A 56,431-nucleotide genomic window follows, 5' to 3' on the forward strand; every position below is an offset into this window, starting at 1 on the left:
CTGGAGGCGACGAATCTGCTGGAGGCCGAAGGGATTTCGGTCACCGTCATCGACCCGCGCTGGGTGCTACCGGTGTCCGACACCCTGGTGAAGCTCGCCGAGAACTACCGGCTCGTGGTGACGCTGGAGGATGGCGGCCTGCACGGTGGCATCGGCTCGACGGTGTCGGCCCGCCTGCGCAACTCCGGACTGGATATCCCGACCCGCGATCTCGGTGTGCCGCAACAGTTCCTGGACCACGCGTCGCGTGGCGAAGTGCTCGCCGAGCTCGAGTTGAGCGCCCCCGACATCGCCCGCCGGATCGGCGGGTGGCTGGCCGCGCGCTGACACCGCCTGGCCACCGAATCCGTGCGCGTCCCTCGGTCGACGTCGCCACGTCCTGAGTCAGTCGACGGGCAGCAATGCGACCATCAGCACCGGTACCGTCAGCTCGCGCTGCCAGGGCCGGGCACCACCGGCCTTCAGAAACCCGTCGACAGCCGCTGAGAGTTCGGCGGGAAGGTCGGCACGGTTGTAGTCCGGCAGCCCGTCCCAGCACAGCCGACGGACCAGATCCGGTGCGAGCAGGTTCTCCACCGGAATCGCGTGCTCGGTCGACAGCTCACCCATCGCGGTCCGCGCCCTGGTCAGGCGGGCGGCGGCGGACGGGTCGCGCCGCTCCCAGCGGTTCACCGGTGGTGGACCGTCGAACGGCTGGGTCAATGGCGGCAGCTCGCTATCCGGCAGGGTACGGCCGCGCTCCACCGCGGCGAGCCATTCTCGGGAGTACCGGCGCTGGCGCGGCCCGCCGAAGACCGGAAGCGCGCGCAGCTGAGCGATCGACTTCGGCTCACCGGTCGCCGCGGCGATGATCGCGGCATCCGGAAGGATGCGCGCGGGCGCCACGTCACGGGCGCGAGCGAGCGCGTCGCGGGTGGTCCACAGCTCACGCACCACCGCGAGCTGCCTGGTCCGGCGCAGTGTGTGGATGCCGGAGGTGCGTCGCCAGCGCTCGGCTTTCGGCGCGGGCGGCTCCATCGTGCGGATGTGTTCGAATTCCTGTGCCGCCCAATCCGATTTGCCCTGGGCCGCCAAGTCGGCGGCCACCACGTCGCGCAGCTCCAGGAGCAACTCGACATCGAGGGCGGCGTAGTTCAGCCAGTCGTCCGGCAGCGGCCGGGTGGACCAGTCGGCCGCACCGTGCCCCTTGCGCAGTGCCCGGCCGAGCAGGCGCTCTACCATCGCGGCGAGCCCCACGCGTTCCAAACCGGCCAGCCGCCCCCCCAATTCGGTGTCGAACAGCCGCGCCGGGCGTAAGCCGAGTTCGGCGAGGCCGGGCAGGTCCTGGTCCGCCGAATGCAACACCCACTCGAGCTCGTTGATCGCCTCGGCCAGTGGAGCCAGCTCGCCGGTGACGGGAATCGGATCTATGAGGAAGGTGCCCGCGCCCGCCCGGCGCAATTGGATCAGATACGCGCGCGCCGAATAGCGGAAACCGGAGGCACGCTCGGCGTCCACGGCCAGCGGGCCGGTGCCCGCGGCGAGGCGAGCGGCGGCCGCGGTGATGTCGGCGGCGGTGTCCAGTACCGGTGGCACGCCCTCCGCCGGCGCGAGCAGGGGTGTCGCGGCCGAGGGTTCGGTTTCGTCTGGTACGGACATGGTGTTGCACTTTACGTGCCGTCGCGCAGGCGCTGCCGTCCTGTCGGGCATCCGTGTGTCGATTGATCGGGCTCAGTGCACCGGGTCAACCGTCGGACGGCGGCTCGGCGCTGGTCATAGGTCGGTGCCGGCCCACTCACCCCTGGTCGACGGGCATGCCCGGTCGCATCTGAGTGATCCCGGCGGGGGGCAGCCCCGCCGCGTAGGCCAGCACTTCGCAGAAGGCTTCCACATGCGGCCGCATGTCGGTGGTGACCGCGGTCCAAGAGGCGCGTAACTCCAGCTGGTGCGCGCGCGGCGGGCCGGCGATATCGCCGTAGCGCACTGAGCTGGTCGAGGTCACGGTGCCACCCAGCGCGGTGAACGGTTCGGCCCGCGACTCCAGCGCGTCCACCAGCCAGCTCCACGCGACCTCGGGCAACAGCGGGTCGGTGGCCAGCGCGGCATCGATGTCGGCCTGGATGTAGGCGACCAGCCGTAGGGTGCCGTGCCACGTTTCGTCACCGTCCGGGTCGTGCAGCAGGATCAACCTGCCGAACGCGTCGCCCTCGGAATCAATCGGCACCACACCGGTTTCCGGGTGTTTGACCTCGGCGCCGACGGCGTAGGAATACGGCGCGAGTCGTTGCGGCGGCCGGATGGGCGCGAGCTCGATCCGGGGGTGCACGGTAGCGGTGCCCATCGCATCGACCGCGGCGCGAAACTGAGCTGGCTCGCCATGGGGTCCCTCGGTCGGTGCGGCGCCGTCGCGGAAGTCGAGCGGTGTCACGGAAAGTGACGGTAGACCTTGTGCACCCGGCGCAGTCGGAGGCGCGCCGCTGTACTCGTTGCGGCGTCCGCGGGGCCCTTCGTGGTTACGCACACTGCCGCCTCCGGGTCCGCCGCTCCCGCCGGGCCTGCTTACGATAGCCGTGATGAGCACTCATACCCGCCGCCGGTTGACCGATGCCCCGTTTCTGGCCGCCGCCACCGGCGTGCCGCCGAGTAGGCGTCCGGTGTGGTTCATGCGCCAAGCTGGACGCTCCCTGCCCGAGTACCGCGAACTGCGCGCAGGCATCGGGATGCTCGAATCGTGCTTCGATCCGGAGCTGGTGTGCGAGATCACTTTGCAGCCGATCCGCAGGCACAATGTCGACGCGGCGATCCTGTTCTCCGACATCGTCGTTCCGCTGAAGGCGGCCGGCATCGACCTGGACATCGTGCCCGGCGTCGGGCCGGTGATCGCGTCGCCGGTGCGGACCGTCGGTGATGTGCACGCGCTGCCGCGGCTGCGGCCCGAGGAGGTCGGTGCGGTGACCGACGGCGTGCGACTTCTGGTCGACGCGCTGGACGAGACGCCGCTGATCGGGTTCGCCGGCGCACCGTTCACGCTGGCCTCCTACCTGGTCGAGGGCGGGCCGAGTAAAAACCACGAGCGCACGAAGGCGCTGATGCACGCCGACCCGCAGACCTGGCACACGCTGCTCGGGGTGCTCACCGACATCACCATCGCGTTCCTCCAGGCTCAGCTGTCCGCGGGTGTCGACGCGGTGCAGCTGTTCGACTCCTGGGCGGGTGTGCTCTCGCTCGCCGACTACCGCAGCTTCGTGCTCCCGCACTCGGAGCGGGTGTTCGCCGAGATCGCTGACGCGGGCGTGCCGCGCATCCACTTCGGCGTCGGCACCGGGGAGCTGCTGGGCGCGATGGGAGAAGCGGGGGCAGACGTGGTCGGTGTCGACTGGCGGGTGCCGCTGACCGCTGCTGTCCGCCGCATCGGATCAGGAAAAGCCTTGCAGGGCAACCTCGATCCGGCCGTGCTGTTCGCCGGGTCGGCGGTGATCGAGGCGGAGACGCGCCGCATCGCCCGCGAGGCGGACGAGGCGATCACGCTCGGTGCCGCCGGGCACATTTTCAACCTGGGCCACGGGGTACTCCCGGACACCGACCCTGGCGTGCTGACCGCGCTGGTGGAGTTCATCCACGAACTGTGAGGCTCGTGCCCTGCCGCGCCCGCGGGTAGCGACACAGGCGCGCGAGCGGCGGCCGCCGGACACGATACCGTCGCAGTATGCGTGTAGCGGTGGTCGGCGGTGGGATCAGCGGGCTGGTGGCCGCGTATCGGCTCCGGACGCTCCTCGGGCCGGAAGCCGACGTGCTCGTGCTCGACCAGGCTGACCGGGTCGGCGGAGTTCTCTACACCGGTGAATTGGCCGGCGAGCCACTGGATCTCGGAGCAGAGGCGTTCGTCGGGCGGCGGCCGGAAGTGCCCGCACTGCTACGTGAGCTCGAGCTCGAGTCGCAGCTCGTGACGCCCGCGGGCCTGCGGCCGCTGGTGTGGTCGGCTGGTGTCGCACGTCCGCTCCCGGTGGGCACGCTGATGGGTATCCCGGCGACCGCCGAGTCGATGCGCGGGCTTGTCGACACCGAGACTATGGGCCGGATCGCCTCCGAGCCCGGCAGGCCGCTGACCTGGGAACCCGGGTCCGACACCGACGTATACGGCTTGGTCGCCGACCGGTTCGGGGCGCAGGTCGCCGAACGCAGCGTCGATCCGCTGCTCGGCGGCGTGTACGCGGGCAGCTCGCGCTCAATCGGCGTCCGCGCCGCGCTGCCCGCGCTGGCCGCGGCCCTGGACAGCGGCGCGCCCAGCCTCGCCGCCGCCGTCGGCGCCGCGCTGCCGCCGCCTTCGAATGCGCCGGTCTTCGGCGGAATCCGCGACGGCTACCGAGTGCTCCTGGACGCGCTCGCCGCACACTCGGGTGCGAAATTCGTCACCGCGACACCGGTCACCCGCCTGGCGAGGGGGCTGCGCGGCTGGGTGGTCGACCCGATCGGGGCTGTCGACGCGGTGGTGCTCGCCACCCCCGCGCCCGTGACCAGTCGGCTGCTGGGCGCCGTCGCCCCTGCCGCGGCGACGGAACTGGCGGGCATCGAACTGTCCTCGTCGGTGGTGGTCGCTCTCGCGCTGCCACGCGACACCGCGTTGCCGGGTAACTCCGGCATCCTCGTGGCCACTGGAGAACCGTTGCGCGCCAAGGCCTTCACCCTCTCCAGCCGCAAATGGACCCACCTCGGCCAGCGTGAAACCGCCCTCGTCCGAGCCTCTTTCGGCAAGTTCGGGGACGATTCGCCGCTGTCGTGGTCCGATGCCGAGCTGGTCACCGCCGCCGCCGAAGACCTCTCCACTGTCACCGGAGCCGCCATCGCGCCCTGCTCGGCGGTCGTCCAACGCTGGCCCGGTGGCCTGGCCCAGTACGCACCTGGCCACACCGCCCGCATCGCCGCCGTCGAAACCGAAATCGGTTCCCTGGACGGCCTCGCTGTCGCGGGTGCGTATCTGCACGGCGTCGGCGTGCCCGCGTGTGTCGCTTCCGGTACTGCCGCCGCGCATCGGATCGCGACGGGATCATCAGCGTCCACCGCAGGCTGAACCGCGTCCAACTCCTTCCGCCTCCCGGCGACCGAGTCTTTTTGCTTGGCGTGTATCGGCCATCACGGAATGTGTTATCTGCCAAAGGCTTCCCGGTGCGGCATGGCCGCGTCGACTGCGCGGTGCGCACCCTGCCCGGGGCGCCGACATGTACGTCTGCGAGTCGACTGTGTGCCAGCAGAGAGGGACGTTCGGTGACCGGAGTGGCAATCGAGCAGTTCATGCCCGGGAAGCCGGGCTTTTGTGGACGGGTGGAAAGATAGCACCATGGCGCGACTCGACTATCAAGCTCTGAACTCCACCATCCGTTACCTGATGTTCTCGGTATTCCAGGTACAGCCCGGAGTGCTGGGCGACGAGCGGGACGCTGCGACCAAGGATGCCCGCGCGTTCTTCGACGGCCTCGCTGACCGCGGCGTCGTGGTGCGCGGCATCTACGACGTGGCGGGCGTGCGCGCCGACGCCGACTTCATGATCTGGTCGCACGCCGAACGCGTCGAGGAACTTCAGTCCGCCTACTCGGATTTCCGCCGCACCACCGAACTGGGCCGCGCCAGCGTGCCCGTGTGGAGCAACGTGGCGCTGCACCGGCCCGCCGAATTCAACAAGAGCCACATTCCGGCGTTCCTCGCCGGTGAGGAGCCGGGCAACTACATCTGCGTCTATCCGTTCGTCCGCTCCTACGAGTGGTACCTGCTGCCCGACGAAGAGCGACGCACCATGCTCGCCGACCACGGCAAGGCCGCGCGCGGCTACCCGGATGTGCGGGCCAACACGGTCAGCTCGTTCGCGCTGGGGGACTACGAGTGGATTCTCGCTTTCGAGGCGCCGGAACTGCACCGGATCGTCGATCTGATGCGCGATCTGCGGGCGACCGAGGCCCGGCGGCACGTGCGCGAGGAGGTGCCGTTCTTCACCGGCCCGTGGGTGCAGATCGAGAAGCTGATCGCCGCTCTGCCCTGAGCCGGCTCTGGAGGGTGTCGCGGTAATCCGGCGTCGGCGTGGCTATCGACCGGCACGAACGTGTCGCGTCGGCCCGTGCCCCGGGTTTTCGGGGCATGCGCGGGATTGCGGCGAGTCCGTATCCTTCCCCACAGCGCCAGGCTGTTACTCCGCTGCGCTGTCCGAGGGGTGCAGCCGCAGAGCGACGGAGTTGATGCAGTAGCGCTTGTCGGTGGGCGTGTTGTACCCCTCGCCCTCGAACACGTGGCCGAGGTGGCTGTGGCAGTTCGCGCACAGCACTTCGACCCGAGGCATGCCGAGCGACTCGTCCGCCCGCAAAATCACCGCAGCGGACGCCGCCGGATCGAAGAAGGACGGCCAGCCACAGTGCGAGTCGAACTTCTCGGTGCTGCGAAACAGCTCGGAGCCACAGGCCCGGCACACGTAGATGCCCTCGGTCTTGGTGTCGGTGTACTCGCCCGTGAAGGGACGCTCGGTGGCAGCCTCACGCAGCACCGCGTATTCCTCTGGCTCCAGCTTCGACCGCCACTCCTGTGGCGTGAGCTGGATCCGCGGCGCGGGCAGGGGCGTGCCGGTGTCGGAACTCATTGCTCCACGCTAATACGCTTCTGCTCCGCCGGTACCGATCCATTGCGTGACCTGGGGGAATCTGAGGTCGCGGCTTCGGAGGACACGGCCGGCGACTCCGGTGACCCGTCACGCGAATCCGGCGCGGAACTCATCCAGGCGGGATCGATCCCGAACGGCAGCCGTCCTTCCCGCCGCGCGGCCAGGTAGCGGTCACCCAGCACACAGAACACCACGATCAGCAGCAGACCCCAGCCGAAGGTGATCCGCAAGTACTCCAGGTTGCGGCCGACGTTCTGCCAGCGGTCCGACAGCCACTTGTCGTAGCTCATGAACCCGAAGATCGCCAGCCACGCTGGCCAGTTGCGCAGCACCGAATTGCGCAGCACCACCGTCATCAGGAGGGGGAACAGCATCATCGAGTAGTACATCTGCCCGAGCGAGCTGAGCAGGAACGACGCGGTGAGCAGCACGCCGGAGGACGTGCAGACGAAGAACAGCTCGTCGTCACGGTAGTAGCGGTACAGCAGCCACAGCGTGAGCAGGACGAGCACGCCCATCACCAGGCGCATGCCCCAGGTCAACCAGGGCGGCAGGCCGTAGTACTCGCCGTTGCCGACGATCGCGCTGTTGAAGTAGTCGCGGGATTCGAAGATGTAGGGGAAGGTGCGGGTGAAGAACTTGTTCGCGTCCTTCGACAGCGGCCAGGCGATCGCGGTCAACGCGACCGGCACGCCGAGAGCGGTGACGAACACCTTCCACTGCCCGCGGACCAGCGCGATCAGCAGCAGCGGGGCCAGGGTCGGTTTCACCGCGATGCTCAATCCGAGCGCCACGCCCGCCCCGAGGTCCCGCCGTCTCAACAGCAGGACGATGAAGACCAACTCCGCGAGCAGCACGCAGCCGTTGACGTTGGTGAAGACCAGCGTGTTGATCACGGTCTCGGACATGAACATCGCCAGCAGCAGCGCGGGCGCGGCTACCGAGTTCAGCGTGTACCGGAACAATCGCAGCAGCAGATACCACGCGATGAGGATCGCGATCGCGTTCAGTGCGATGAACAGCCAGCGCGACTTCTCGTAGTCGATGGCTGCGATCGGCGCGATCAGCAGGGTGCCGCTCGGCGGATACAGGTAGTGCGGGTCGACCGAGTCGAAATTCGCGGTGTAGACCGGCCGCCCGTTGAGGAAGTCCAGGGATGCCTGGTAGACCGGCCGGTAGTCGTCGGTGATGAAACCATTGACAGCCTTGATGAAGACCCGGTTCAGCACGGTCATGACCGCCAGGGGCCAGAGTGCGAACTTGATCACCTCGGCGGTGGTGCGAGCCGTCCGGGGCTCGAGCTGTCGAAGGAACACGGGGGGCACGGTACACCGGATCCGAACCCGGTAGTTGCCGGGACCTGCCCGACGCGCCGCCCAGCCGGGCCGCCCGACCGGGGTTCAGGCGGGGCAAGCGGTTCCGTCGGCGGGGAGTTTGCCGTCCGTCAGGTAGTCCAACAGTGTCCGCTGCGCGCAGCCGGAGTGGGCCGCGACCGGATGGCCCCAACCCTGCCAGGTGAGTGTCGCGTGCCGCGCCCCCGCGGCGCCCAACGCGCCGGTCACCGAGGACTGGCCGCCGTTGCCGACCACTGGATCGGCGACGCCGCCGAGTACCAGCACCGGGATGCCCAGCTTCTCCGGCAGTGGCGGCGCGGTCGACACCGGCCAGGCCACGCACGCCAGCAGTGCGATTGCCGCGGCCTTGCCGAACACCGGGTACTTGCCGCCCCATGTGCCGGCGAGTTCCGTGGCTTTGGCCGGGCTCGGCGGCAGTTGCGTGTCGGTGCAGCGGCTGACGAACTGGCCGTCGCCCGCGATGGCGGCCGACTCGCGCAGGATCAGGCTACTCAGCGCGCCGCGATCGCCACGTCCCGCCGCGGTGAGCGCGTCGGACAGTTCACCAACCCGGTTGGCCTGGTCGGCGCGCGGGCTGCCGAGAAAGCCCGACAGCGCGGTGCGCAACGCGTTCGCCGAGATGTCGCCGAGCCCGCCCGATCCGGCTTTGTTCATCAGGTCGGTGATCGCCGCGCGCGGGTCCGCGCCGAGTGAACAGCCCATGCCGACGCATCGCTGGGCGAACGCGGTCAGCGCGGCTTCGGCGCCCTGGACGGTCTGTTCGGCGCGGGTGGTGGCGTCCGCGCCAACCGGCTCGGGGGAGTCGAGCATCAAGCGCGCGACATGGTCGCCATATTTGCGGGCGTAGCTGAGCGCGACCTTCGCTCCGTTGCCGGTGCCGAGCAACGCGATGTGTTCGACCTGCCACTGCCTACGCAGCTGCTCGATGTCGTCGGCGGCATGCGGCGCGTCGAAGGTGCCCTCGTAGGGCTGCAGGAAGTCACGGCAGGCGATGGTGCCGTCCTGGCTCAAGGCGGTCATCGCCGCCACCGGGTCGTCGGCCCCCGCTCCGAATTGGGCGTTGTCCGCCAGGCCGCGGCGGATCTGGGGATCCAGACAGTCGATCGGCTGGGAGGTTCCCAGACCGCGCCGGTCCACCGCGACGATCGGGCGGCTGGCCAGCAGCGCACCGGCCGGACCCACGGCCAGCCCCGCGAGGGTGGCGGTGGAGGAGCGGTCCGAGCCGGAGGTGAGCACCAGCGGCGGCGCATCGGCCGGGGTCTGCGCCAGCCGGGCCCGCATCGCGCCGGTGCGGAAACTGCCGAGCACGGCCCCCGCCGCATCGATCGGGGTCGAGTACTCGGCACAGTCGAGCACCAGGCCAACGGGCGCGGGACCGAGCCCGAGCAGGTCGAGGGTCGGTTGCGTGCACTCGCGCCAGCTCAGATCGGTCTTCGGCAGTTCGGCGTTCGGTGGCGGGGGAGGGGCAGCCGAGGTCGTGGCGCCGCCCGCGACGGGCGGACGCTGGACCGCGACCCCGGGGCGGTCCGACGGTCCCGCCCCGCAACCGGCGATCACGATCGAGAGTGTCGAGGCAAGCACGGCGGCCCGAGTCCAGCGCATTGCTACAGCCTGCCAGGTTCGTGCGGTTGTTTCATCGACGGGCCCACCGGGTGAGCATCGTGCCGTCATCGTCCAGGAGGACGTGCGCGCGAGTCATGGGGGAGCGGAACTCGTGCGCGGACAGCGAGATTCGCCGCGCCGTACCGCCGACCAGCAGCGGCGCGGTGGTCAGGCAGAGCTCGTCGACCGCGTCGGCTTCCAGCAGCTCGCCGAACAGATGAGGCCCGCCCTCGGTGAGCACGCGCAGCAGGCCGCGCTCGCCGAGCGCGCGCAGCAGGCGCTTGGGGGTCACCGCGATGTCCCCAGCCTCGATCACCTCGGCCCCCGCGTCCACGAGTTGCTGCTTGCGGTCGGCGGGGGCGATCGCGGTCGTGATGACCAGCGGCGGCACCTGGGTGTCGGTGAACAGTCGCGCACCGGGCTCGAGCGCGGCACTGGCGGTGACCACCGCGATCGGGGGCGGTGCGCCGTCGGGATGGCCGCCGATCCCACGGTCGTGGAGGGCGCGGCGCCGCCGCGGGTCGGTGCGCGCTCCGCCGTAGTTCTCCGAGCGCACCGTGCCCGCGCCGACCAGTATCACGTCCGACAGCTCGCGCAGCATCATGAACACCGTCCGGTCGGCGGGGGTGCCCAGCCCCTCGCTGAGGTTTCCGCTGGTGGCGGCGCCGTCGATGCTGGAGACGAAATTAGCTCGCACCCAGGGGGCATCGAGCTGGGCCGGAAACGCGTACAACCGCGCAAGGTCGTCCGGGCTCAGCCCTGTGAGCTGGATCGCATTGTGGATACGCTGCATGAAACTAGATCACACCACGTCTTTAGGCTTCGTTCATGCAAGAACGCCTCGTCGATCGTCACCCGGAGGTTCCGGCCGACCAGCTCGTCGCCCAGATGGTGCCTCCACCCATGTTCGACGAGGTGAGTTTCGCCTCCTACATTCCCGACTCGAAGGAACCGAGCCAGGCGGCCGCGGTCCGCAAGGCCGAGGAGTTCGCCGGGCAGGTCGCCAAGATCCGCAAGGCCGCGAGCAAGAAGAGCCTGTTCGGCAAGCGGAAGCAAGTGACCGGCGCGGGTCTGTACCTCGACGGTGGTTTCGGCGTGGGCAAGACCCATCTGCTGGCCTCGATCTTCCACAGTTCGCCCGCGCCCAAGTCGTTCGGCACCTTCGGCGAGCTGACCAATGTGGTCGGTGCGCTGGGATTCGCCAACGCGGTGCAGCGGCTCTCGGCTGACAGCGTGCTGTGCATCGACGAGTTCGAGCTCGACGACCCGGGCGACACCATGCTGGTTTCGCGGCTGCTGACCGAACTGTCCGCGGCTGGGGTCTCGATCGCGGCCACCTCCAACACGCTTCCGGGTCAGCTCGGCGAAGGACGTTTCGCCGCACAGGATTTTTTGCGTGAGATCAAGAAGCTCGGTGCGATCTTCGAAGCCGTGCGCGTGGACGGACCGGACTACCGCCACCGCGACCTACCGCCGGCACCCGAACCTGTCTCGCCCGAGGACCTCGGCGAACGAGCCACCGGCGCAACGGGCTCCACGCTCGACGAGTTCGACGCGCTGCTGAAGCACCTGAGCACGCTGCACCCGTCCAAGTACGGTGCGCTGATCTCCGGGGTCTCGTCGGTGTTCATCTCGAACGTGCATCCGGTCACCGATCAGGCCGTGGCGCTGCGCATCGTGGTGCTGGCCGACCGGCTCTACGATGCGAGCGTCCCGGTCACCGTGTCCGGTGCGAAGCTCGACGAGATATTCTCGGCCGAGATGCTCGAAGGCGGTTACCGCAAGAAGTACTTACGCGCCATTTCGCGTCTGCTCGCGCTGTCGCGGTTCGAGGTCCCGGCGTAGGGACGCTGGGACCCCACCGCGGGGAAGCTCAGTCGACCATATGATCAGTCGACCATATGATCGGAAGCAGTCGCATGGCCCATCGTTCGCTTCGTGCCCCGGTTGCCCTGGCCACGGGGTTGGTCGTCGCCTTCGGGGCGGTGACCGGTGTGGCGCTCGCCGATCCACCCGCCGCCTCGGCTGTCGCGTTCGATCGGTCGCTACATCTGCAGGGTGTGCAGAACGCACGCGACATCGGCGGCTACCGCGCCCTCGACGGCCGGACCGTGCGCACCGGCTCGGTGTACCGCGGTGGGCAGCTGAACAACGCCACACCGGATGATCTGGCCGTGCTGACCGATCGCCGGGTCCGTGTGGTGCACGATCTGCGGACGGTCTTCGAGCGCGAGCTCGGCCCGGACCGGATCCCGGCGGGCGCGACGGCACACTGGGACGACGTCATCGGCCATGCCCCGCCTGAGGTCATGGCCGCCACCCTGACCGGTGGCGAGGGGCTCTACCGTGCGTTCATCACCGCTCCGGGCGCCGACGAGGCCTTCGGCGCGGTGCTGCGCGGCATCGCCGACACCACCGACGGCGCCGTTCTGTTCCACTGCACCGCGGGCAAGGACCGCACCGGCTGGACCACCGCCGTGCTGCTCACCGTGCTCGGCGTCGATCGTGCCACCGTGACGGAGGACTACCTGCTTTCCAACCAGTTCCGCAACGCGAGCCCGGATGACCAGCTCAACGGTGTACGGCAATCCTGGCTCGACGCCGCTTTCGACCAGGTGAACCAGACCTACGGCAGTTTCGACACCTATGTCCGCGACGCACTCGAGCTGACCGACGCCGACATCGCTGCTTTGAAGGCCGAACTTCTGGCCTGACCCGCTTGCGCGCCGAGACTCCGTGGAGTCGGGGTGTTTCAGGAGGACTTGCGCTCAGCGTCCCAGCGGTCGATCAGGGCAGGCAGTTCCTTACCCATCCAGACGAAGAACTCGTGCATCTCCCGGAGACGGGCGGCCTCCTTGCCGTTCGGGTCGTCGAACAGGGCCAGCCCGCGCGAGCTCATGGCGGTGAGGTCGCTGTACATGGTGCTCTGCTTGCGGGTCAGCTCGGGCAGGACGCCGGGGCGGATCGAGTAATAGTCCCTGCGGTCGCCTGGCTTGGAGGTCTTGTTCACCCAGCGCATGGTGACCAGGGACTTCAGCGCGTTGGAGATGGAGCCTTTGGACGCCTGCAGCGCGTCGGCGATCTGACCGAATGTCTGCTCCGGTGGATCCGAGATCAGTAGCCAGCCCGCGGCTCGGCCGGTCATGCGGACCAGACCCATCCGTTCGAGCACGAGCGCGAAGTCCTCGACGAAGGCCAGCTGTTGGGGCGTGGGGGTGTCCGTCCGGTTCTCTTCCGTGGTGCTCATCGGTCGAGTATCCCTTCGGTGTCGGAGAGCGTGGAAGACGGGCCGTGGCGGCCCGTCCTGTCAGCGGCGGATCAGACCGCCAGATCGCGGTGGTCGAAGGCGGTCAGCGCCAGCGCAACCGCCGCGGCGGCCACGGCGGCGAGCACCACCAGGTGCGCGACGTTCCAGCCGTTGATCACCGGCGAGTTGCCCACCGCGTAGTAGAAGGGCGAAAGCTTGCGCAGCCAGTCGGCGCCGAGGTTGTTGGCCAGATAGCCGACGAGCGCGACCAGTGACGCGAAACCCAATGTCGTCGAACGCTTTCCGGTAACAGCGCCGACCAGCAGCGTGATCGTGCCCACGACGAGTGCCAACAGTCCGAGCCCGGTGCTCGCGGCGATGATGTTTCCGACGGGCACGTCCATCCCGCCCGCGTTCGCGCCCGCGACGACGCTCGAGGTGAGCACTGTCGCGACAAGCGCGGTCTGTACCGCCAGCGCGGCGAACCGCTGTCCGAGCAGGCTCATCCGCGCGACCGGCTGGGCGAGCAGCAGATCCAGTGTGCCGTTCTCCTCCTGGCTCACCGACCGTGCGGCGAAGGTCACCGCGAAGATCAGCATCAGCAGCAGACCCATCATGGAGAAGATCATCGAATGCAGAAAGCCGGTGGCGCTGGCGAAGTCGCCGATGCCCATCGCGTCATAGATCCCGTTCTGTTCGAGGTTGTCCAGCGAACCTTGCTTTTTCAGCGACTGGAACGAGGGCAGGTAAACCATCGGCACCACGGCGATGGCGATCGACCAGCCGATGAGGCCGCGCCGCTGTTCTTTGAGGGTTTGAGTGAAGACCGAGCGCTTCATGAACGAATTCTCCTGTGGTGGGTTGCGCGACGTGCGGCGAAGATCAGCGGCCGTAGAGGCTGAAGAAGATCTGCTCCAGATCTGGCTCGATGGACAGCACACTGACCAGCTCGTACTTGGCCGCAGTCTTGAACAGCGCATCCACGTCGCCTTCGGTGGTGCAGCGCAGTGTCTTTCCTTCGATGCTCAGGTCGTGTACGGCGGGCAACCTGGTGAAATCGTCGGCGAAGATGTCCTCGCCGAACACCAGTTCCACCGAACGCGGCGAGCGGCGGCGCAGATCCTCCACGTTCTCGGTGCCGAGCAGCTTGCCTGCTCGCATGATCACCGCGCGGTCGGCGGTCTGCTGCACCTCAGTGAGGATGTGCGAGGACATGAAGACGGTCTGTCCGTTGTCCTTGGCCTCGGTCACCAGATCGAGGAAGCGTTGTTGCAGCAGCGGATCCAGGCCGGAAGTAGGCTCGTCCAGGATCAGCAGGTCGGGGCGGTGCATGAAGGCGGCGATGATGCCGACCTTCTGCTTGTTGCCCTTCGACATGGCTCCGACTTTCTTGGACAGGTCGAGGTCGAGCAGGTCGGCCAGTTCGGCGATCCGGCGCGCGGCCACGGTTCCGCGCTGATCGGAGAGGAAGGTGAGCAGGTCGCGGGCGGTGTTGCGGCCCTCGATTTGCAGTTCGCCGGGTAGGTAGCCGATCCGCCTGCGCAGGTCCGCACCGCCCTTGCGCGGGTCGACACCGAGCACCTCGACCCGTCCGGCGGTAGGGCGGATCAGGTCGAGCAGGATGCGGATGGTAGTGGATTTTCCCGCACCGTTGGGGCCGAGGAAGCCGAAGACTTCGCCTCGGGCCACCTCGAGGTTCAGGTCGGTCAGCGCGATGTGCCTGCCGTAGTGCTTGGTCAGACCTTCCGTGCGGATCGCGGTGGTCATGATCCCTCCCGAGCGTTGTTCAATCAAAAGTGATACGTTCAGTAAATGCTGAACATGTAGAACATGTCAACCCTTTGCCTCGGCCGCTACGATCCGGGGCATGGCGACGTTCGCGACACGGGACGGGTTGCAACTCAACTACCGTGTGTGAGAGGGCGTTCCAGTCGTGCTCCCACACGGCGTGGTCGCCGACACCAATGCGAACTGGATGAGCACCGGGGTGGTCGGCGCATTGCGGGCCGCCGGGCGCACCGTGGTGTCACTGGACGCGCGTGGGCACGGCCGTTCCGACAAGCCGCACCCGATTTCGTTCGATGAGCAGGCTCAGAAGACCAGGCGCATCACGTAGTCGTGGTGCAGCTGGGCGCCGACGGTGAACGTTCTGGTGCCGACCGTCGTGAATCCGTATTTGGCGTAGAAGCGCTGAGCCCGGACGTTCTCCTGGTTGACGCCGAGCCACAGGCCGGGATAGGCGTCCTCCTTCGCCCGGCCCACTGTGGCCCGCATGAGCGCGGTCGACACTCCCGTGCCGTGGTGTCCGGGCAGCACGTACATCTTGCTGACCTCCACCACCGGATTCAGGCCGACGGCCTCGGCAATCGCCGGGTCGGCGGGGTCGGCAGTTACGAGCATCGCGTACCCGACGATGTCGTAGCCCGCGATCGCCTTGAGCACAATCCGTGCCGGATCGCTGAGGTACTCGCCGAAGCGTTCCCCCGACAGCACGTCGGTGAGGAAGATCTCGATGTCCTCCGGCGTAGCGTCTGGTGGACACGAGAGTGGAAAGGTCGCGGCCGCAACGTCGCTGAGGGCCTCCGCGTCCCACAGCCCGGCCCGGTCGACGGTGACTGGGATGTTGCTCATTCGTCCAGTAGAGCATGTTCCGCTGGGGGTGCAGGACGTTTGCCCTCCTCGCGGTGAGAAGGGAACATGCGGGCGAGCACGATCAGGGCGGCGGCGAAGGACAGGGGGATCAAGAACCCGGCGCGGTGTCCGAAGGCCGCCGCGACGGCGCCGACCACGCCACCGCCGACCAGGGTTCCCGCGTAGTTGAACAGGTTGAGGCGCGCGATCAGCGCGTCGAGTGCGCTGCCGCTGGTGAGCTGTCCGGCCGCACTGAAGCACAGCGGCGCGATCACGGGCATGCCGATGCCCGCGACGAGGAATCCGGCGATCGCGACCATCGGTCCTGGCGCGGCCACCACGATCGCCAGTCCCACCATGCCGACGGTCGCGGCGGTTCGCACCACCCGCCGCGGGCCGAAGTGGCGCACCAGGGGGTCGCCGCCCAGCCGCGCGATCAGTGACGTGCCCTGATAGGCAGCCAGGGCCAGCGCCGCGGTCGCGGAATCGGCGAGCAGGTCGTCGGTGAGATAGAGCGCCGACCAGTTGCCTACAGCGAGGTCGATGGCGAAGACCAGCGCCATCGCGATGCCGAATGCCAGATAGGCGCGCACCGCGACAGTTCCGTCGTCGGTGGTGACCGCTTCGCCGGGACTCGCCTCCGCGTCTCGCGGGGCTAGCAGTCGCGGACCGAGCAGCAACCCGGCCATGAGCACGATCCCGGCCGCCATGAGCAGCGATTCGCGCAGCGTCACCTCCAGCGCCTCACACCCGGACACGAACAGCGCCCCGGCGATCGATCCCGCGCTCCACGCCGCGTAGAACGAGGACAGGATGAACGTTCCGTACCCGAGTTGGATGAAAACCGCCTGCATATTCGTGCTCGCGTCGACGATGCCTACCGCGACCCCATAGGAGCCCAGCGCGATCAACAGCACGGCCGTGTTCGGCGCGAACGCCGTCATCGTGCCGGTGAGCGCGACGAGTAGCAGGCCGATGCGCACGGTGTAACGGCTCGACCGGTGCAGGGCCAGCCGCTCGGCCGCCACGCTGCCGCCGCCCGCCAGCAAGGAAACCAGCACCACCGAGCCGACGATCAGCCCATCCGACAGGCCGAAACGCTCCTTTTGCTGCGGCAATTCGGTAAGCACGACGGCGAAGAAGAAGCCCTGCAGGCCGAATGCGAACGAGTTCGCGATCCGGGCACCCCGCAGGACGGGCGCGATCGAACTCATCTGGGCAGGGTAGCGGGCCCGCTGTGGAGGCGTGTTCGGAATGGGCGCGGGCGATCGACAGCGGCGATCGGACGGACGATCGACCCCCCGCCGTGCTGACCCGGTTGGCGCCGCCACCGGCTACCGCGGCCGGCCGTGGACGACGTGGACCTGCGCTGCGGGCAAGCATCCTGATTCGCGGTCTGCTCGATGATCTGCCGGTGGCTTTCACGAGTGCGCCCGCAATACGCTGAAGCACGCTTTCGGCCGACCGACTTTGCTGCGCGGCGCCGGCGACGTAGTCTCCTGCGCATGACAAGCGGAAGCCGCGTCGCGATCGTGGGTGCGGGTATCGCAGGTCTCGCCTGCGCGAAAGTGTTGAAACAGGAGGGTTTTCCGGTCGAAGTGTTCGACCGCACACCCGATGTCGGTGGCGTGTGGAGTGTGACCCGGCGATACCCGGGTCTGCGGACGCAGAATACCAAGGACACTTATCACTTCTCCGACTTCCCGATGCCCGCCGACTATCCGCGTGTGCTGGACGGACAGCAGATGCAGGCGTATCTTGCCGCCTACGCCGCGCGCTTCGGGCTGACTGAGCATCTGCGTCTGCAGACCGAGGTGGTCGCCGCGGACCCGGTGGACAGCGGATGGTTGCTCGAAATTCGCGACAAGGGTGGAATTCGCCGGACCTCGTGTGATCACCTGGTGATCGCCAACGGTGTGTTCAGCGACCCGGCGATGCCGGATTATCGCGGCACGGACTTGTTCCGCGCGGCGGGCGGACGATTGATGCACGCGTCGGAATTTCTCGATCTGGAATCGGTGCGCGGCAAGTCGGTCGTCGTGGTCGGCTACGGGAAGTCCGCCTGCGACATCGCCACAGCGGTCAGCGATGTCGCGGCATCCACCTCGGTAGTGGCCCGGCGGCTGTTCTGGAAGGTGCCGCGCACGCTGGCCCGGGTCATCGACTACGAGCGACTGATGCTGACCCGTTTCGGCGAGTCGCACTTCCACTACCTCCGGCCCGGCCGGATGGACCGATTCCTGAGCGGCCCCGGCGAATCGGTGCGTATCAGCAACTTCGACCTGATCCAAGAACTGGCCACCAAACAGATGCGTCTGCGGGCACTCGGTCTCGTGCCGAGCGGCCGTGTCGAGGAGATCGCCGAGAGCACCATCAGCCTCGCCACCGAGGGCTTCTACGAGCAGGTCGCCAACGGGCGCATCGCGGTGCACCGCGACACGACTATCGCGGAGATGGGCGGCGGCCCCAAGGCGGCTCCCGCGGTGCGATTGTCCACCGGGCAGGTGCTACAGGCGGACGTCGTAGTATGCGCCACCGGTTTCCACCAGCGGGTTCCCTTCCTCACCCCGTACGTCCAGCGCAGATTGACCGACGAGCGCGGCAACTTCCGTCTGCACCGGCAGATCCTGCCGCTGGACGTGCCGAATCTGACCTTCGCAGGCTACAACTCGTCGGTGATCAGTACGCTCAACGCCGAGGTCGCAGCGCACTGGACCGCCGCGCTGCTGACCGGCAGGCTCGCTCTACCGCCCGCCCAGCAGTTGAACGAGCAGATCGACACCCGACTGCGCTGGATGGAGCAACGCGCCAACGGCCACCACGCGCACGGCACGGCGATCACTCCGTTCGCTATCCAGAACATCGACGAGATGCTCGCCGACCTGAAGTTCCGTCTGCCGCGCCGGACCCGGCTGGCCCAATGGTTCCGGAGGGTGAAGCCGGAGTCGTACCGCGGCCTGAACCGGCCGAAGGCGGGCACTGGCTCCGCCTCGCCGCGACAGTTTCCGATCGAGGCGGAGCTGTTGGCGAGCGAAGAAGAAAGCGACCAGGTCAGCCGATAGGCGGCAGTTGCGCGGCTGCGCGCCCTTGGCGGGATCGTGGCTGGGCGAAACGGGCTCGCCGCGGCGCCGGATGCGGCCGACACCGCCCAGCGCTCGACTACGCTCACGGTGCCGACTGAAAGATCGCTTACCAGCGTGGTCGCGCCGTCGGCCGTGGGACGATATCGATCCGGGCCTCCCCCGGTCGCACCGCGCAGCGTGTAGGTCGATACGTCGTACACGCCGCAACAGACCGTCGAGGTAGCGGGATCCGTGTGGTGCGCGACCCGCCGTTGTCCCACCGAGGCATGGATGGCTGACGTCGATGCCGAGATTGCGCATGCGGCGTCTGTATTCGGGGAGAGTGTGGCGACGAAGAGCGCGGAACCGCCCGGGGCAAGGGCGACCTGGTGCCCACAACAATGCTACGACTCGCCTGGATTATCACGAGTGCAATGTCGGTAAGCAACCATTGCATTGGTGATAATCCAAGGGTGAAAGCGCTGGATATGAACCTACTCGTAGCCCTCGACGCTCTCCTCGACACCAACAGCGTCACCCTGGCCGCGCAGCGCCTGCATACCTCGCCGCCCGCGATGAGCCGGACCCTGACCCGGCTGCGCCGTACGCTCGGCGATCCGCTGCTCGTGCGTGCGGGCAGATCGCTGGTGCCGACCCCACGCGCGCTGGAATTGCGCTACGAGGTCGGCACGCTGGTCGAGCAGGCACGTTCGCTGTTGATCCCGCGCGGTGACCTCGATCCGTCGGCGCTGCGGCGGACCTTCGCCGTCCAGGCGGGCGACATGGTGCTCACCGAACTGGCCGCGCCCCTGCTGGCTGCGGCGCGTGCGCAGGCGCCCGGCGTGACGCTGCGGTTCTTGCCCGACAGCCTCGAGGGCACCTCGGCTCTGCGCGACGGCCGCGTCGACCTCGAGGTCGGTGTGATCGACCACGCAGACCCGGAGACCACGGTGCGCAGGGTATGCGCCGACCGGGTGATCGGTGTTGCCATGGCCGAACACCTGCTGGTTACCGATCGCGTCACTGTCGCCGCCTACGCCGCGGCCCGGCATGTGAGCATCTCGCGTAACGGCCGCGCGCACGGACCGATCGACGACCGTCTTGCCCTGCACGGCCGCACTCGGCGTGTGGTGGCCACCGTGCCGAACCTGACCAGCGCGCTGTTCGCCGTGCGTGGCAGCGACCTGGTCTGTCCGGCGCCCGCCCTGCTCAGCGCCTCCGCGCTACCGGCGCTCGGGCTGAGCACGTTCGAGATCCCGCTACCGCTGCCGGAGGTCGCGATCGGGATGGCGTGGCATCCGCGTAACAGTGCCGACGGCGGTCATCGGTGGTTGCGCGATCTCGTTCAAGAGATCCTGCTGCGGTCGGCCGCCGCGGTCCGGCCGCCGAAGCAGCGGCGCGGTAGGGCCGATCAGGACACCGACGGCGGGCTCGAGAGCCGGTAATCGTTGGTCCTGCGCGGCGGGTCGGTGTGGTCGGACTGGTAGCCGGTCGGGTTCGGGTCGCCCGCCGACGGTCCGAAGATATCGGAGCGGCCGAGCGGAGCGGAGGCGGTCCGCTTGAGTTCGTCGAGCATGGCCTGCAGCTTGTCCACATGGGAGTTCTCGACCGGCGTACGGTCTTGGTCGGTGGCGCGGTGCGCACCCGTGAGCCCAGTGGCGTGCACCTCAGAAGCGGTCCCGTTCTGGGAGCGGCTATGGTTCCTGCCTGGATCGGCGTCATCGGCGTCATCGACGGAGGCGATGATGCTCTCGTACGCGGGGTTATCTCGAGACGGGGCGGGGTGCGGCGTCGCGGCGGGTTCACGCGGTGCGGTGAGCGACTCATGCTGCGCGGCGATCGGTTCCCGCGGCGTCGGCAAGTCGAGCGCGGGTTCGCGAGACGTCGGCGCGGTGAAGTGGGGCGCGGGTTCGCGCGGGGTGTGTGCGGTGAAAGTGGGAGCGGGAGCGGTAAAGCTCTGCCCGGAAGGGGCGTTCGGTTCCAGTGCGGTCACCACGGGTTCGCGAGGTGGGGTGAAGCCCGACGGTGTGGAGTTCAGCTCCTCTGCCACGCGAAGCGGCTCGCGCGGCGCGCCCTGTCGAGGCACGCCGTTTCGGGGACCGCTCGAGCTGCCGCGCGATTCGCTCGACCCGGAAGCCTGGGCTGGTGCGGCGTGGCGCTCCCGCTGTCCTGCGCCGCGTCGGCCGCCGGCCGCCCGAGGTAGGGGCTCCGGGCGCTCTTCCAGGCTCCTCGCGCGATCTCTGGGGGGCGGGCCCTCGCCGGACTCCAAACGCTCCACCCTGGCATCGATGCCGGAAATGTCCTGGCCGACATGGAAAGCCCACGCCTCCAGCTTGGCCAACCGGCCCTCGATGCTCTGCTCGTCCGCCACGGCGGGCGCACCGTCCATCCGGGCCGCCACCGCGTCCAGCTTGTCGCTGACCTCTCGAAGGGTCGACGCGATACTTGATAACATCGCGCCGATCGACTCGCCGGTCTGCTGACCGTGCTCCATCCAATACCTACTTCCCCGTATCGGCCCAGCTCGCACTCGGCCGGACGATTCTATCCGCCCCGTTGGTCATCGCGGTTCGCGGAGAATCGGCGATGTACCGATCCGTGTCACCTGATCAAAGCAGCGTATTCGCACGGACTTCGGTCCACGCAGGCGGACGGCACCGCGATCCCGTTTGTCCGGAACAGTGCCGTCCCGCCTGTTTGGCTCATTGTCCTGCAGGATCGCCTCGCCCGCGATGAGGCCGCACAGACGCGGGCGAAGCGGGCGATCGGCAGTGGATGGCGGCATTGTGAATTCGCCGATACCAGCGCATTTTGCGGAATGGCATGGCATTATGAGATTGCTTGTGCCGCAGCGTACATCGCCCACTCCACCGAAAGTCACCGTCGTGGCGCACCCGAGCGCGGGGTAAAGGGGGCTGGCGAGGTAGCGAAGTCTGACGCACTCTTGATCTATGGCGTGGGTCGCCGGGCCTGCGGTGGTTTTGTGCGGGGAGTGGTCGCGTGAGAACGAAGCAGCGGGCGGAGATCGCCTGCGGGCGCAGAGCGATGCTCGCCGAATTGGGTATCGGGGACGGGCCGGGCCGGGCTCGTGGGTCGTGGGTCGGCTACGCGTGCAAGTGTCCGGAATGTACCGCCGCGCAATGGGATATGCAGCGGCTGAAGTACTGGCTGTGCGGCAGGTTGCTCGCCTATGGCGCCGACGAGGCCGAAGTGGATCGGCGGATCGGGACGCTACCGGTGGACGTCTACTGGCGCAGAGGTGACCGGGAGTACGCGATCGAGGTGCGCGGCGGGCCGTTGGAGCGCGCGCTCGCGCAAGAGCACACCGCGCGACTGCGTGCCGCCGGTTGCGCGGACGTGCTGTGGCTGTGCCCTCCCGGCTACTGGGTGCCGTACCTACACGCGCTGGGCATCGCGGACTTCGCGCCCGCCGCCTGTGACTATCGCGCGATCACGGGCGTATTGGACACCGAACACGCAATGGCGGCGCCGCGGGCTGAGCCGTTCGAGCTGCGTGACTTCATCCAGGGATGGGTGCGCGGCGACATCGTCTGGGGTCATCGGGATGAGAGGACAGGAGGCTGGGCCACCGTGACCGACTGGGAGCACCACACGAGGACACAAGCCACCGTCATTGCCCGGCAGCGTCAGGAGCTGGTCAACCAGCGAACCGCACTGGCGGTGACCCGGAAAACGTTGCGGGATAGGCAGAAGCACCTGGCGAAGCTCACCACGCGGCTGGAGCGGGCGGAGCAAGCCGCGCAGGAGCGGGCCGAGGCCCTCGCCGCGGCCAGTCGCAAAATCGCCGACCACCACCGGGTGGACAATGCCCTGCGCAGCACCATCGTCAACCTCCAGCAAACGATCGGTCACTGGCAGCTGATCACCTGTTGCGCGATGCTGTTGATCGTCACGTTCGTGGCCGGGGCGATGGTGGTGCACTGAGCAGGAACGGCGCGCGGTCCCACCGCCAGTCGTTGCGCAGCACCAGCGTGAGAAAGTCGAGCAGTTCCAGGCCAGTTGCCCTGCGGACCTCGCGCAGCGCGGTCCATTGCACCGGGCCGCGCGTGACCAGTTCATGTAGCATGCTCTCGGTTGCCGTGGCGACCGGACGCGCGAGCAGGTCGGGGATACCGATCCGGCTTCCCGTCCAGACCAGCCACCCCCACCCGTTGGCGTGCGCGTACGCGCGACCCGCTGAGGCCTTCACCCGGTTGACGTGGAAAGCGACATGGCCGAGTGGCTCGACATCGATGAGCACCACCCGGCCGTCGGTGAGGCGGGCGACGATGCTCGGGTAGAGGACGCGCTCCGCACCGTCGAGGTCGTACCCGACCGCGGCGGGCTGCTCCTGGAACGTCTCGACCAGATCGCTCGCGTTGAGGATCCACAGCAGCCGGGCCTCCAGGCCGGAGTCGAACGGCACATCGCGTCCGACCTTGTCCAGGTAGAAGCGGCCGCGTCCGTCGTCGTCGCCGTCCACTGTGCGCGCGCAGGATGTGGGCACCGCGGCGGCGTCCGCTCCAGGCCAATCGACCTGTGCCAACCAGGGATCGAGCTGACTGGTCGCGCGCGGCTCGGCGTCGCGTAGCTTGGCGAGGCGCCGATTCGTCTTCTTCTGCCATGCCGCGATCCGCTGGGTCACGAACCCGGCGATCCGCTTCGCGTCCTCCGCCGTGTGCCCAGCCAGCCGCAGCTTCAGGTACGACAGCTCGGTGGCGGCGATGTCGGTGTCGGTCGTGTACGTCTCCACCAGCAGTGCCCGCACCAACTGCCGATCCATGGCGTCGAGTGGGTACCGCGCGCCGAGGACAGCGGGGGCCCGGTGCCCGGTCAACTGCGCCATCCGGATCATCTGGCCGACCGCCTTGGTGTGCAGCTGCCGTACCCGGTCACGGGACAGGTCGTAGCGCGCGCCGATCCGGGCCAGAGTTTCGGGCTTCTCGCCGCGGACCCCGAGCCGAGCGGCCAGCAGTTCTCCGTCCTTGGCTTTGCGTTCGGCTTGCATCGCGATCAGCTCGGCGAGCACCTCGTTGACCTCTTCGAGCCCGAACGAGATGTCGTCCTGCAGATCGAGCAACTCCGGATCGGTGTCCTCGGCAGCCTTCTCCTCGCGTGTGACCCTCGCGCTGACCGTCACGCGACAACCCCCTGACTCGGCTCCGGCTGTGTGCGGCACAGCGTATCCCCGCCCACCGACATCCGATCCTGGAGTGCAGGCACCTACTCGCCGTATTGCACTGGAGCGGACAGCTCCTCGACTTTGGTTTTGTGACGCTCGACTTCTGGTTGGAGGCAGGATCCGTCAGTACAACTGTCTGTCGAGTCCGCTCGGCGTGATACTCGTGCACGACCTCCACGACGGCTGGGGGGCTGACGCGCTGAAGGGAAATTCCATGACAACTAGCCTGCCCGCATTCCCAGCCGCGAACGAGGATCTGCTCGACACTTGTATCCGGCTTCGGGAGATCGCGCCCGTGGTCGAGGTGGAGTTCCCCGGCGGCGTACCCGCTTACCTGGCACTGACGCACAACGCTGTCCGCGAGATTCTGGCCGGCGACAACAAGACGTTCGCCAGAGACCCGAAGCACTGGCCTGCCCTGCACAACGGAGCGATTCCGGAGGACTGGCCACTGCGCGCCATAGTCCAGGGCGACCACCTATCCACCAAGGACGGCGACGACCATCGGCGACTTCGTGGCTTGATCAGCAAGGCGTTCACCCCGAGCCGGGTGCAGGCGTTGGAGCCGCGGATCCAGGCGATCATCGACGGCTTGCTGGATGAGGTGGTGGCCGCCGGCGACGGGGTCGACCTGGTACCCACTTTCACCGAAGCGCTGCCGATGGCGGTGATCTGTGAACTGTTCGGGGTGCCAGAGTCGGAACGGTCGCGGCTGCGGCATTGGACCGCCACCCTCCTGGCGCACACCACTCCTCCCGAAGAGGCGTTCGCCACCCAGAACGCCCTCATGGCATACCTGTATGAACTGGCGGAGCGCAAGCATCGGGAGCCCGGCGACGACCTGACCACAGGTCTGGTGCAGGCACGCGACGAGGAAGACAAGCTCACTACCGAAGAACTGGTCGCTGTCCTGTGGATCATGCTGGTCGCCGGCCACGAGACCACGGTCCACCTGCTTGGATACGCCATTGTGGCGCTGTCTCAGCACCCCGATCAGCTCGAACTGGCCAAGGCCGAGGACCGCTGGGCCGACGTGGTGGAAGAGACTGTGCGATACCGTCATTCGGTCATGATGACCAGTTGGCGGTTCACGCTGACGGACGTGATCGTCGCGGGCGTGGCCATTCCCAAGGGCAACGCGGTCGGCGTCGCCTACCAGGCATGTGGCATCGACCCGACAGAATACGGCGAGACCGCGAACCAGTTCGACATCACCCGGAAGCAGCAGGCCGGACATCTCGGGTTCGGCCATGGGCCGCGGTACTGCATCGGCGCCGGGCTGGCCCGCCTGGAGGGCCGGCTCGCACTCGCCTCGCTGTACCGGCGGCTGCCGGAACTCAGCCTCGCCATCGACCCGAACGACATTCCCTACTCGCCGTCCTTCTTCACGATCGGCCCGCTGTCGGTGCCGATCAACCTCGGCGCCGTGAAGCCGTAACCAGATTCAACGCGACGGCCGAGCCACCGCGGACCGCGCTCCTTCGTCCCGACCCATTGTCGGCCTTCGACGCAGCGTGGTCCGCTTCGGGCCGAGCTTCTCTGCGCCATGCAAGCGGACCGGCCGATGCCGGTGGCGAGGTCGCGGTGGCTGCCATCCGCTAGCGCAAGTGTGTCGGGTGGTCCCTACCTGCAAAAATGGTCCGAGGGTCGTTGCAGTGGCGGGGTGGGTTCGCCCGAATCCGACATCGAGGTACCTCGGCGGCAGAAAGCTCGCCCTCGAACCGGGCCAAGCCGTCGTGCCGCACGGACCGCGGTTTCGGCCCCGACGAGTTGCGGCAGCGCAGCGCACAGCCTGCCGCTGAGTACACCCTTCTGCTCATTCACCACAGCTCGGCACTCTGCGTTGTCCGCGTGGATGCCCATGAGCATCTGTGCCCAATTTGTCGAGTAGAGCAGGTCCGTTGGGCTCGTCGTGCGCACAAAAAAGATCAGACCCGGTGGAAAACCGGGTCTGACCTGCTACTGCGATGGTGCGCGATACTGGGATTGAACCAGTGACCTCTTCCGTGTCAGGGAAGCGCTCTCCCGCTGAGCTAATCGCGCGAGGTGGAGACGGGAATCGAACCCGTGTGCACGGCTTTGCAGGCCGTTGCCTCACCACTCGGCCACTCCACCGCGCAAAGGGGGACGGCGTATCAATGTTGCCTGGCCCTACCTCTCGAGCGGATGACGGGATTCGAACCCGCGACCCTCACCTTGGCAAGGTGATGCGCTAGCCAGCTGCGCCACATCCGCATTTCCACCTCGGGGGCTTGTACCGGCCTCCGTGGTGCGAGACAGAACATTAGCGGACACTTCCTGCAAGGTACAAATCCGCTGGTAGAAAGGGGGAAATCGGGAGCGCGCCCAGTGTGACCGCAGGGGCTTGTGTGGTCCATGGGGGACTATGGGCTCGTCGGATGGCGGGATCGATCCAGGGGCCACGGATGGCATCGCGGATGTTCATCGCAGCCGCATGGTGCCGGTGAACGAAGTGTGTCGAGAGCGGCCTCAGCTGCCTCGGATCGTGCGGGCGGACCACCCGGAGAGTGTGACCGCCGATGCGATGGATCGCCCCTGTCCGGGTGGCGATTTGGTGGACCGCCCGGGGTGCGTGCTAATGTTTCGTCTCGTCCGGAGGGCATCCCGCCCGGAATGAAGCTCAGGTCTCATAGCTCAGCGGGAGAGCGTCCGCCTCACACGCGGAAGGTCGCTGGTTCGATCCCAGCTGGGACCACTCAATCGAACGAGACCGGTGCGATGCAGCCCGGTCTTCTTTCATCTCTTGGTCAATCGGCATCGCCGAGTCCGGCCGCTGACCCAAACATTCAGTATCTCCGCAAGCCGTTTTGCAGCACTGTGACTTGGGTCACAGTTTGATAGCGGTTGCCCTCGTGGGCATCAAAAACCTTTCCATGCGCTTTGCGAAGTCTTTACTATCAGTTCGACCTTCGCGTCACGGGTCGCCGCTCCACGAGCGGTCGAGGGGCTCTCTGCTCGCATTCGATGCCAGAACATGTTTGACCGATGAACCGGATCAACTCGATTCGGCGAAGGAGAAATATGTCCACCGACACCGATTCCGTACCGCTGACGTCGCCGCGGGTAGGCGTTTCCGCACGTCTGGCCAGTATCGGTCGCAATGACCTACCAGCCTCGATTGTGGTTTTCCTTGTCGCCCTTCCCCTTTCGCTCGGCGTCGCGGTCGCTTCCGGCGCCCCCGTCGCCGCGGGGCTGATCGCGGCCGCCGTCGGCGGCGTCGTCGCCGGACTGCTCGGCGGCTCCGCGGTCCAGGTGAGCGGGCCGACCGCGAGCCTCACCGTCGTCGTCGCCGAGAGCGTGCACCACTTCGGCTGGGCCGCAACTTGTTTCATCACCGCCGGCGCCGGAGTCCTGCAGATTCTGTTCGGGCTCAGCCGCGTCGCGCGCGCCGCACTGGCCATCGCCCCGGTCGTGGTGCACGGCATGCTCGCGGGCATCGGCGTGATCATCGCGCTGCAGCAGGTGCATGTGCTGCTCGGCGGGAGTTCGCTCAGCTCGTCGTTCGCCAGTCTCGTCGCCCTGCCGAATCAGCTGAGGTCCGTGCACAACGGCGACCTGTGCATCGGCCTCGTCGTCATCGTCATCCTGATCGTCTGGCGGTTCGTCCCGGGTGGGATCAGGGCGATTCCGGGACCGCTGGTGGCGGTAGTCGCCGCGACCGTGTTGTCACTGGTCGTGCCCACCCATGTCGAACGCATCGTGCTGGACGGCTCGCTGATGGACTCCCTCGGCCTGCCCGCGGTGCCCTCCGGCAGTTGGGCGGTCATCGTCCTGACCATGGTCACGATCGCTCTTATCGCCAGCGTGGAGAGCCTGCTGTCGGCGATCGCGGTGGACAAGGCGCGGCCGGGCACCCACACCGACTTCGATCGAGAACTGATCGGGCAGGGATCTGCCAACGTTGTCTCCGGCCTGCTCGGCGGCCTGCCGATCGCGGCAGTCATCGTGCGCAGCCTTACCAACGCGCACGCGGGCGCGCGCAGCAGGGCGGCGACGGTGCTGCACGGAGTCTGGATCCTGCTGTTCGCGGTGGCACTGGCCGGGCTGGTACGGCAGATCCCCACCGCGGCGCTGGCGGGGCTGCTCATCCTGATCGGTATACAGCTGATCAAGCTGGCGCACATCCGGCTTGCCAGGCGCACCGGTGACCTATATGTCTACGCGACGACTGTCTCGAGCGTCGTGTTCCTGAACCTGTTGCAGGGCATGGTGATCGGGCTCGCGTTCGCGTTCGCGCTGCTGTTGTGGCGGGTGGTCCGTGCGACAATCACCGCAGAGCAGATCCCCGGCTCCCGGCGCTGGGTGGTCACCATCGACGGCACCTGCACCTTTCTCGCGCTGCCGAAGCTGACCGCGGAACTGGCCAAGGTGCCCGCCGACGCCGATGTGACCGTGGAGATGACCGTCGACTTCCTCGACCACGCCTCCTACGAACTGATCACCGATTGGGCTCGACGACGCGAATCCGCTGGCGCCACCGTCGAATTCGCCGAGATCGGCAGCGCGCGGATGGCCACGGCCCTGGCCGGACCGCCCGAGCGCGGACACTCCAGGCAGGTTATCGACCAGGTGATCGGACCGTGGCGGCGCACCGGCAACCGGGAAAATCTGATCGTGGCGGGCATCGCCGCCTACCACCGCGGCCACGCTCACCTCCTGCGCCCGCATCTGGACGGGCTGGTGCATCGGCCCGACGCCGACTCGTTCTTCCTCACCTGCGCGGACGCGCGCATCGTGCCCAACGTCATCACCAACAGCGGACCGGGTGATCTGTTCACCGTCCGCAATGTAGGCAACCTGGTCCCGACCCCGGGCGGAGACGTTTCGGTCGAGGCCGCGCTGATCTACGCGCTGGAGCAGCTGGACGTGCGCGCAGTGGTGGTCTGCGGCCACTCCGCATGCGGGGCGATGGACGCACTGCATCGTGAGGTGCAGGCGGGGCCTGGGCTCGGTGACTGGCTGGCGCACGCGCGGCCGAGTCTGGAACGCTACCGGCTCGGGCACCCGGTGGCCGATGCGGCGGCTCTCGCGGGGTTCGGTGAGGTGGACCAGCTGGGCATGGTGAATGTGGCGGTGCAGCTCGAGACGCTGCACGCGCATCCGATCGTCCGCAGGGGCATCGAGGAGCGGGGCGTCGCGGTGTCGGGGCTGTTCTTCGACATCGCCACGGCGCGAGTGATCGAGGTCACCGTCGACGGCATCGCAGAGTTCGGCGATGAAGACATCGCAGCGGAGCCTGCCTGACGGCGGGCAGGGCGGGAATGCGCCGGTCCGGCCCCATCGGCCCGGCATGACTGTGCGGCAGGCCACAGCGATAACAGCGGAGCCGAAAGTGGCGAATTACACACAATCCGCCGACTTCTCAGGCTTTGCTAAGTCTTTACCAATAGACTTGTTACGGTTTACATCTCGACCCATCGCTGTGTCGGGACTGCTTCACCGCGAGATGCCGGTTCGCGGTCTTGTGCCCTGCTGGACATGTTGATCGTCAACCGACTTCGGCGAACCTGCCGAGTCGGCGAAGGAGAGTCATGGCTATCGATCACGATTTAGCCCCGCCACTGTCGCCACCCACAGAAACCGGCTCCGGCCGCAGTTCGGAACCCCTGTCCGGCCGCCTCACGTCGATTCTTCGCCATGATGTGCCCTCCTCGATCGTGGTCTTCCTGGTCGCGTTGCCGTTGTCGCTCGGCATCGCCGTCGCCTCCGGCGCTCCGGTCGCTGCAGGTCTGATCGCCGCCGTGATCGGCGGCATCGTCGCCGGACTGCTCGGCGGCTCGGTCCTACAGGTGAGCGGCCCCGCCGCCGGTCTCACCGTCGTCGTTGCCGAGACGATCAGCCAATTCGGCTGGAAGACAACCGGTTTTATTGTCTTTGCGGCCGGTCTTCTGCAAATCGTGTTCGGGCTCAGCCGGATTGCCAGAGCGGCATTGGCGGTGGCGCCGGTGGTGGTGCACGCGATGCTCGCCGGTATCGGCATCACCATTGCGCTGCAACAGGTTCACGTGCTGCTCGGCGGTTCGTCGCACAGTTCGGCGTGGAAGAACATCACCGAGCTGCCCGGACAGTTGATGTCGCTGCATGGCGGTGGCACGTTCATCGGCGTGGTCGTGATCGCGATCATGGTCGGCTGGAAGTACCTGCCCGCCAAGGTCCGTGTGGTTCCCGGCCCGCTGGTAGCGGTGCTCGCGGGCACCGTGCTGTCGCTGGTGTGGCAGACGGGCGCCGAGCGAATCGTCTTGAACGGGTCGCTGTTCGATGCGATCGGTCTGCCGCAGCTGCCCAGTGGAGACTGGTCGGCAGTGGTGGTCACCATTATCACCATAGCGCTGATCGCGAGCGTGGAGAGCCTGCTGTCCGCGGTGGCGGTGGACAAGATGCACTCCGGCAAGCGCACCAACTTCGACCGTGAACTGATCGGCCAAGGGTCGGCGAACGTACTGTCGGGCCTGCTCGGCGGCCTGCCGGTCACCGGCGTCATCGTGCGCAGCGCCACCAACGTCCAGGCGGGCGCGCGGAGCCGGGCGTCGGCGGTGCTGCACGGCGTCTGGGTCCTGGTGTTCTCGGTGCTGCTGGCCTCCGTGGTGGAGCAGATCCCGAAGGCGGCGCTGGCCGGACTGCTCATTGTGATCGGCACCCAGTTGGTGAAGCTCGCGCACGTCAGGATGGCCCAGCGGACGGGTGACCTGCTGGTGTACACCGTCACCGTGCTCAGCGTGGTGTTCCTGAACCTGCTCGAGGGCGTCCTGATCGGTCTGGGGGTGGCGTTCGGCCTGTTGCTGTGGCGGGTGGTCAAGGTATCCATCACCGCCGCGCAGATCCCTGCCTCGCAGCGCTGGCTGGTCTCCATCGATGGCTCGGCCACTTTCCTCGCACTGCCGAAGCTGTCGACGCAGCTCGCCAAGGTGCCCGCGGACGCCGAAGTGACGGTCGAGATGACCGTCGACTTCCTCGACCACGCGGTCTTCGAGGCCATCGAGGAGTGGGCGCGTCAGCAGGCGAACAACGGCGGCAGCGTCGATTTCGTGGAGATCGGCGGCGCCAAGATGGCCAACGCGGCCGCGGGACCGCCCGCGCGCAGCTTCGCGCGTTCGGTTTGGGACGACATCCTCGGTCCGTGGCGCCGCGACGAGTCGCACGCGAACCCGGTCGCGGCGGGCATCGCGGCCTACCACCGCCGCCACGCGCACGTGGTGCGACCACACCTGGACGTGCTGCGCGACAAACAGGACCCGGATTCGTTCTTCCTGACCTGCTCGGACTCGCGGGTCGTACCGAATGTCATCACCAACAGCGGTCCCGGTGACCTGTTCACCGTGCGCAACGTAGGCAACCTGGTGCCCGTCGAAGGTGATGCCTCGGTCGAGGCCGCGCTGGTCTTCGCGCTGGAGCAGCTCAACGTCCGCTCTGTGGTGGTGTGCGGGCACTCCTCGTGCGGAGCGATGGCGGCGCTGCATTCCGGGACCGAGGTCCCGGGCGTCGACGCATGGCTGGCGCACGCGCGGCCGAGCCTGGAGCGGTTCCGCCTCGGCCATCCGGTGGCGGCCGCTGCGCAGGCAGCCGGGTTCGGCGAGACGGACCAGCTCGGCATGGTGAACGTCGCGGTGCAGTTGGAGATGCTGCACCGGCACCCCGCGGTGCGCAAGGCGGTCGCCGAGCGTGGCGTCAGGGTGTCGGGGCTGTTCTTCGACATCGCCACCGCGCGCGTCATCGAGGTGACCGTGGACGGGCTGGCGCACATCGACGATGCCGGTCGCCGCGACACTCCGGAGCTCGTGTGATCGACGGGGATGGGCGAACCCGACCGGGCTGCACGGCTCGGGCGGGTTCGCCGTATCCAGGCACAGGGGTGCGGCATTCGGTGGGGGAGATTTCTCGTACCCTGGGGACGTGACCGCTGACCTGGAAACCAGCTCGACGGAGAAGCGGACCGGCTGGCGCGCCTTCCGAACCGGGCTCGCGCGCCGACCTACGCTGAACCTCGCCTACCGGATCGGGGTCGCGGTGGCCGGAGTCGCCGTGCTCGCCGTAGGCATCCTGGCAATTCCGTATCCCGGTCCCGGCTGGGCGATCGTGTTCGCCGGTCTTGGCATCCTCGCCACCGAATTCGCCTGGGCGCGCCGGATACTCGGCTGGCTGCGGAGCAAATACCAGCAGGGTATGGCGTGGTATTCGGCTCGGAGTCCGGTCGTGCGAGTGTTCGCGGCGTTCGCTACCGCCGCGTTGGTCGTGGCGACATTGTGGGCACTGGGAACGTTCGGGATCGTGGGTAGCTGGATCGGAGTCGAATGGGAATGGTTGCGCAGCCCCCTGCAGCGGTGAACAACGTCCCGGGGCGAAGGCTCACCGAGCCCGAGTGGCTGGCCGCGCGGATCGCGGAGATGGGCCGCTCCTGGGGGACGGCATCGCCCAGGATCGCGGGCACGTTGTGGTGGTGCATGGTCGCCTCCGCGCTGGTGGAAGGGATCACGCGGGCGTACGCGCACGGCGAGGGCGCGCCGGATGCCGCGCTGGACCGGCTGGACTGCGAGGTGCGTCCCGACGGCGGGATCGAGCGGGTGCACAGCCGCTCGGCCCACGAGCCGGTCGGCCGCGCCGCAGGGCTGGGCGAGACGCTGGCCGCCGTGATCGCGCCCATCGCCGAGGTGTCCGGCTCGGGTGCGCCGTCGCTGTGGGCGATTGCCGCCGACGCGATCGGCAACCGCTCGCTGGACGCTGGTTCGCCCGCCGCGGGCGCGCGGCTGGCTGCCGAGATCGGCGGCAAACTGCCGGCGCCGCGATTCGTCGAGATCGGCGGACGCACCTTCGTGCGGCGCATCTCCTGCTGCCTGGTGTTCGAGGTCCCGGGCTGCGAAATGTGCACCAGTTGCCCGAAACGACCCTCCGCCGAGCGCGCGGCGCTGCTGGCCGCCCTCGCGGCCGAAAGCTGAGGTGTGCTGCCGCTACCCAGCTGGTACGGCCTGAAGACCCGGAGAGGTTGGGGTGCACCAAACGCCGGGCCTGAACGCGGATCCCGCGTCACCCGACTAGTGCGGCTTGAAGACCCGGAGAGGCGGGACAGTAGCATTGTCGCGCCGGAGCCAACACGCGATCGGCCCCCACCCAGCGGGGACCAGCCCACGCCAGAACGCCAAGGAGAGCGCATCCGTGACCACCTCAGCCCCCATCAGCCCAGTCGCCCTCGTCCGGGTGCCGGCCGGGACGACGGCGGGCGCCGCGGTGCGTGCGGCGGGACTACCCACCAAAGGCCCGGAGACCGTCGTCGTCGTCCGCGTGGACGGTGAGCTGAAGGACCTGTCCTGGACTCCCGACGCCGACATCGACGTGCAGCCGGTCGCGGCGAACACCGACGACGGCCGCAACGTCATCCGGCACTCCACCGCGCATGTTTTGGCCCAGGCTGTGCAGGAGGAGTTCCCCGACGCCAGGCTGGGCATCGGCCCCTACATCAAGGACGGCTTCTACTACGACTTCCAGGTTCAGCGGCCGTTCACCCCGGAGGATCTTGCCAAGCTGGAATCCCGGATGAAGAAGATCGTCAAAGGCGCGCAGCGGTTCTCGCGCCGCGTGGTCGAGGTCGAGGACGCCAGGGCGGAACTGGCGAAGGAGCCGTTCAAACTGGAACTGATCAGTGACAAGTCGGGCATCGACGACCCGGAGGTCATGGAGGTCGGCGGCAAAGAACTGACCATCTACGACAACCTGGACCCGCGAACCGGTGAGAAGGTCTGGGGCGACCTGTGCCGCGGACCACACATCCCGACCACCAAATTCATCCCGGCGTTCAAGTTGACCCGCAGCTCGGCCGCGTACTGGCGCGGTGACCAGAGCCGCGAAGACCTGCAGCGCGTCTACGGCACCGCGTGGGAGTCCCAGGAGGCGCTCGACGAGCACATGCACCTGCTGGCCGAGGCGGAGCGCCGCGACCACCGCAAGCTCGGCCTGGAACTGGACCTGTTCAGCTTCCCCGACGAGCTCGGCTCCGGCCTTCCGGTGTTCCACCCCAAGGGCGGTATCATCCGCAAGGAGCTCGAGGACTACTCGCGCCAGCGGCACGTGTCCGCAGGCTACGAATTCGTCAACACCCCGCACATCACCAAGGGCCACCTGTTCGAGGTCTCCAAGCACCTGGACTGGTATGCCGACGGCATGTTCCCGCCCATGCACCTGGACGCTGAGCTCAACGCCGACGGCACCGTCCGCAAGCCGGGCCAGGACTACTACGTCAAGCCGATGAACTGTCCGATGCACAACCTGATCTTCCGTTCCCGCGGACGGTCGTACCGGGAACTGCCGCTGCGGCTGTTCGAATTCGGCTCGGTCTACCGCTACGAGAAGTCCGGCGTGATTCACGGCCTGACGCGGGTACGCGGCATGACCCAGGACGACTCGCACATCTACTGCACCCAGGAGCAGGTGACCGAGGAGCTCACCAGCATCCTCCAGTTCGTGCTGAACCTGCTGAAGGATTACGGTCTGGACGACTTCTACCTCGAGCTGTCCACCAAGGACCCGAAGAAGTACGTCGGCTCGGACGAGGTCTGGGAGGAGGCCACCGCGACCTTGGCGCGGGTCGCCGATGCGTCCGGCTTGCAGCTGGTGCCGGATCCGGGCGGGGCCGCCTTCTACGGACCGAAGATCTCGGTGCAGGCCAAGGATGCGCTGGGCCGCAACTGGCAGATGTCGACCATTCAGCTCGACTTCTTCGAGCCGGAACTGTTCGAGCTGGAGTACACCGCCCCCGATGGCACCAAAAAGCGGCCGGTGATGATCCACCGGGCTCTCTTCGGCTCGATCGAGCGCTTCTTCGGCGTGCTCACCGAGCACTACGCGGGTGCGTTCCCCGCATGGCTCTCGCCGGTGCAGGTCGTCGGCATCCCGGTGGCGGAAACCTTTGTACCGCACCTGGATCGGGTGATCGACCGATTGCGGGACGAAGGTATCCGCGCGCAGGTGGATCGCAGCGACGACCGGATGCAGAAGAAGATCTTCAACAACACCGCGCAGAAGGTGCCGTTCATGCTGCTCGCCGGTGAGCGCGATGTGAACGCGGACGCCGTGAGCTTTCGGTTCCGCGACGGCACCCAGGTCAACGGCGTGCCGGTGGATGACGCGGTGGCCACCATCGTCGCGTGGATCGCCCACCGGGAGAACGCGTCGCCTACGGCCGAGGGTTTCGAGATTCGATCAGCGGACAAGGCTCGGGCATGACCGAGCGCACGGTGCCGGACGGGCTCGCGGATCTGGGCGAGACCGCGGCGTCGGACGAACAGAAGAGGATCGTCGACACGGGCGCCGGGGAACCCGATCGGCTGCTGCGGTTGTGGACGCCGTATCGGATGTCCTACATCGCGGAGGCGGCCACGCCAGGTGCCAAGGACTCGACGGGCCACCCCTTCACGGACATCCCGAAGATGTCCGACGAAGACGGATTGGTCATCGCCCGCGGCGAGCTGGTGTACGCGGTGCTCAACCTGTACCCGTACAACCCGGGGCACATGATGGTGGTGCCCTACCGCAAGGTGGCCAACCTGGAGGACCTCACCGAGGCCGAGAGCGCCGAGCTGATGGCGTTCACCCAGCAGGCCATCCGGGTGATGAAGAAGGTGTCCCGGCCGCACGGCTTCAACGTCGGCCTGAATCTCGGTGGGGTGGCGGGCGGCTCGCTGGCCGACCACCTGCACCAGCACATCGTGCCCCGCTGGGGTGGTGACGCGAATTTCATCACCGTCATCGGCGGGGCGAAGGTGATGCCGCAACTCTTGCGTGAGACCAGGGCGCTGCTCTCGGCGGCCTGGAAGGAGGCGTAGATGAGCGGGGCGGGTCGACTGTGCTGAGCTTCTTCGGCCGCGAAACGTTCGCCAAGGCGACGGCGCCGCTGGGCAGGGCACTGGTCAGCACGGGACTCACTCCCGATGCGGTGACGCTGATCGGCACGACCGCCTCGATCGCCGCCGCGGTCACGTTGTTCCCGACCGGACACCTGTTTTGGGGAGCCATCGTCATCTGGCTGTTCGTCATGTTCGACATGCTCGACGGCGCGATGGCCAGGGCGCGCGGCGGAGGAACGAAATACGGTGCGGTACTCGACGCAACCTGTGACCGCGTGGCCGACGGCGCGATCTTCGCCGGCCTGGCCTGGTGGGCGGTCTTTCATGAGCAGCACAGGCAGCTGTTCTTCGCGACGCTCGTCGTCCTGGTGACCTCACAGGTGATCTCATACGCCAAAGCCCGCGCTGAGGCCAGCGGGCTGTCCGCGGACGGCGGTATCATCGAACGCCCGGACCGGCTGATCATCGTGCTGGTCGGCGCGGGATGCACCGGCATCGGCGGCTACTGGGGCATCGACTGGCTCACCTACGCCGTCCACCTTGCGATGTGGATTCTCGCGGTGCTCAGTATCGTCACCGTCTTCCAGCGGGTGCTCGCCGTGCGCAATTCGCCGGGGGCGCGCGATGTGATCCCCTCCGGGCAGCCGCGGAATCCGAGCACGGGAGCCGCCGGTGCCACGGGGCTCCCGTCGTGACAACACCCTGTGCCGAGCGCCGATACGTCGACGAAGGCAGCGGGACATCTGCGGTGGCGGGCTGGGGACGAGAAGTGGGGGAGATCGAATGAGCATCGGGGAGCGGCTCGGTGCCGCCGGATACGTGGCAGGCTGGCGGCTGGTGCGTGCGCTGCCGGAGCAGACGGCCCGGCGGCTGTTCGACTTGGGTGGTGACCGGTTCGCCTGGCGCGCCAACCGAGATTTCCACGCGGGCGGACCACCGAATCAATTGCGACGGAACCTGGCCCGTGTGCTGGGGGTGCTGCCTGCCGACGTGCCGGACGAGCTGATCAGCGCGAGCATGCGGTCGTATGCCCGGTACTGGCGTGAGGCGTTCCGGCTACCCGCCATGGACCACAAGGCGATCGACTACTGGGTCGACGGGCTGCCGTTCCTCGATGCCGCGCTGGATGAGGGCCGCGGCGTGGTCTTGGTGCTTCCGCACTCCGGCAATTGGGACATTGCCGGTGTCTGGTTGGTGCAGCACTACGGCAATCCGACCACTGTCGCCGAACGGCTGAAGCCGGAATCGCTGTTCGAGCGGTTCGTCGCCTATCGAGAGAGCCTCGGCTTCGAAGTGTTCCCACTGACCGGCGGCGAGCAACCGCCGTTCCGGCAGCTGGCGGCGCGCCTGCGGGAAAACAAGATCGTGTGCCTGATGGGCGAACGAGACCTCACTGGCAGGGGGGTCCCCGTCCGGTTCTTCGGCGAGCGCACCTGGATGCCCGGGGGCGCGGCGAAACTGGCCATCGAGACCGGCGCCGCGCTGCTGCCGGTGCACGCGTGGTTCGATGTCGATGCCGAAGGGCGCGAGAGCTGGGGCCTGAAAGTCGAAGGCCCGCTGGATGTTTCCGGTGGCGTGGCGGCGGCTACCCAGGCATTGGCGGACCGTTTCGCCGCGAATATCGCCGGACACCCTGCCGACTGGCACATGCTGCAACCGCTGTGGGAAAGCGACCTGTCCCCGGAGCGGCGCGCCGGAATCGCCGCCGCGCAGGCGAGCATCCGGGTCGAACGGGGAGACGAATTGCCATGAAGATCGGCATGGTCTGCCCCTATTCGTTCGACGTCCCCGGCGGAGTGCAGGCGCATGTGGTCGAGCTGGCGCGGGTGTTCATCGAACGCGGGCACAAGGTCAGCGTGCTCGCGCCCGCGGCGGACGACACGCCGCTGCCGGAGTTCGTGGTGTCGGCGGGACGCGCGGTCGCGATCCCGTACAATGGCTCGGTTGCCCGATTGTCCTTCGGCCCCATGGCCTATACCAGGATTCGCCGTTGGATCGATGGGAACGACTTCGACGTGCTGCACATCCACGAGCCCAACGCGCCGAGCCTGTCCATGCTCGCGCTGAAGATCGCCGAGGGTCCGATCGTCGCCACCTTCCACACCTCGACGACGAAATCGTTGGTGCTGAGCACATTTCAGGGAGTGCTGCGGCCCTATCACGAGAAGATCTCCGGCCGCATCGCCGTCTCCGAGCTGGCACGACGCTGGCAGGTGGAGGCGCTGGGGTCGGACGCGGTGGAGATCCCCAATGGCGTCGACGTCCCCGCGTTCGCCAGGGCGCCGATGCTGCCCGGCTATCCGCGTGCGGGCGGGACCGTGCTGTTCCTCGGCCGCTACGACGAGCCGCGCAAGGGCATGGAGGTCTTGCTCGGGGCGCTGCCCGACCTGGCGCGCAGGCATCCGGAGGTGGAGATCCTCATCGTCGGGCGCGGTGACGAGGACCGGCTGCGCCGTGAAGCGGGGCCGCTCGCCGGGCACCTGCACTTCCTCGGCCAGGTATCCGACGAGGAGAAGGCCTCGGCGATGCGCAGCGCCGACGTCTACGTCGCGCCCAATCTAGGCGGGGAGAGCTTCGGCATCATCCTGATCGAGGCGATGGCCGCCGGAACGGCCGTCGTGGCCAGCGAACTGGATGCCTTCCGGCGGGTACTGCGCGACGGGGCGGCGGGCGTGCTCGTCCCGGTGGGCGATTCCGCCGCCTTGGCCGCCGCGCTGCACGCCGTGCTCACCGACGAGGTGCGCAGGGAGGCGCTGGTGCACACCGCGACGCAGGTGGTGGGTGAGTATGACTGGCCAGTGGTGGCCGAACAGATCCTGCGCGTGTACGAAACGGTGACCATCGGCGACACCCGGGTGCGCGCCGCCGGATGATCACCTTCTCCGCGACGACGGTCCTTGTCCTCGCTCTCATCGCTGCGGTGGTCATTGCGATCGGTCTCTGGGCGTACTCGACCGCCAACCGGCTCGACCGGCTGCACGTGCGCTCCGACCAGTCCTGGCAGGCGCTCGACGCGGCGTTGGCACGGCGGGCGGTGGTCGCCAGGTCGGTCGCCTTGGCCATCGCGGGCCCGTCCGATCCGACGCGGTCCGAGCAGGCCAGACACCTGTCCGCGCTGGCGGGCCGGGCCGAGCGGGCCGGGCCGGGCGATCGGGAGACCGTCGAGAACCAGCTGTCCTCGGCGTTGTCGGCGGTCGACATCGGAAGCCTGCGCCCTCAACTTGTCGCCGAGCTGGCCGACGCCGAAGCGCGCGTGCTCATCGCGCGCCGCTTCCACAACGACGCGGTGCGCGACACGCTCGCGCTGCGTACCCGGCGCCCGGTGCGCATCCTGCACCTCGGCGGCACCGCGCCGCTGCCGTCCTACTTCGAGATCACCGAGCGTGCCACGCCCGCCGCATCCACCGGACTCGCCGTGGACACCATCCGTACCACCGCGCGCATCGTGCTGTTCGACGAGAACGACCGGACCCTGCTGATGCGCGGCAACGACCCCAAGACGCCGGAGGCGTCGTTCTGGTTCACCGTCGGCGGCGGGGTGGAGCCGGGGGAGAGCCTGCGCGCCGCCGCCGTGCGCGAGCTCTACGAGGAGACCGGGCACCGGGCGGACCCGGACAGCTTGCGCGGACCGATCTGGCGTCGGGTCGCGGTGTTCCCGTTCAACGGCGATCTGATCCGCTCCGAAGAGTTGTTCTTCGCCCTGCGCGTGCGCAGTTTCGAACCGCATGCGGCGAACCAGACCACGATCGAACGTCGCTCCATCACCGGCCATAAATGGTGCACCGTCGAGGACATCGTCGCGCTGGACCGTTCCTGCGAAACCGTCTACCCGTATCACTTGGACGAACTACTCGCCGAGGCCGCCGAGGCCGCCTCCGGATCCGCCGATCCTGAGGTCCGCTCCATCCGCTGACCGGCTCGTGTGGATGTGTGATGTGCTTCACGGTCGTGATAGCGTCGCGGTGAATCATGCGCCCGGAGGGTAGTGCTGTCAGGGACGCCCTCGAATTCGGCGTCGTGGTCCCGATGAAGGTGGGGCCGATCTCGCTCGGTGTGGAGGTAGTTGGTTTCATGTCGTACCTGTTGTTCGATTTCCTGTTACCCCTTGTGGGGCCCGCCACCGCGGAGTACTGGGCGCAGTTGCTGGTTGTCGGCCCGCTCTGACGCGGTACCCGGCAGGGCCCGGGCAGACCGTGGATCGCCGGGACGGCACGGATGCCGCGCCTTCCCGGTGTACGCCGGGATATCCGAGATCGCACCAGGCCAGTGCACTCCAACTGGCTATCAGGTGGCCTTTTTCGGACGCCTAGAATCGTGTCGTTCGAATCCGAGCGACCCGATTGGCGCACATGACTCAGGAGTTTGCCGTGACCACGCCCGAGACCACCCAGACCGTCGGTACCGCCCGCGTGAAGCGCGGCATGGCCGAGATGCTCAAGGGCGGGGTGATCATGGATGTCGTCACCGCCGACCAGGCCAAGATCGCCGAGGACGCGGGGGCGGTCGCGGTGATGGCGCTGGAGCGAGTCCCCGCCGACATTCGCGCGCAGGGCGGCGTGTCCCGGATGAGCGACCCGGACATGATCGAGGGCATCATCTCCGCCGTCTCCATACCGGTGATGGCGAAGGCCCGCATCGGCCACTTCGTGGAGGCACAGATCTTGCAGAGCCTCGGCGTCGACTACATCGACGAGTCCGAGGTGCTCACCCCGGCCGACTACGCCAACCACATCGACAAGTGGAACTTCACCGTGCCGTTCGTCTGCGGCGCCACCAACCTGGGTGAGGCGCTGCGCCGAATCACCGAGGGTGCGGCCATGATTCGCTCCAAGGGCGAGGCAGGTACCGGTGACGTGTCCAACGCCACTACACACATGCGCAAGATCCGCCAGGAGATCCGCAAGTTGTCGTCGCTGCCGGAGGACGAACTGTTCGTCGCGGCCAAGGAGCTGCAGGCCCCCTACGAGCTGGTCCGCGAGATCGCTGAGACCGGCAAGCTCCCCGTTGTGCTGTTCACCGCGGGCGGCATCGCCACCCCGGCCGATGCCGCGATGATGATGCAGCTCGGCGCCGAGGGCGTGTTCGTCGGCTCCGGCATCTTCAAGTCCGGCAACCCGGCGCAGCGTGCCGCCGCGATCGTCAAGGCCACCACCTTCTACGACGACCCCGACGTGCTGGCCAAGGTGTCGCGCGGCCTCGGCGAGGCCATGGTCGGCATCAACGTCGAGGAGATCGCGCAGCCGCACCGGTTGGCCGAGCGCGGCTGGTGAGCACCAGCCGGTAGCGTCTGCCGTGTGGAGTTGCGGCAGTTGCGATACTTCGTGGTCCTGGCGGAGGAATTGCACTTCCGCCGGGCCGCGGAGCGATTGTTCATCTCGACACCAACCCTCAGCCAGCAGATCAAGGTCCTGGAACGTGAGCTGGGCGGTCCACTGCTGCTCCGGGAGCCCCGGGTCGAGCTGACCGCCGCCGGTGCGGTGCTGCTGCGCACCGGCAAGGACGTGCTGCGTGCGATGGACGAGGCGATCCGGGAGACCAGGCGCGCGTCCGCCGCCGGTGCGCCGGTGCTCCGGCTCGGCCTGCTGAACGGTGTTCCGCCGTGGCTGCCGATACGCATCGAAAAGCTGCTCGTCGCCCACTTGCCCGGCACACGCATGGTGCTCACCGGGGGGACCACAGCTGATCAGATTCGCCTGCTCGACGACGACGAAATCGATATAGCGCTGGTCCGCGCACCGGTGGACCTGCCAGAGCGCTTCGCGCAGCGTCCGGTCGCGCGCGAGGAACTCGGCGTCCTGATGTCGGCGCGACATCCGCTCGCGGGCTCCGAGCTGCTCGACCCGGCCGACCTCGTCGGCCAGGAGCTGATCTTGTTCGTACGTGAATCGGCTGCGGGCCTGCATGATTCGCTGCTGCGCACGCTCGCCGGCCAGGGTGCCCGGGTTCGGCTCAGCGACAGCGCTATGGGGCACGCGCAGATGCTCGCGGTGCTGCCGTCGCGGCCCGACATGATCGGGCTCAGCTCTGCGCGCGCGGCCGACGTGCCCGGCCTGGCCTGGCGGCCGCTGCGCGGCGCACCGCTCAAGGTGACCTACGCGGCCGCCTGGCGTACGGCCGTTCGCCATCCCGCGGTCGCGGCACTGGTCGCCGCGCTGGCGGGCGAACCGTTGGCGGAGTAGGAGCTCGAGGGGCGGCGTTACGTGGATTCAACCCTCACGACGCCTAGAATGTTGTCTCAGAGTTCCCACAATCGCGCTCAGTAGCTTCGCAATTCGATGGCCCATGCGGGCCATGTCGTGCCCTCTCATCGTCGGGATAGATCCGAACGCAAAGGACGAACAGTTGAAGCTTCGCATGACCGGACGCCTCGCCGTCGCAGGCCTGGCCACCGCGGCCGCCCTGAGCCTGGCGGCCTGTGGCAGCGACGACAAGAGCGACTCGCCCAAGCCGGCCCGCACCACGACCAGCGCCTCGGCGACCGCGAACGTGCCTGCCCCGCCCACCGTCGACGAGCTGAACGCTCTGCTGCAGCGTGCCCTCGATCCGGCGGTGCCGAACGAGGACAAGCTCGACCTCGTGGAGGGTATCGAGGCCGACCCCGGCCTGCCGAACCGCCTGGCCGAGGCGTACAAGCAGGCCAACGCCTCGGCCGTGGTCACGGGCGTCACCGCCTTCGGTGACAGCGTCACCGCGCAGGCCAAGTTCACGATCAACGGTCAGGAGAACCAGGTCGATGTCCCCTTCGTCCTGGAGGGCGGCAAGTGGAAGGTCCAGAAAGCGTGGGCCTGTCAGGCACTGAGCAACCTCAACCAGCAGTCCCCGGCCTGCGCCGCCTGACCGATATCTCCGGTTGCCGACGATCGGCGGCAACCGATCCAGGCCCGGTCGCCGCGCGCTGCGGCGGCCGGGCCGCCCAGTGTCCGCAACCTGCGATGTTAGTTCACGACTAACGCGAGTTCGGCAGTGCGACATAGACACCCGGCCGCTTCGATGGTCGGCTGGAGGCATGACAATAAGCACGACAACACTGGAACGCGTCCTCATTGTGGGTGGCAGTTCCGGCATGGGACTCGCCTTGGCCGCCGCGCTCGTCGCCGACGGTGCGGAGGTCACCATCGCTGGCCGCTCGGCCGAACGGCTCGCCAACGCCGAGCGGGCCCTTGCCGATGGGCCGGGCACGGTGCGCACCGCCGTCGCAGACATCACCCGCGAAGCCGACCTCGAGCGTCTGTTCGCCGACGTCGGATCGGTCGATCACGTCGTTGCCACCGCCGCCGACGTCACCGGCGCGTACCGGCCGGTGGCCGCCTTCGACGCCGACCAGGCCAGCAGCCTGATTTCCACCAAGTTGATCGGCCCCACCCTGCTGGCAAAACATGCGCGGTTCCTCCTCGGCGGCTCGCTCACCTTCACCTCCGGTATCGCCGCCTACCGCCCAGCTTCTGGCGGCGCGATGATCGCTGCCGTCAACGGCGCCCTCGCTTCGCTCGGCTACGCCTTGGCGATCGAGCTCGGCCCTGTCCGTGTCAACGTGATCTCCCCGGGCTGGGTCGACACCCCGATCTGGGACACCATCGTCGGCCCCGCGAAAACCGAACGCCACCGGCAGCTCGCCGCGCGCTTGCCGGTCGGCCGCATCGGCCGACCCGACGACATCGCCCACGCCATGCTCGCCGTCATGCGCAACCCGTTCATCACCGGCACCGTGCTGCACGTCGACGGCGGCCACCGCCTGGTCTGACCGGCCCTGCCCGCTGTACGTCGGTTGGTCCGCAGTGTGTCCGGGCGCGGGAGAAGTTCGCGGCCAGGCGGTGACAGAAGGTAACGAGGGTGGAGACGGAGATCGTTGGTCCAGGCGTCGACGGCGGTCCGGGAATGGCTGGTATGAGGCGTCTCGAAACCCGGGGAAGTAGGTAGCCGCGCGCGAGGAGTTCTATCCCACACTGTCCTCATCTACCCGTAGCGCAGGGCGGTCGGAATGATCCCATCGAACGAAAAATGTTGGCGTGTAAGGGTTCTCGCGGTCGTGCCGCAGCAGCGCGGGAATTGTCCATTCCGCTTCGGGTGGGGTTCCGCGCCGGAGGGCCGCCTCGGACATGTCGAGTCGGACGGTCAGGTCCGCGTCGAGCTGGCGGCCGGAGAGCATCGGGCCCGCGATGACGATTGTGGTCTCGGGCGGCGCCGTGCGGATCGTCGCGCGCGCCGAGCGGTCGGAGGCTTCGTCCCAGAGGGCCGGAAGCCATCGGCCGTGGTCGCGCAGCGCATCGACCACTTCGCGGCGCAGCGCCGCGAAGTCGAACCACGCTGTGCGATAAGACATCTCGTCGGTGCGGCCGAACTCCATGCGCAGTGCGGCGGGTCGTACGTAGTCGTGCACCGAGACCACGGCGGCTGATCGGCCGGTGTCATGCAGGGCCGCGGCGACCCGGTCGGCGAACGCGACGGGCTCGGCTGCGTCCGCGCCGTCGATGGCGATCACCGTGTAGGTGTGTGTGGTCAGGACGTGGCGGATCACCCGGTCGACGAGTCCATGGCGGGTGGTCGGCAGAAAACGCGGCACCTGTCCATCTCAGCAAACGCGGGTCGCCGCCGACATGGCGGTCACCGTGCAGCGGCACAGGCCCGTGCCGGGGCCGCCGACGGCCGAGAGGTGGCGCGGCGGTCCGTCGGGATAACCTTCAGCGCATGGCGACAATCGAAGAGGCGCTGGAGATAGAGCGGCTCGAGCGGGACATCTTCCGTGGCGCGTCCACCAAGACCCAGCTCGCACGCACGTTCGGCGGACAGGTTGCCGGCCAGGCACTGGTGTCGGCGGTCCGGACGGTGGAGCCCCGGTTCCAGGTACATTCGCTGCACGGGTACTTCCTGCGGCCGGGCAACCCGCAGGAGCCGACGGTCTATCAAGTCGAGCGGATCCGCGACGGCCGCTCGTTCTGCACCCGGCGGGTGACCGGTATCCAGGACGGTGCCGCGATCTTCACCATGTCGGCCTCGTTCCACGTCGGCGATCAGGGTCCCGAGCATCAGGACGTGATGCCCGAGGTACAGGCGCCCGAAGAGTTGCCCGATGCCAGCACCTCGATGAGTCCCGAGCTTCTGTGGGCGATGCGCGAGTGGGAGCACTGGGACATCCGTATGGTGCCGCGAGAGAACGTGTCTCGCCGCGACGGTGTGGTCTCCCCGCAGCAGGTGTGGTTCCGCTACCGGCACCCCTTGCCCGACGACCCGCTGTTCCACGTCTGTACCCTCGCGTACATGAGCGATATGACGCTGCTCGGCTCCTCTAAGGTCATCCACCCCCACGAGCCGACCCAGACCGCGTCGCTCGACCACGCCATGTGGTTCCTTCGTCCATTCCGCGCCGATGACTGGCTGCTCTACGATCAGGCCTCTCCCTCGGCGGGTTTCGGCCGTGCCCTGACCGGCGGCAAGATCTTCACCCGCGAGGGACAGCTGGTCGCCGCCGTGGTCCAGGAAGGACTCATTCGGACGCTGCGGGAGAGCTGACCGGCGTCCGCCGTTCTCACGGGTGGTGACGGAAACCCCGGGCGGCGACCGTGAGCGGGCCCACAGCGGCGCGGCTCGTAAGCTTTCCGGCGTGAACGCTTCCTCGGTCGCCGCATCCGCCGCCGACGCCGGACGGGCGCAGTCCCGTCCCACCATCGGTGTGCTCGCGCTGCAGGGCGACGTCCGGGAGCACGTCGCGGCGCTCACGCACTGCGGTGCCGAACCGGTGCTGGTCCGTCGCGAATCCGAACTCGCCGCCGTGGACGCGCTGGTGCTGCCCGGCGGTGAGTCGACCGCGATCAGCAAGCTTCTGGAGGCATTCGAACTGCTGGAGCCGCTGCGCGCGCGGTTGCGCGACGGGATGCCCGCCTTCGGGTCCTGCGCGGGCATGATCCTGCTCGCCTCGGAGGTGCTCGACACCCGCCCGGACGCCAAGCACCTGTCCGGGATAGATATGACGGTGCGGCGCAACGCGTTCGGCCGCCAGGTCGATTCCTTCGAGACCGATTTGCGGTTCGCGGGACTGGAGGGCGGCCCGGTGCGGGCGGTGTTCATCCGGGCGCCGTGGGTCGAGCGCGTGGGCCAGGGCGTCGACGTGCTGGCTACTGTGCCGGACGGTCCGGCCGCCGGTCGGATCGTGGCGGTACGGCAAGGCAACGTCCTCGCGACGTCGTTCCATCCCGAGGTGACGGGCGATCTGCGGGTACACCGGATGTTCGTCGAGCTGGTCCGGGCGGCTTAGCCGGGGCTGGGCCGTCGTGGACGCCCGAGTAAGCTGGGGGAGTTGTCCGCCCGGCTGTGCCGGTACCGTACACACGACCAGAAGTGCCACCGACCTGAAGGAAGTAGGGGAATGAGCGGCCACTCCAAATGGGCCACCACCAAGCACAAGAAGGCTGCGATCGACGCGAAGCGCGGCAAGCTGTTCGCGAAGTTGATCAAGAACATCGAGGTGGCGGCCCGGACCGGTGGCGGTGACCCGGATGGCAATCCGACGCTGTACGACGCCATCCAGAAGGCGAAGAAGGCGTCGGTCCCCAATGACAACATCGAGCGCGCCCGCAAGCGCGGCGGCGGCGAAGAGGCGGGCGGCGCCGACTGGCAGACGATCATGTACGAGGGTTACGGCCCCAACGGTGTCGCCGTGCTGATCGAGTGCCTTACCGACAATCGCAACCGTGCCGCGGGAGAGGTGCGTGTCGCCATGACGCGCAACGGCGGCAACATGGCCGACCCGGGCTCGGTGTCCTACCTGTTTCACCGCAAGGGCATCGTCACTCTGGAGAAGAACGGCCTGTCCGAGGACGACGTCCTGATGGCGGTGCTCGACGCCGGCGCAGAGGAAGTCAACGACCTCGATGAGTCCTTCGAAATCATCAGCGAGCCCGGTGATTTGATCGCGGTGCGCACCGCCCTGCAGAGCGCGGGCATCGACTACGACTCTGCCGAGTCCGGCTTTCAGCCGTCGGTGTCCGTAGCGGTCGACGCCGATGGCGCCCGCAAGGTGATCAAGCTGGTCGACGCGCTCGAGGACAGTGACGACGTGCAGAACGTCTACACCAACGTCGATATTTCGGACGAGGTCCTCGCCCAGCTGGACGACTAGTCGGACAGCTGCTCGTAATACTGCTGCATCGCGGGGTAGTACTCGCCGAAATCGGGGCGGTCCGTGCCGGAACGGGCCGCCTCGAGCATGCCCAGGTAGTACTCCCAGCCGGGGCCGACCTGGGGGAGCTGGGCGATCTCGGTGTCGGTGGGCAGGTGGTGGCTGAACCGTAGTTCTGTGATGCCCGCGACCTCGGCCAGTACCAGCTCCAGCCGCCACGCGCCCGCGTCGTCGATCGCGGACACGGCCAGCCGGCGCGGTGGTTCGCACGCGTCGATGTGCAACTCCATCCACGGTTGGTCGTCTTCGAAAGCCATTTGCACCTTGATCGTTCGCCCCGGTCCCGGCTCGCCCACCCACGGGCCGAACCAGCGTGCGGTGCGGTCGGATTCGGTCACGCTGGCCCACACGTCCCCGATCGGGGCGCGGTAGGTGCGGATCAGCACCAGGTCCTTTCCGGTGTCCGCGGAAAACAGCCGCCCGGTGGGTCGCTTCGTCATGCCGTGTTCTCCCTTGTCGCGTCCTGGTCGCCGGAGCGGCGCTCGCGCCTGGTCCGGTAGACCTCGGTCTCGAGTGCGTCGAGGTGGTCAGCCCAGGCGGCGGGCCGGTGGAATCGGTCGAGCCACTCGGTGAGGGCGGTCAACGGCCCGGTGTCGAGCACATAGAACCGCTGCCTACCGACGAGTTCGTCCCGGACCAGCCCGCTTTCGCGTAGCACACGCAGGTGCCTGCTGACGGCGGGCCTGCTGATCGCGAAATGCTCCGCGACCGCGCCCGCGGTGAGCCGGGTTCCGTGCAGCATCTCCATGATCTCCCGCCGAACCGGATCGGCGATCGCGCCTGCCACCTCGTCCACGACAAAAGCGTAACCATGTGGTTACGCTTTTGTCCATGGTGGTCGTGAGACAGCTCGGGTGAAGTTTCGCGACCGGTCGGTGATTACCGCCGGTGCAGAAAGGGAGGGTGTGTCACTCCGCGATCTTGGTGCGATCGCACCACTCGTAGACCGGCAGTCGCCCTTCTGGCGTGTCCTGCTCTCGCCGGGTGACCTTGAAGTGTTCGTATCCGCCCCGGAACGGGACTTTCAGCTCGATCCCCGGCGGAGTGATCGGGACGATGCGTGCGGGCAAGTCTTGCGGCCCGCCCTCGAGGACAGCCTTCACAACATTGCTCATCCTCGGATGGTAGAAGCGCTACTGCTCGGATCGTGGGAATTTCAGGGGACGGTGAGTACCAATTTGCCCACAGTGCGGCCGGTGTCGCCCGAGGCATGCGCTTTCGCCGCCTCCGAGAAAGAAAAAGTTCCGGCGATCGTCGGGCGCAGGGCGCCGGAATCGACGAGCTCGGCGAGCGCGCGCATCCCCGCGTAATCGTTCTCGACCAGCATCCGGACCGCGCGCACGCCGAGCGCGTTCGCCTCGGCCGCGAGATCGACGGTCCCGAAGGCGCGCAGCGTCACCAGCAGCCCGCCTGGACGCAAGGTGCGCAGCGAACGGATGCTGTTCTCGTCGTCGACCGAGTCCAACACCACGTCGACATCGTGGACGACCTCGGCGACCTCGGTGCCGCGGTAGTCGATCACCTCGTCGGCGCCGATCCCGCGCAGGAAATCGTGATTGGGCGCGCTGGCCGTGCCGATGACGTACGCACCCCGCGCCTTGGCGATCTGTACGGCGAAGTGGCCGACGCCACCGGCCGCCGCGTGGATCAGCACCCGCTGCCGGGCGCTCAGCTCGGCGGTGTCTACCAGTGCCTGCCACGCGGTGAGCCCGGCCAGCGGAATCGCGGCGGCCTGCACATGGTCCAGGCCGGCCGGTTTGTGGGCGAAGGCGCGGGCGGGGCCGGCGGCGTACTCGGCGAAGGCGCCGTGGCCATTCGGGTAGGGAAGCATGCCGAAGACCTCGTCGCCCGGGCGGAACAGGGTGACGCCGATGCCGGTGGCCGCTACCTCGCCCGACACGTCCCAGCCGAGCACGAACGGCGGCTCGGGAAGAAACAACCCGGCGACGGCGCGGTGCCGCCAGTCGGTCGGGTTGAGTCCGGCCGCGCGCACCCGGACAAGTATCTCGCCGGGGCCCGGAACCGGTTGTGGGAGCTGTACTTCGGTGAGCACCTCGGGGCCACCGAGGACATTCTGACTGATAGCTCGCATGGTCGCGGTGGTGTCGGTCTCGATCATGGATGCCAGCCTGCCGCTCGGTGACCGCAGAGGAAATGGCACAATTGCCATTCTTCGATATGATCGCGCCATGACCGTGGTAAACACGGCCGCACCTCATCGAGTGGTGGTGCTGGCCTTGGACGGGGTGTATCCCTTCGAACTCGGCATCCCGAACCGGGTGTTCGGCAGTGCCACAGGCAGATATGAAATCCGCACCTGCTCGATCGATGGCCGCCCGGTGCGCACCTCAGCCGACTATGACATCGCCGTCGCGCACGACAGCGGCGCACTGGAGACCGCCGACACGGTCGCCTTGCCCGCCTGCGACATCTCCATGACTCTGGGCGGCGAGTTGCCGCGGCCGGTGCTCGACGCATTCGCTCGCATCCGGCCGGGTGCCAGGATCGTCGCGATCTGCACCGGAGCCTTCGTCGCCGCAGCGGCCGGACTGCTAGACGGCCGTCCGGCGACGACCCATTGGAACCAGGCCGAGGTGTTCCGCCGCGCCTTTCCGCGCGTGCGCCTCGATCCCGGCGTGCTCTATGTCGACGACGGTGACGTCCTCACCTCAGCGGGCGCGGCGGCGGGGGTCGACCTGTGCCTGCACCTGGTGCGTCGCGATCACGGCAGCGCCGTCGCGAACGCGGTCGCGCGCCGCTGCGTCGCCCCGCCGTGGCGCGACGGCGGCCAAGCGCAGTACATCGAGCAGCCCGTCCCGCCCGAGACGTCGACCGGGACCGCCGCCGCCCGGCAGTGGGCGCTGGAGAACCTGACGCACCCGGTCACCGTCGACGAGCTGGCCATCCGAGCGCGGATGAGCAAGCGCACCTTCGCCCGCCGCTTCCGCGACGAGGTCGGGATGAGCCCCGGCCGCTGGCTCATCCAGCAACGTGTCTTCCGTGCCAGGCACCTACTGGAATCCACCGAACTGACGGTCGACCGCATCGCCGGAGAGGTCGGATTCGCCACCGGCACCTCCCTGCGCCAGCACCTGTACGAGTCGATAGGTGTGTCCCCGCAGGCCTATCGGCGCACCTTTCGTGCCGGGGCCACCGTCGCGCGAGCTGAACGGTCCCGGCCTGACCGGTGATCGGGTGTGGTGGCGCGCGGGTCAGGTCGCGGCGGGAACGGGCAGGCCGACGCGGGCGACGATCCACGGCAGCGCCGAAGTGAACGCGGCCGAGGCGAATTGCCAGGTGTGGCCGCCCTGGCTGGTGTGGATGGTGCAGTCGATGCCGACCGCTTGTCCCGCGGCGCAGAGTTTCTCGGCGGCCCCCACCTCGCCGGGATCGGGAACTCCGTCGTGACCGCCCATGCCGACGGTGTCGTCGTCGGCGACGGGCCCGTGATTGCCTCCTCGCGAGCGCTGCGGCGGGGTGAGGTCGTCGAACAGGCCCGCCATGCCGGTGTAGGGACCGTGGGCGGCCATGACGGTGAGCGGGTCGAAAACCGCCCACTGGGCGGTGTCACCGCCGAAGAGGCGGGAGACGGTCTGGTCCTTGGTGCCGGAGGACGGGCCGAGGTCGCCCGCGATATCGACGAACGTGTGGACAAGTTCGGGGTGCATGACGGCGAGGTCGACCGCGCATGTGCCGCCCATCGACCAGCCCACCACTGCCCACTGCGCAGGATCGGCGGAGGCACCGAACTGAGATTCGATGTAGCCGGGCACGTCCTTGGTCAGGTGATCGGCGGCGTCGCCGCGCGGACCGTTGACGCACTCGGTGTCGTTGTTGAAGCTTCCGCTGGAGTCGACGAAAACGAGGATCGGGGCGCGCCCGCCGTTCGCCTCGGTGAACCTGTCCACGGCGGGCATGATCTGGCCACTGCGGATCCAGTCGGCCGGGGTGTTGAACTCGCCGCCGATCATCATCACGACGGGCAACGCGGGCGGGGTCGGTCCGGCGAACCAGGCAGGCGGCAGGTACACGTACTCGGTGCGGTGCGGAAAGTTGCTGCTGGAGTCGGGAATTCGCACCGGCACGACCTTGCCGTCGGCGACGGTGGTGTTCCGCAGGGCGGGCAGCGCCGACATGTCGGTCTGGTTCGGCAGTGGGCCCGCGGTCAGCGCGCCCCATGCGGATTGCACGGTGGGGTAATAGCCCACCCACTGGTTGAGCACAATACCGGTGCTCAGCAGCGCGAGCGGAATGGCGAGGATCGCGACCCCGCGCCGCCACCAGTGCGTGCCGCGCCAGCCGAGGATCGCCACCCCCGACGCCGTGGCCGTGCCTCCGACACAGGCCCACAACAGGGCGGGCGCAGGGTCGGATGCCAGCCCCTCGTTCGTCACATACCATCTCGCGGCAAGCGCCCCCACGACGCCGACCAGCACGCACACCGGCAGCTGGATCAGCCACCACTTCCTGGTGCGCCGGGCGACGGCGAGCACGAGGAACAGCACGGCGAGCACCTCGACCATCAGCGGTAACCAGCCGTGTAACAGCGAGATCCCGTGATGAAAGGCGATCTGATAGTTCAGATTCTGATTCGTTGGCGAAAGCTGTGGTGGAGCAGGAGTTGGAGGAGCGGCGAGTACGGACACCTATGGCATTGTCGAGACACTTCCTCGAGACCCGCTGTGAATCGGCTCCAGCGAACCTGGGTGGATGCTGTCCTCGCACACCTGACCGCACGGTTCTTGACCTGTCCATCGCGGCTGCGAGTTAACAAGTGCGGGTGCGAAGAGCGCGCAGAGGGCGGCGATGACGCATCTGACTTGTCGTGCCGCAGCCGCGGTCGAGGCAGAATGCGGACATGACCGGACTTGTGCTCGTGTGCGGGGATATCACCGAACAGAAGGTCGACGCGGTGGTGAACGCGGCGAACTCGTCGCTGCTCGGAGGTGGGGGAGTCGACGGCGCGATTCATCGGCGCGGCGGACCCGAGATTCTCGCCGAATGTCGCCGACTGCGCGCATCGCGGTACGGCAGGGGATTACCGACCGGAGCGGCGGTCGCGACCACGGCGGGTCGCTTGCCTGCCCGCTGGGTGATCCACACGGTCGGCCCGGTGTGGTCGGCTGCCGAGGACCGCTCGGCGCTACTGGCCTCGTGTTATCGGGAATCTCTTCGCGTGGCGGACGAATTGGGTGCGCGGACGGTCGCATTCCCGGCGATCTCCACCGGCATCTTCCGCTGGCCGATGGACGACGGCGCGCGGATCGCCGTCGACACGGTGTGTTCGACCGACTCGGCGGTGTCGGAGGTCAGCTTCGTCCTGTTCGACGAGTCCGCCTACGCCGCGTTCGCGCGGCAGGTCTCCGACAGCTGACTCGTGGTTCGACCTGGCATCGCGGCGACTGATCGCCGAACCGTCCCGTGCGTGGGCCGCCAGGGCGAGTTTCCCCGAGTTGCTCGGGCTACCCGCAGTGAGCACGGGGAAGCCATCACGCACGGCTCTGCCGGCGCCGTGTCGCAGGAGCACGAAACACTAAGCCTCCGCTAAACTCTCGAACAGTTGTTCGTGTCCTGTGAGAGGGGTATTTCGTGCGGGTGATGGGCGTCGACCCCGGGCTCACCCGGTGCGGCCTCAGCATCGTCGAGGGCGGGCTGGGGCGGAAGGTCACCGCCCTGGACGTAGACGTGGTCCGTACCCCTGCGGGCATGGACCTGGCCCAACGCTTGCTCCAAGTCGCCGACGCCGCCGAGTACTGGATGGACACCCACAAACCAGGGGCCGTCGCGATCGAACGGGTCTTCGCCCAGCACAATGTCCGTACTGCCATGGGTACCGCGCAGGCAGGAGGGGTGATCGCGCTCGCCGCGGCGCGCCGGGGTATCCCGGTGGCGTTTCACACCCCCAGCGAAGTGAAGGCGGCGGTCACCGGCAACGGCACCGCGGACAAGAAGCAGGTGACCGCCATGGTCACCCGCATCCTCGGTCTGCAGGCGGCACCGAAGCCCGCCGACGCGGCGGATGCGCTCGCGCTGGCTATCTGCCATTGTTGGCGGGCGCCGCTGCTGGAGCGGATGGCCGCGGCCGAGGCCAAGGCGGCCGCGGCGCAGCGGCGGTACAGGGAACGGCTTGCGGAACAGCGGAAGGCGGTGCACGGGTGATCGCGTCGGTACGCGGTGAGGTGCTGGAGATCGCACTCGACCATGCGGTGATCGAGGCGGCGGGCGTCGGTTACCGGCTCAACGCCACTCCGGCCACCCTCGGCGGACTCACCCGTGGTGCCGAGACGAGGCTCTTCACCGCGATGATCGTCCGCGAGGACTCGATGACGCTGTACGGCTTCGCCGACACCGAGGCACGCGACCTGTTCGGTCTGCTGCAGACCGTCTCCGGCGTCGGCCCCCGCCTCGCGATGGCGGTGCTGGCCGTGCTGGAACCCGAAGCACTGCGCAAGGCGCTCGCCGAGAGCAACGTTGCCGCACTGACCAGGGTGCCCGGTGTCGGCAAGCGCGGCGCCGAGCGCATGGTGGTCGAATTGCGCGACAAGGTGAATCTCGTCCCGGTGCAGTCCGGCCCGCCCGGATCCGCACCCGCGCCGGTGGTCACGCCGGTGCGCGATCAGGTGGTCGAGGCGCTCATCGGCCTCGGCTTCGCCGCCAAACAGGCCGAACAGGCGGTCGACGCGGTGCTGGCGGACCGGCCTGCCGCCGATACCTCCGCCGCCCTGCGGGCAGCGCTCGGCCTGCTCGGCAAGAACCGGTAAGGCGCTATGGAGTACGCAGAGGAACCTGCCGAATCGCAGGTGAGCGCAAGCTATTTGAAGTCCGATGGCGAGATCGAGGCGAGTCTGCGCCCGAAATCGATGGACGACTTCATCGGCCAGCCCCGAGTCCGAGAACAGCTAGCGTTGGTGCTGCGCGGCGCCAAACAGCGTGGCAGCACGCCGGATCACGTCCTGCTGTCCGGCCCGCCCGGCCTCGGGAAGACCAGCATGGCGATGATCATCGCCGCTGAACTCGGCACCGCGCTGCGACTCACGTCGGGACCCGCGCTCGAACGGTCGGGTGACCTTGCCGCCATGCTCAGCAACCTGGTCGAGGGCGACGTGCTGTTCATCGATGAGATCCACCGCATCGCCCGCCCCGCCGAAGAGATGCTCTACCTGGCGATGGAAGATTTCCGGGTGGACGTGGTCGTCGGGAAAGGTCCCGGTGCCACCTCCATTCCGTTGGACATCGCGCCGTTCACCCTGGTCGGGGCCACTACCAGATCCGGAGCGCTGACCGGTCCACTGCGTGACCGCTTCGGATTCACCGGGCACATGGACTTCTACGAGGTCGGTGAGCTGCTGCGGATCCTGCAGCGTTCGGCGCACATCCTCGGCGTCGGCATGGACGAGGACGCGGCGGCCGAGATCGCGGGCCGTTCGCGCGGAACGCCCCGGATCGCCAACCGCCTGCTGCGCCGGGTCCGCGACTACGCGGAGGTCCGCGCCGACGGCCTGATCACCCGGCCTATCGCGCACGCCGCGCTCGAGGTCTACGACGTCGACGTCCTCGGCTTGGATCGTCTCGACCGCGCGGTCCTGGGCGCACTGGTCCGCAGTTTCGGTGGCGGGCCGGTCGGCGTGTCCACCCTCGCCGTCGCGGTGGGGGAGGAGGCCGCCACCGTCGAGGAGGTATGCGAACCGTTCCTGGTTCGCGCGGGCTTGGTCGCCCGCACGCCCCGCGGCCGCGTCGCCACCGCTGCCGCCTGGGAACACCTGGGCCTGATTCCACCATCCGACCTGGTCTTCGGCTCTATTGAAGTCCGCGGCCGCGAGCCCCAGCCCACCCTGGACCTCTTCGACTGACCTTCGTACCACCACGTTGCTCCTTACACCGTGCGCGGTAGGTGGTCGGAACCGCGACCGGTGCGAGTGCGCATCAGCTGTGACGCGGGGGGCGACGGGTACGTCGTAGCGCGGTGATGACTAGGTCCAGGAAGGCGTCGACCTCGTCTCGTTGGTAGCCGCGGGTTCCGAGGCGGGCGTCGGTGAAGTGGATGGAGCGGACGTCGGCGACGGTCAGGCTTCCCGGTCCGCCGTGCGCCAGGGTCGCGGCGACCAGATCGAGGAACGCGGTGACCTCTTCCTCGTGGTATCCGCGCCGCCCGACCGGGGCCGGGGTGAACCGCATCCGGCGCACGTCCTCGGGGGTGAGCAACGGGTGACCGTCGCCGCTCGCGGCGGGAACCGGCCGGTCGCCGTGCTGGCGGAACTCGAGTTCGACCCGTACCTGGTCTAGGTATTCGTCGACCTGGTCGGCGCGGTATCCGCGCTCTCCGGTGCCGGGTGCGTCGAAGGTGACGTGCCGCAGGTCGTCGGCGGCGAGGGCGCCCCGCCCGGCCAGTGTCGCGGCGACGAGATCGAGGAAAGCGTCCACCTCGTCCGCGTGGTAGCCGCGATGCCTGAGCGGTGGGCTCGCGAAACTGATCCGGCTCACATCCTCGGGTGTCACGCGCGACATTCTGTCAGGCTCGGCGCACCGGTCCGCCCCTTTTCGAATTCCCTGGCCTTTGCGATGAGGGCGTGTCCTGGCCGACACGTCCCTTGCCTTGGCGCCCGCGGCGGAGTCGGGGGCTTGCCGATGTGCTCAGTCTTTGCGGACTCCGTCGACGAGAAGGCGGCGGATCGCCTGGTTCAGCGCGGCGATCGCCGACTCGTCCGGGTCGCGCAGCGAGTGGACGAGGCCCGCGATCAGCATGCCCGTCACTGCCCGCGCGGTGTTAGCGGTGTCCAGGTCGGCACGCAGATAGCCGAGTTCGACGCCGTGGTCGAGATATCCCGCGGTCAGCGTGTCGGCGGTGTCGAGCAGCCCGTAGAGCCGCTGGGTGAGCTCGTCGTCGATGCCGGTGGCATGGAACAGCAGGAGCTGCGCCACCCGGCGGTCGGCGGTCAGGATTCCGGTGAGGGCGACACCGATGCGGTCGATCTGGGCGCGGTATTCGTCCAACGTGGTCGCGGCGTCGGGGGCGTTTTCGGTGCCGAGGGCATCGATGATGCGTGCGGCCAGGTCGTCGATGACGTGGTCGATGATGTCGCGCTTGTTGCTGAAGTAGCGGTAGAAGGTCCCGTGCCCGATGCCGAGCTGGCCTGCGATGTCGGCGATACCGGTGGCGTGATAGCCCTTGTCCGCGAAACAGACGAAAGCAGTGTCGATGATCTCCCGGCGCAGTTCGGCTTTGTGTCGCTGCATGGCGCTGCCGGCGGGCCGGGTCGCTCGTGGGGATGGCTTCGTCACCCGCACGATGATACGTTCGTCGCAAACGGAATGATGTGTCATTCTGCGAGTTCGGTTCTACCAGGAGGTTCGGCGTGGCGCCTCAGTACGACGCGGTCGTGGTCGGTGCGGGATTCGGTGGCATGGGGGCCGGTATCGAGCTCGATCGGCTCGGCTCGAGCAACTACGTCATCCTCGAGCGGGAGGACGACCTCGGCGGCACCTGGCATGTCAACCATTACCCGGGTCTGGCGGTGGACATCGCCTCGGTCACCTACTCGTACTCGTTCGAGCCGAATCCGCACTGGTCGCGGTTGTTCGCGCCGGGCGCGGAACTGAAGAAGTACGCCGAACACGTCGCCGTCAAGTACGACCTGCGCCGTCGAATGCGGTTCGGCACCGTCGTGGACGGCGCCCGCTGGGACGAAGAGCACCAGCAGTGGGTGGTCT

56 protein-coding genes and 4 tRNA genes (2 of these 60 cut by a window edge) are annotated in these 56,431 nt (G+C 68.0%); 36 read left to right on the forward strand and 24 right to left on the reverse strand.

All coding sequences use genetic code 11. The annotated features are described in order from the left end of the window. Positions 1–327, forward strand: the 3' portion of a protein-coding gene (gene dxs / locus AB0H00_RS05025) for a 1-deoxy-D-xylulose-5-phosphate synthase (RefSeq protein WP_357260993.1). Its footprint begins 1,572 nt before the window's first position; the window shows 327 of its 1,899 coding nt (coding positions 1,573–1,899); its start codon lies beyond the left edge, outside the window; its stop codon occupies positions 325–327. 57 nt (positions 328–384) lie between these two features. On the opposite strand, the gene AB0H00_RS05030 is transcribed toward dxs, so the two are convergent. Both AB0H00_RS05030 and AB0H00_RS05035 read right to left on the reverse strand, forming a co-directional pair. After that, entirely contained in the window at positions 385–1,638 is a 1,254-nt protein-coding gene (locus tag AB0H00_RS05030; RefSeq protein WP_357260996.1) for a ribonuclease D, read from the reverse strand. 136 nt (positions 1,639–1,774) lie between these two features. Next, on the reverse strand, positions 1,775–2,407 hold the full coding sequence (locus tag AB0H00_RS05035) for a DUF3000 domain-containing protein (protein WP_357260999.1): 633 nt from the start codon (positions 2,405–2,407) through the stop codon (positions 1,775–1,777). 136 nt (positions 2,408–2,543) lie between these two features. Between AB0H00_RS05035 and hemE the strand changes: the two genes are divergently transcribed. The 3 genes from hemE to hemQ all read left to right on the forward strand — a co-directional run bounded on the left by hemE (position 2,544) and on the right by hemQ (position 6,010). Beyond that, on the forward strand, positions 2,544–3,608 hold the full coding sequence (gene hemE, locus AB0H00_RS05040; protein WP_357262376.1) for a uroporphyrinogen decarboxylase: 1,065 nt from the start codon (positions 2,544–2,546) through the stop codon (positions 3,606–3,608). A 77-nt stretch (positions 3,609–3,685) separates the two neighbouring features. Next, positions 3,686–5,047: a protoporphyrinogen oxidase gene (locus tag AB0H00_RS05045; protein WP_357261002.1), complete on the forward strand. Its 1,362-nt coding sequence runs from the start codon at positions 3,686–3,688 to the stop codon at positions 5,045–5,047. 267 nt (positions 5,048–5,314) lie between these two features. After that, positions 5,315–6,010 carry a hydrogen peroxide-dependent heme synthase gene (gene hemQ, locus AB0H00_RS05050; protein ID WP_357261005.1) on the forward strand — a complete coding sequence of 232 codons (696 nt, stop codon included), beginning with the start codon at positions 5,315–5,317 and terminating at the stop codon, positions 6,008–6,010. A gap of 144 nt (positions 6,011–6,154) precedes the next feature. Here the strand turns inward: hemQ and msrB are convergent, their stop codons facing one another. From msrB to AB0H00_RS05070, 4 genes are all read right to left on the reverse strand, one after another. Next, on the reverse strand, positions 6,155–6,598 hold the full coding sequence (gene msrB / locus AB0H00_RS05055; RefSeq protein WP_357261008.1) for a peptide-methionine (R)-S-oxide reductase MsrB: 444 nt from the start codon (positions 6,596–6,598) through the stop codon (positions 6,155–6,157). After that, the gene (locus AB0H00_RS05060; RefSeq protein WP_357261011.1) at positions 6,595–7,935 is read right to left on the reverse strand and encodes a glycosyltransferase family 87 protein; all 1,341 of its coding nucleotides are present in this window, start codon (positions 7,933–7,935) and stop codon (positions 6,595–6,597) included. Before AB0H00_RS05060 ends, msrB begins: the two co-directional genes overlap by 4 nt. A gap of 84 nt (positions 7,936–8,019) precedes the next feature. Then, positions 8,020–9,576, reverse strand: coding sequence for an alpha/beta hydrolase (locus AB0H00_RS05065; protein WP_357261014.1), 1,557 nt, complete (start codon positions 9,574–9,576; stop codon positions 8,020–8,022). Positions 9,577–9,607: 31 nt separating this feature from the next. Beyond that, entirely contained in the window at positions 9,608–10,369 is a 762-nt protein-coding gene (locus AB0H00_RS05070; RefSeq protein ID WP_357261017.1) for a pyrimidine reductase family protein, read from the reverse strand. A gap of 35 nt (positions 10,370–10,404) precedes the next feature. On the opposite strand from AB0H00_RS05070, the gene zapE reads away from it, so the two are divergent. Both zapE and AB0H00_RS05080 read left to right on the forward strand, forming a co-directional pair. Beyond that, positions 10,405–11,421, forward strand: coding sequence for a cell division protein ZapE (gene zapE / locus AB0H00_RS05075; protein WP_357261020.1), 1,017 nt, complete (start codon positions 10,405–10,407; stop codon positions 11,419–11,421). A 74-nt stretch (positions 11,422–11,495) separates the two neighbouring features. Then, complete coding sequence (locus AB0H00_RS05080) at positions 11,496–12,290, forward strand: tyrosine-protein phosphatase (protein ID WP_357261023.1); 795 nt, start codon at positions 11,496–11,498, stop codon at positions 12,288–12,290. 38 nt (positions 12,291–12,328) lie between these two features. On the opposite strand, the gene AB0H00_RS05085 is transcribed toward AB0H00_RS05080, so the two are convergent. From AB0H00_RS05085 to AB0H00_RS05095, 3 genes are all read right to left on the reverse strand, one after another. Then, positions 12,329–12,823, reverse strand: coding sequence for a MarR family transcriptional regulator (locus AB0H00_RS05085; protein WP_357261026.1), 495 nt, complete (start codon positions 12,821–12,823; stop codon positions 12,329–12,331). Between the two features lie 71 nt (positions 12,824–12,894). Beyond that, complete coding sequence (locus AB0H00_RS05090; RefSeq protein ID WP_357261029.1) at positions 12,895–13,662, reverse strand: ABC transporter permease subunit; 768 nt, start codon at positions 13,660–13,662, stop codon at positions 12,895–12,897. A 43-nt stretch (positions 13,663–13,705) separates the two neighbouring features. Then, entirely contained in the window at positions 13,706–14,590 is an 885-nt protein-coding gene (locus AB0H00_RS05095; protein ID WP_357261032.1) for an ATP-binding cassette domain-containing protein, read from the reverse strand. 166 nt (positions 14,591–14,756) lie between these two features. On the opposite strand from AB0H00_RS05095, the gene AB0H00_RS05100 reads away from it, so the two are divergent. Further along, complete coding sequence (locus AB0H00_RS05100) at positions 14,757–14,939, forward strand: hypothetical protein (protein WP_357261035.1); 183 nt, start codon at positions 14,757–14,759, stop codon at positions 14,937–14,939. Here AB0H00_RS05100 and AB0H00_RS05105 read toward each other — a convergent pair. Next, a complete protein-coding gene (locus AB0H00_RS05105; RefSeq protein ID WP_357261038.1) occupies positions 14,915–15,454 on the reverse strand; it encodes a GNAT family N-acetyltransferase in 540 nt (179 codons plus the stop codon). The two genes, AB0H00_RS05100 and AB0H00_RS05105, sit on opposite strands and share 25 nt — an antisense overlap. Continuing rightward, positions 15,451–16,668, reverse strand: coding sequence for an MFS transporter (locus AB0H00_RS05110; RefSeq protein WP_357261041.1), 1,218 nt, complete (start codon positions 16,666–16,668; stop codon positions 15,451–15,453). The genes AB0H00_RS05105 and AB0H00_RS05110 overlap by 4 nt, the downstream gene beginning before the upstream one ends. A 291-nt stretch (positions 16,669–16,959) precedes the next feature. Between AB0H00_RS05110 and AB0H00_RS05115 the strand changes: the two genes are divergently transcribed. Both AB0H00_RS05115 and AB0H00_RS05120 read left to right on the forward strand, forming a co-directional pair. Beyond that, a complete protein-coding gene (locus AB0H00_RS05115; protein WP_357261044.1) occupies positions 16,960–18,516 on the forward strand; it encodes an NAD(P)/FAD-dependent oxidoreductase in 1,557 nt (518 codons plus the stop codon). 482 nt (positions 18,517–18,998) lie between these two features. After that, positions 18,999–19,961, forward strand: coding sequence for a LysR family transcriptional regulator (locus AB0H00_RS05120; protein WP_357262379.1), 963 nt, complete (start codon positions 18,999–19,001; stop codon positions 19,959–19,961). Here the strand turns inward: AB0H00_RS05120 and AB0H00_RS05125 are convergent. Further along, entirely contained in the window at positions 19,928–21,010 is a 1,083-nt protein-coding gene (locus AB0H00_RS05125) for a hypothetical protein (RefSeq protein ID WP_357261047.1), read from the reverse strand. The genes AB0H00_RS05120 and AB0H00_RS05125 overlap by 34 nt on opposite strands. A gap of 506 nt (positions 21,011–21,516) precedes the next feature. Between AB0H00_RS05125 and AB0H00_RS05130 the strand changes: the two genes are divergently transcribed. After that, entirely contained in the window at positions 21,517–22,461 is a 945-nt protein-coding gene (locus AB0H00_RS05130) for a hypothetical protein (protein ID WP_357261050.1), read from the forward strand. Here the strand turns inward: AB0H00_RS05130 and AB0H00_RS05135 are convergent. Beyond that, positions 22,427–23,656, reverse strand: coding sequence for a sigma factor-like helix-turn-helix DNA-binding protein (locus AB0H00_RS05135; RefSeq protein WP_357261053.1), 1,230 nt, complete (start codon positions 23,654–23,656; stop codon positions 22,427–22,429). The genes AB0H00_RS05130 and AB0H00_RS05135 overlap by 35 nt on opposite strands. Positions 23,657–23,912: 256 nt before the next feature. On the opposite strand from AB0H00_RS05135, the gene AB0H00_RS05140 reads away from it, so the two are divergent. Beyond that, complete coding sequence (locus AB0H00_RS05140; RefSeq protein ID WP_357261056.1) at positions 23,913–25,136, forward strand: cytochrome P450; 1,224 nt, start codon at positions 23,913–23,915, stop codon at positions 25,134–25,136. Between the two features lie 530 nt (positions 25,137–25,666). On the opposite strand, the gene AB0H00_RS05145 is transcribed toward AB0H00_RS05140, so the two are convergent. The 3 genes from AB0H00_RS05145 to AB0H00_RS05155 form a co-directional block, all read right to left on the reverse strand. After that, positions 25,667–25,741 (reverse strand) — tRNA-Val (locus AB0H00_RS05145). 1 nt (position 25,742) lies between these two features. Then, positions 25,743–25,813 (reverse strand) — tRNA-Cys (locus AB0H00_RS05150). A 46-nt stretch (positions 25,814–25,859) separates the two neighbouring features. Continuing rightward, positions 25,860–25,933 (reverse strand) — tRNA-Gly (locus AB0H00_RS05155). 409 nt (positions 25,934–26,342) lie between these two features. On the opposite strand from AB0H00_RS05155, the gene AB0H00_RS05160 reads away from it, so the two are divergent. The 16 genes from AB0H00_RS05160 to AB0H00_RS05235 all read left to right on the forward strand — a co-directional run bounded on the left by AB0H00_RS05160 (position 26,343) and on the right by AB0H00_RS05235 (position 43,291). Then, positions 26,343–26,414, forward strand: a tRNA-Val gene (locus AB0H00_RS05160). Positions 26,415–26,740: 326 nt separating this feature from the next. Beyond that, positions 26,741–28,963, forward strand: coding sequence for a SulP family inorganic anion transporter (locus AB0H00_RS05165; RefSeq protein ID WP_357261059.1), 2,223 nt, complete (start codon positions 26,741–26,743; stop codon positions 28,961–28,963). A gap of 287 nt (positions 28,964–29,250) precedes the next feature. Further along, positions 29,251–31,500 (forward strand): bifunctional SulP family inorganic anion transporter/carbonic anhydrase, encoded by a 2,250-nt coding sequence (locus tag AB0H00_RS05170; protein ID WP_357261062.1) that lies wholly within the window; start codon positions 29,251–29,253, stop codon positions 31,498–31,500. A 109-nt stretch (positions 31,501–31,609) separates the two neighbouring features. Further along, positions 31,610–32,041, forward strand: a complete 432-nt coding sequence (locus AB0H00_RS05175) for a TIGR02611 family protein (RefSeq protein ID WP_357261064.1) — start codon at positions 31,610–31,612, stop codon at positions 32,039–32,041. Beyond that, complete coding sequence (locus AB0H00_RS05180) at positions 32,038–32,649, forward strand: (2Fe-2S)-binding protein (RefSeq protein WP_357261066.1); 612 nt, start codon at positions 32,038–32,040, stop codon at positions 32,647–32,649. Before AB0H00_RS05175 ends, AB0H00_RS05180 begins: the two co-directional genes overlap by 4 nt. A gap of 217 nt (positions 32,650–32,866) precedes the next feature. After that, complete coding sequence (gene thrS, locus AB0H00_RS05185; protein WP_357261069.1) at positions 32,867–34,930, forward strand: threonine--tRNA ligase; 2,064 nt, start codon at positions 32,867–32,869, stop codon at positions 34,928–34,930. Beyond that, positions 34,927–35,529, forward strand: a complete 603-nt coding sequence (locus AB0H00_RS05190) for an HIT domain-containing protein (protein ID WP_357261072.1) — start codon at positions 34,927–34,929, stop codon at positions 35,527–35,529. The genes thrS and AB0H00_RS05190 overlap by 4 nt, the downstream gene beginning before the upstream one ends. A gap of 20 nt (positions 35,530–35,549) precedes the next feature. Beyond that, the gene (gene pgsA / locus AB0H00_RS05195; RefSeq protein ID WP_357261075.1) at positions 35,550–36,245 is read left to right on the forward strand and encodes a phosphatidylinositol phosphate synthase; all 696 of its coding nucleotides are present in this window, start codon (positions 35,550–35,552) and stop codon (positions 36,243–36,245) included. 88 nt (positions 36,246–36,333) lie between these two features. Continuing rightward, complete coding sequence (locus AB0H00_RS05200; protein WP_357261078.1) at positions 36,334–37,302, forward strand: phosphatidylinositol mannoside acyltransferase; 969 nt, start codon at positions 36,334–36,336, stop codon at positions 37,300–37,302. Beyond that, positions 37,299–38,423 (forward strand): glycosyltransferase family 4 protein, encoded by a 1,125-nt coding sequence (locus tag AB0H00_RS05205; RefSeq protein WP_357261081.1) that lies wholly within the window; start codon positions 37,299–37,301, stop codon positions 38,421–38,423. Before AB0H00_RS05200 ends, AB0H00_RS05205 begins: the two co-directional genes overlap by 4 nt. Next, positions 38,423–39,463, forward strand: a complete 1,041-nt coding sequence (locus AB0H00_RS05210; protein WP_357262382.1) for an NUDIX domain-containing protein — start codon at positions 38,423–38,425, stop codon at positions 39,461–39,463. Before AB0H00_RS05205 ends, AB0H00_RS05210 begins: the two co-directional genes overlap by 1 nt. Positions 39,464–39,519: 56 nt before the next feature. Then, a complete protein-coding gene (locus AB0H00_RS05215; protein ID WP_357261084.1) occupies positions 39,520–39,714 on the forward strand; it encodes a hypothetical protein in 195 nt (64 codons plus the stop codon). A gap of 185 nt (positions 39,715–39,899) precedes the next feature. Continuing rightward, positions 39,900–40,820 carry a pyridoxal 5'-phosphate synthase lyase subunit PdxS gene (gene pdxS, locus AB0H00_RS05220; protein WP_357261087.1) on the forward strand — a complete coding sequence of 307 codons (921 nt, stop codon included), beginning with the start codon at positions 39,900–39,902 and terminating at the stop codon, positions 40,818–40,820. A 24-nt stretch (positions 40,821–40,844) separates the two neighbouring features. Continuing rightward, positions 40,845–41,729, forward strand: coding sequence for a LysR substrate-binding domain-containing protein (locus tag AB0H00_RS05225; protein ID WP_357261090.1), 885 nt, complete (start codon positions 40,845–40,847; stop codon positions 41,727–41,729). 163 nt (positions 41,730–41,892) lie between these two features. After that, positions 41,893–42,387 (forward strand): hypothetical protein, encoded by a 495-nt coding sequence (locus tag AB0H00_RS05230; protein WP_357261093.1) that lies wholly within the window; start codon positions 41,893–41,895, stop codon positions 42,385–42,387. Positions 42,388–42,556: 169 nt separating this feature from the next. Beyond that, entirely contained in the window at positions 42,557–43,291 is a 735-nt protein-coding gene (locus AB0H00_RS05235) for an SDR family oxidoreductase (RefSeq protein ID WP_357261096.1), read from the forward strand. Between the two features lie 192 nt (positions 43,292–43,483). Here the strand turns inward: AB0H00_RS05235 and AB0H00_RS05240 are convergent, their stop codons facing one another. After that, positions 43,484–44,110 carry a hypothetical protein gene (locus AB0H00_RS05240; protein ID WP_357261099.1) on the reverse strand — a complete coding sequence of 209 codons (627 nt, stop codon included), beginning with the start codon at positions 44,108–44,110 and terminating at the stop codon, positions 43,484–43,486. A gap of 125 nt (positions 44,111–44,235) precedes the next feature. Between AB0H00_RS05240 and AB0H00_RS05245 the strand changes: the two genes are divergently transcribed. The 3 genes from AB0H00_RS05245 to AB0H00_RS05255 all read left to right on the forward strand — a co-directional run bounded on the left by AB0H00_RS05245 (position 44,236) and on the right by AB0H00_RS05255 (position 46,663). Beyond that, positions 44,236–45,057, forward strand: a complete 822-nt coding sequence (locus AB0H00_RS05245) for an acyl-CoA thioesterase II (protein WP_357261102.1) — start codon at positions 44,236–44,238, stop codon at positions 45,055–45,057. A gap of 91 nt (positions 45,058–45,148) precedes the next feature. Continuing rightward, positions 45,149–45,799: a pyridoxal 5'-phosphate synthase glutaminase subunit PdxT gene (gene pdxT / locus AB0H00_RS05250; RefSeq protein ID WP_357261104.1), complete on the forward strand. Its 651-nt coding sequence runs from the start codon at positions 45,149–45,151 to the stop codon at positions 45,797–45,799. Positions 45,800–45,910: 111 nt separating this feature from the next. After that, complete coding sequence (locus AB0H00_RS05255) at positions 45,911–46,663, forward strand: YebC/PmpR family DNA-binding transcriptional regulator (RefSeq protein WP_357261107.1); 753 nt, start codon at positions 45,911–45,913, stop codon at positions 46,661–46,663. Here AB0H00_RS05255 and AB0H00_RS05260 read toward each other — a convergent pair. From AB0H00_RS05260 to AB0H00_RS05275, 4 genes are all read right to left on the reverse strand, one after another. After that, positions 46,660–47,163 (reverse strand): SRPBCC family protein, encoded by a 504-nt coding sequence (locus AB0H00_RS05260; protein WP_357261110.1) that lies wholly within the window; start codon positions 47,161–47,163, stop codon positions 46,660–46,662. The genes AB0H00_RS05255 and AB0H00_RS05260 overlap by 4 nt on opposite strands. Next, complete coding sequence (locus AB0H00_RS05265) at positions 47,160–47,519, reverse strand: metalloregulator ArsR/SmtB family transcription factor (RefSeq protein WP_357261113.1); 360 nt, start codon at positions 47,517–47,519, stop codon at positions 47,160–47,162. The genes AB0H00_RS05260 and AB0H00_RS05265 overlap by 4 nt, the downstream gene beginning before the upstream one ends. Positions 47,520–47,631: 112 nt before the next feature. Continuing rightward, complete coding sequence (locus AB0H00_RS05270; protein ID WP_357261115.1) at positions 47,632–47,838, reverse strand: DUF5988 family protein; 207 nt, start codon at positions 47,836–47,838, stop codon at positions 47,632–47,634. 41 nt (positions 47,839–47,879) lie between these two features. After that, on the reverse strand, positions 47,880–48,842 hold the full coding sequence (locus AB0H00_RS05275; protein WP_357261118.1) for an NADP-dependent oxidoreductase: 963 nt from the start codon (positions 48,840–48,842) through the stop codon (positions 47,880–47,882). Between the two features lie 70 nt (positions 48,843–48,912). Between AB0H00_RS05275 and AB0H00_RS05280 the strand changes: the two genes are divergently transcribed. Next, positions 48,913–49,914, forward strand: a complete 1,002-nt coding sequence (locus tag AB0H00_RS05280; RefSeq protein WP_357261121.1) for a helix-turn-helix domain-containing protein — start codon at positions 48,913–48,915, stop codon at positions 49,912–49,914. Between the two features lie 21 nt (positions 49,915–49,935). Here AB0H00_RS05280 and AB0H00_RS05285 read toward each other — a convergent pair whose 3' ends face one another. Continuing rightward, a complete protein-coding gene (locus tag AB0H00_RS05285; protein ID WP_357261124.1) occupies positions 49,936–51,369 on the reverse strand; it encodes an alpha/beta hydrolase-fold protein in 1,434 nt (477 codons plus the stop codon). A gap of 212 nt (positions 51,370–51,581) precedes the next feature. Between AB0H00_RS05285 and AB0H00_RS05290 the strand changes: the two genes are divergently transcribed. From AB0H00_RS05290 to ruvB, 4 genes are all read left to right on the forward strand, one after another. After that, positions 51,582–52,097, forward strand: a complete 516-nt coding sequence (locus tag AB0H00_RS05290; protein WP_357261127.1) for an O-acetyl-ADP-ribose deacetylase — start codon at positions 51,582–51,584, stop codon at positions 52,095–52,097. Positions 52,098–52,312: 215 nt separating this feature from the next. Further along, the gene (gene ruvC / locus AB0H00_RS05295; protein ID WP_357261130.1) at positions 52,313–52,882 is read left to right on the forward strand and encodes a crossover junction endodeoxyribonuclease RuvC; all 570 of its coding nucleotides are present in this window, start codon (positions 52,313–52,315) and stop codon (positions 52,880–52,882) included. Further along, positions 52,879–53,484 carry a Holliday junction branch migration protein RuvA gene (gene ruvA, locus AB0H00_RS05300; protein ID WP_357261133.1) on the forward strand — a complete coding sequence of 202 codons (606 nt, stop codon included), beginning with the start codon at positions 52,879–52,881 and terminating at the stop codon, positions 53,482–53,484. Before ruvC ends, ruvA begins: the two co-directional genes overlap by 4 nt. 6 nt (positions 53,485–53,490) lie before the next feature. Next, complete coding sequence (gene ruvB, locus AB0H00_RS05305) at positions 53,491–54,573, forward strand: Holliday junction branch migration DNA helicase RuvB (protein ID WP_357261135.1); 1,083 nt, start codon at positions 53,491–53,493, stop codon at positions 54,571–54,573. A gap of 73 nt (positions 54,574–54,646) precedes the next feature. Here ruvB and AB0H00_RS05310 read toward each other — a convergent pair whose 3' ends face one another. Together AB0H00_RS05310 and AB0H00_RS05315 are read right to left on the reverse strand one after the other, a co-directional pair. Continuing rightward, the gene (locus AB0H00_RS05310; protein WP_357261137.1) at positions 54,647–55,228 is read right to left on the reverse strand and encodes a DivIVA domain-containing protein; all 582 of its coding nucleotides are present in this window, start codon (positions 55,226–55,228) and stop codon (positions 54,647–54,649) included. Between the two features lie 126 nt (positions 55,229–55,354). After that, positions 55,355–56,002 (reverse strand): TetR/AcrR family transcriptional regulator, encoded by a 648-nt coding sequence (locus AB0H00_RS05315; protein ID WP_357261141.1) that lies wholly within the window; start codon positions 56,000–56,002, stop codon positions 55,355–55,357. A 74-nt stretch (positions 56,003–56,076) separates the two neighbouring features. Between AB0H00_RS05315 and AB0H00_RS05320 the strand changes: the two genes are divergently transcribed. Next, positions 56,077–56,431 carry the 5' end (the start) of an NAD(P)/FAD-dependent oxidoreductase gene (locus AB0H00_RS05320; protein WP_357261144.1) on the forward strand. 1,136 nt of this gene lie beyond the right edge of the window, so only the first 355 of its 1,491 coding nucleotides appear in the window; the start codon lies at positions 56,077–56,079; the stop codon falls past the right edge of the window.

Origin of the sequence: Nocardia sp. NPDC023852, assembly GCF_040639505.1 — a bacterium.
Classification (GTDB): Bacteria; Actinomycetota; Actinomycetes; order Mycobacteriales; family Mycobacteriaceae; genus Nocardia.

Bases quoted from the DNA above. Each gene is read 5' to 3' on its own strand.
- AB0H00_RS05030 (WP_357260996.1), bottom strand. From the start codon at position 1,638: ATGTCCGTACCAGACGAAACCGAACCCTCGGCCGCGACACCCCTGCTC.
- AB0H00_RS05045 (WP_357261002.1), top strand. From the start codon at position 3,686: ATGCGTGTAGCGGTGGTCGGCGGTGGGATCAGCGGGCTGGTGGCCGCG.
- hemQ (WP_357261005.1), top strand. From the start codon at position 5,315: ATGGCGCGACTCGACTATCAAGCTCTGAACTCCACCATCCGTTACCTG.
- msrB (WP_357261008.1), bottom strand. From the start codon at position 6,598: ATGAGTTCCGACACCGGCACGCCCCTGCCCGCGCCGCGGATCCAGCTC.
- AB0H00_RS05065 (WP_357261014.1), bottom strand. From the start codon at position 9,576: ATGCGCTGGACTCGGGCCGCCGTGCTTGCCTCGACACTCTCGATCGTG.
- AB0H00_RS05070 (WP_357261017.1), bottom strand. From the start codon at position 10,369: ATGCAGCGTATCCACAATGCGATCCAGCTCACAGGGCTGAGCCCGGAC.
- zapE (WP_357261020.1), top strand. From the start codon at position 10,405: ATGCAAGAACGCCTCGTCGATCGTCACCCGGAGGTTCCGGCCGACCAG.
- AB0H00_RS05080 (WP_357261023.1), top strand. From the start codon at position 11,496: ATGGCCCATCGTTCGCTTCGTGCCCCGGTTGCCCTGGCCACGGGGTTG.
- AB0H00_RS05085 (WP_357261026.1), bottom strand. From the start codon at position 12,823: ATGAGCACCACGGAAGAGAACCGGACGGACACCCCCACGCCCCAACAG.
- AB0H00_RS05090 (WP_357261029.1), bottom strand. From the start codon at position 13,662: ATGAAGCGCTCGGTCTTCACTCAAACCCTCAAAGAACAGCGGCGCGGC.
- AB0H00_RS05095 (WP_357261032.1), bottom strand. From the start codon at position 14,590: ATGACCACCGCGATCCGCACGGAAGGTCTGACCAAGCACTACGGCAGG.
- AB0H00_RS05105 (WP_357261038.1), bottom strand. From the start codon at position 15,454: ATGAGCAACATCCCAGTCACCGTCGACCGGGCCGGGCTGTGGGACGCG.
- AB0H00_RS05110 (WP_357261041.1), bottom strand. From the start codon at position 16,668: ATGAGTTCGATCGCGCCCGTCCTGCGGGGTGCCCGGATCGCGAACTCG.
- AB0H00_RS05115 (WP_357261044.1), top strand. From the start codon at position 16,960: ATGACAAGCGGAAGCCGCGTCGCGATCGTGGGTGCGGGTATCGCAGGT.
- AB0H00_RS05125 (WP_357261047.1), bottom strand. From the start codon at position 21,010: ATGGAGCACGGTCAGCAGACCGGCGAGTCGATCGGCGCGATGTTATCA.
- AB0H00_RS05140 (WP_357261056.1), top strand. From the start codon at position 23,913: ATGACAACTAGCCTGCCCGCATTCCCAGCCGCGAACGAGGATCTGCTC.
- AB0H00_RS05165 (WP_357261059.1), top strand. From the start codon at position 26,741: ATGTCCACCGACACCGATTCCGTACCGCTGACGTCGCCGCGGGTAGGC.
- AB0H00_RS05170 (WP_357261062.1), top strand. From the start codon at position 29,251: ATGGCTATCGATCACGATTTAGCCCCGCCACTGTCGCCACCCACAGAA.
- AB0H00_RS05190 (WP_357261072.1), top strand. From the start codon at position 34,927: ATGACCGAGCGCACGGTGCCGGACGGGCTCGCGGATCTGGGCGAGACC.
- AB0H00_RS05200 (WP_357261078.1), top strand. From the start codon at position 36,334: ATGAGCATCGGGGAGCGGCTCGGTGCCGCCGGATACGTGGCAGGCTGG.
- AB0H00_RS05205 (WP_357261081.1), top strand. From the start codon at position 37,299: ATGAAGATCGGCATGGTCTGCCCCTATTCGTTCGACGTCCCCGGCGGA.
- AB0H00_RS05215 (WP_357261084.1), top strand. From the start codon at position 39,520: ATGCGCCCGGAGGGTAGTGCTGTCAGGGACGCCCTCGAATTCGGCGTC.
- pdxS (WP_357261087.1), top strand. From the start codon at position 39,900: ATGACTCAGGAGTTTGCCGTGACCACGCCCGAGACCACCCAGACCGTC.
- AB0H00_RS05235 (WP_357261096.1), top strand. From the start codon at position 42,557: ATGACAATAAGCACGACAACACTGGAACGCGTCCTCATTGTGGGTGGC.
- AB0H00_RS05245 (WP_357261102.1), top strand. From the start codon at position 44,236: ATGGCGACAATCGAAGAGGCGCTGGAGATAGAGCGGCTCGAGCGGGAC.
- AB0H00_RS05255 (WP_357261107.1), top strand. From the start codon at position 45,911: ATGAGCGGCCACTCCAAATGGGCCACCACCAAGCACAAGAAGGCTGCG.
- AB0H00_RS05260 (WP_357261110.1), bottom strand. From the start codon at position 47,163: ATGACGAAGCGACCCACCGGGCGGCTGTTTTCCGCGGACACCGGAAAG.
- AB0H00_RS05270 (WP_357261115.1), bottom strand. From the start codon at position 47,838: ATGAGCAATGTTGTGAAGGCTGTCCTCGAGGGCGGGCCGCAAGACTTG.
- AB0H00_RS05275 (WP_357261118.1), bottom strand. From the start codon at position 48,842: ATGATCGAGACCGACACCACCGCGACCATGCGAGCTATCAGTCAGAAT.
- AB0H00_RS05280 (WP_357261121.1), top strand. From the start codon at position 48,913: ATGACCGTGGTAAACACGGCCGCACCTCATCGAGTGGTGGTGCTGGCC.
- AB0H00_RS05290 (WP_357261127.1), top strand. From the start codon at position 51,582: ATGACCGGACTTGTGCTCGTGTGCGGGGATATCACCGAACAGAAGGTC.
- ruvB (WP_357261135.1), top strand. From the start codon at position 53,491: ATGGAGTACGCAGAGGAACCTGCCGAATCGCAGGTGAGCGCAAGCTAT.
- AB0H00_RS05310 (WP_357261137.1), bottom strand. From the start codon at position 55,228: ATGTCGCGCGTGACACCCGAGGATGTGAGCCGGATCAGTTTCGCGAGC.